The organism is Rhodococcus sp. AG1013 (assembly GCF_003350365.1).
Taxonomy (GTDB): Bacteria; Actinomycetota; Actinomycetes; order Mycobacteriales; family Mycobacteriaceae; genus Prescottella.
On record NZ_QQAT01000001.1, the window covers coordinates 37,326 to 93,279 of the forward strand.

Consider the following 55,954-nt stretch of genomic DNA (forward strand, 5'->3'; position numbering starts at 1 on the left):
GTCCCCCGAAATCGTTGTCACGGCGCTGGTTCGTGGCGGTGGATTCGGATCGGCGACGTCCGGTCCCGTGGTCAAGGCGCTCCTGGAGCGTTACCTCGCGGGGCGACCGGCACCGGCGCCGGGTCGGTGATAGCTGTTGTGGGTGATCCTCCGCTGCGGATCGGACGCTGCGGGGGATCAGAGGATGTGGGAGATCAGCCGCTGTAGGCGGCGACGACCTCGGGGTGATCCAGGCAGGCCGTGGCGCCTTCGGCGACGCATGTGAGCGGTCGCTCGGCGGTCTTCACCGGGAGACCGAACGATTCTTCGAACAGTTGGGACAGCCCGCGGAGCATCGCTCCGCCTCCGATCATCAGGACGCCTTCGGACATGACGTCGCTGATCGCTTGCGGGGGAAGGTCTTCCAGGCAGGCGGTCAGCGTCTGCACGATTCCGGTCGTGGTCGGTCGTAGCGCTTCCACGATCTCCTCGACGTCGAGTGAGATCAGTCGTGCGCGGCCTGTGACGGCGTCGAGTCCCTCCACCACGAGCGACTGTTCGTCGGCTGTGTCGGGTGCGCCCATCTTGGCGCGCTCCGCGGTCAGCTCGCCGACCATGATCTGGTGCTCCTCGCGCAGGTAGTGGTGCAGCGCCTCGGTCAGTTCCTCCCCGGCCAGTTGGCAACTGCGGTGCGAGATCACGCCGCCGAAACAGATGGCGGTGACCTCCGAGACACCGCCTCCGACGCTCACGACGAGATGGGCGCGAGCCTCGAGTGGATTGACCCCGCACCCGAGTGCACCCGCCACCGGTTCCGGGATCAGCCCGACCTTGCGCAGGCCGACCTCGTGCCCGACCTCGAGCAGTGCGCGGCGCTCGAGTGGGGTGGCCCCCGCCGGCGCCGAGAAGACGGCCGTCGGCCGTCGACCGTACCGTCGGTGTGGGGCGACCTGCTCGATGACGGCCGTGACGAATGCCCGGGCCGACTCCAGATCCACGATCACCCCGTCACGCATGGGGCGAACCTGTGTGATGCCCGCAGGTGTGCGGCCGACGAGGTTGCGCGCATCCTGGCCGATCGCGAGGGCCCGGTGCGGATCTTTGTTCCGAACCAGCATGAAAGACGGTTCGTTCAGGACGATTCCGCCGTCCAGGGTTCCGACGACAGTGTTCGTAGTTCCGAGATCGATGCCAAGTCCACGCACGTCGGCCTCCCGAAGGGAATCGAACGAGATGGGTTAGATGCTACGCATGCAGTCGACGTTCATGGCCGGTTTCGCGAGGCAGTGCTCGGTGCGGTGGGCGATTCGCGAGCATTTTTGCGAAGTGTGCCGGATCTTCCAACTCACCGACCTCCGCGAGAAGCGCGGTGCCGTAGAGCAATTCGTCGGTCTCGGCGAGGCTCGGGTCGTCGCTGCCCTCGGGGTGCGCAGCCCGTAGCCCCCACCAGCGGGTGCGTCGGGTTGAGTTCGAGGATCCGCTTGAAGTGCGGGACCTCCTGGCCCGAGGCTCGGTACATGCGCTCGAGCGCGGGCGTCATGGCGAACTCGTCACCGACGATGCACGCGGGGGATTCGGTGAGGAAATCGTGACCGAGCGTGACACCGACGAGACCCGGCAGCGCCACGGCGACGGCGCCCCGCGCCGTTCCCGGCCAGCGGCGGCCGTCCCTCTGTACCCGAACCAGCGCGGGCCACGCCCGGGCCGGCGTCGGGATCGGTGGAGTTGCTCCCCGGTGTTCTTCGATCGACACGAAGACTCAGGGTGCGAAGCGGACGTCAGCGGTTGGTCGGCGGGCCGACTCGGCTTGCCCGGCGCCGCGGCCGAATCAATCACGCCGCGCCCCGTCCGCGCTCGTAATTCTAATTACACCTTCCGTTGCCTGAGTGAGATGTTAGATTTCCTTCGCCTATATGCAAGGGGGGCGCCCACCCATTCAGTCGGGGTCTGGTGGAGTTCGCGCAGGGTAATGGCGGCGCCATGATTTCTATGTCTTCATGCGATTAGGCGGAATGTCAATAGATTGTTGCGCAGGCCAATCGAGGAAGGTCGTACAGCTATGCCAACCCACAGGGCTACAAACGTCCGCACTCTGAAGATGAAGACCCGCATCATGATTGCCGCGACGGCGGCCACCGCGCTCGCGATCGGTTCGTCCGCAGTCGGGCAGGCTGCCCCTGCCGAACCTGGCGCCGGCGCTGGCAGGGACGCCGGAAACGCCGGACTGGGGAGTCTTGGGGCAGCGATGGATCTGCAAGGACTCGCTGACCTGGCGTTGAGCAGCCTCGGCCTTGGCAGTTCCGGCGCTGCGCCTGACGCACGTGGCGGCGGTGAGCATGGCGGCGGTGAGCATGAGGGTGGGGGCGGCGAGGGCAGTCTCGACAAGGGCAGCCTCGGGAAGGGCAGTCTCGGTAGTGAGCATGGGGGCAGCGGGGGCGAGGGCAGTCTCGACAAGGGCAGCCTCGGGAAGGGCAGTCTCGGTAGTGAGCATGGGGGCAGCGGGGGCGAGGGCAGCCTCGACAAGGGCAGCCTCGGTAGTGAGCATGGGGGCAGTCTCGGGAAGGGCAGCCTCGGCAGCATCGTGGATTTCGGAAGTTCGGACCTGGGCAGTTTGTTCTTGCCGTTGCTCGGTAGCTCCGGAGGCGCCGGCGGCAGCGCCGGTAGCGCTGGCGGCAGCGCTCTGCTCGGCAGTGCCTTACTCGGTAGCGCCGGACTGGGCAGCTTGTTCGTCGGCTCCGGCGGCTCCGGCGGCTCCGGTGGGCCGGGTGGGCCGGGCGGGCCGGGTGAAGAAGGGGGACCTGGCCCGGGTGAGGAGGGTGGACCCGGCGGGCCAGGTGAGGAGGGTGGACCCGGCGGCCAGGGAGGCCCGGGCGGGGAAGCGCTTCCAGCTGCGCCGCACGGTGGAGGGCAAATCGGTGTTGTCCCCGTCGGTAGCGTCGAAGCGGGCGGCAAGGGGACGCCCGACGACGCCGCTGGCAACGCATTGCTCATCGGTGGCGTACTGCTCCTCGCAGCGGCGGCGGGTACGACGGCCGCCGAGAGGCATCGTCGTCGGTCGTAGGGGCACGACCCTCGCCGGAGGGACCAGACAGGCCGTCGCCGGTACCACCGAGACGACGGCCTGTCTGGTCTCGGCGTTTCACCGTCCCACCAGCAGCCGGCACCACCGCACGATCTGGGGGGCGTTATCCGCCCTCTCGGTCGTTTGATTTGAGTGCTGATTCGAATTCACTCCGAAACCGCGGTCCAGGATTGTCGTGACAGTGCAGCGAGAAATTGCCGGTATTTGCCGAACCTCGCGCGCATGCGGCCGGTGATATCGGATGAATTACATCACTTGGAATTATGATTCCTTTAATGATTGATTCGTCCGGTTGGTTGCGATCCCGTATTCGGGGAACCGGGTAGCGGGTGTGAAAAGCATGCCGGCGGGGCTTCGCATGTGGTTCGGTGTCCGGTGCTCTGCGACGCGGACGCCCACGGAACGGCACCCGCGGGAGTGGAACTCCCGCGGGCGCGCTGAGCCGTGATCCGGTCCCCCGAAATCGTTGTCACGGCGCTGGTTCGTGGCGGTGGATTCGGATCGGCGACGTCCGGTCCCGTGGTCAAGGCGCTCCTGGAGCGTTACCTCGCGGGGCGACCGGCACCGGCGCCGGGTCGGTGATAGCTGTTGTGGGTGATCCTCCGCTGCGGATCGGACGCTGCGGGGGATCAGAGGATGTGGGAGATCAGCCGCTGTAGGCGGCGACGACCTCGGGGTGATCCAGGCAGGCCGTGGCGCCTTCGGCGACGCATGTGAGCGGTCGCTCGGCGGTCTTCACCGGGAGACCGAACGATTCTTCGAACAGTTGGGACAGCCCGCGGAGCATCGCTCCGCCTCCGATCATCAGGACGCCTTCGGACATGACGTCGCTGATCGCTTGCGGGGGAAGGTCTTCCAGGCAGGCGGTCAGCGTCTGCACGATTCCGGTCGTGGTCGGTCGTAGCGCTTCCACGATCTCCTCGACGTCGAGTGAGATCAGTCGTGCGCGGCCTGTGACGGCGTCGAGTCCCTCCACCACGAGCGACTGTTCGTCGGCTGTGTCGGGTGCGCCCATCTTGGCGCGCTCCGCGGTCAGCTCGCCGACCATGATCTGGTGCTCCTCGCGCAGGTAGTGGTGCAGCGCCTCGGTCAGTTCCTCCCCGGCCAGTTGGCAACTGCGGTGCGAGATCACGCCACCGAAACAGATGGCGGTGACCTCCGAGACACCGGCCGGCGCCGAGAAGACGGCCGTCGGCCGCCGACCGTACCGCCGGTGCGGGGCGACCTGCTCGATGACGGCCGTGACGAATGCCCGGGCCGACTCCAGATCCACGATCAAGGCGTTTCGCGACAAGGACCTCGAAGCAGACACATCGGATCTGCACATCGAGCTCGACACCGACGCCCGCACTCTCACGGTGCGCTACAGCGGCATCGGCATGTCCCGCGACGAGGTGATCGACCTGATCGGCTCTCTTGTCAATACCGGGACCGCCGAATTGCGCTACTACACGGCGCTTCGCGCTGAAGGCGGCGAGCTGGAGCACCCTGCGCACTTCGCGAAGCCTGCTCGCGAACCGAGCTCGAGCTTGTCGAGCGTGTCGGACGCGTTGGAGGCGAGCGCGCGGAGGGAGGTACCCCGTCGCGCATGGGGCGAACCTGTGCGATGCCTTGTCTTTGTTGGAGTACACCGAATGGATCATCAGATCCAGGATCTGGCGAGTCTCGGTTTGGAAGCGGATTCGTAACTGGCACAAACCACTCCAAAACCCCAGAACGCCGCAAATCGCATAACGGCAATTTCGGCTTCCGCTACCCAATCGAAATGCTAGGTTGACTTCGCCTGCACGCATGTGAGGCGTCAACCGTCAGTCGGGGGTCTGGCGGAGTTTCGTAGGGGCGATGGTTGCGTTTCAATGAATTTGATTGCATGCGGTTTGGGCGGATCGTCTTAAATTCTGCGTAGGTCAATCGAGGAGGTCGTGAAACAATGCCAACCCACGGGAGCGGAAATCCCCGCACTCTGAAGATGAAGACCCGCATCATGATTGCCGCGACGGCGGCCACCGCGCTCACGGTCGGCGCACTTGCGGTCGGGCACGCTGATCCTGAATCTGGAAGCCATGGATCAGTGGAATCCCTCGCCGCCCCGGTGTCGGGCAGCCTCGACGGCTCCGGAAGTCACGATGGCAGCTCTGGCAGCAAGGACGGCAGCCACGATGGCAGTTCCGGTGGCAGCCTGGGGAGCCTCGCTTCCGGTAGCAAGGATGGCAGCAATGAGGGGAGCCATGACGGCAGTTCCGAAGGCAGCCACGACGGCAGTTCCGATGGCAGCCTGGGGAGCCTCGGTTCCGGTAGCAAGGACGGCAGCAATGAGGGGAGCCATGACGGCAGTTCCGATGGCAGCCTCGGCAGCCTGGGGAGCCTCGCTTCCGGTAGCAAGGATGGCAGCAATGAGGGGAGCCATGACGGCAGTTCCGAAGGCAGCCACGATGGCAGTTCCGATGGCAGCCTGGGGAGCCTCGGTTCCGGCAGCAAGGACGGCAGCAATGAGGGGAGCCATGACGGCAGTTCCGAAGGCAGCCACGACGGCAGTTCCGATGGCAGCCTGGGGAGCCTCGGTTCCGGCAGCAAGGACGGCAGCAATGAGGGGAGCCATGACGGCAGTTCCGATGGCAGCCTCGGCAGCCTGGGGAGCCTCGGTTCCGGTAGCAAGGACGGCAGCAATGAGGGGAGCCATGACGGCAGTTCCGATGGCAACCTCGGGAGCCTAGGGGCCCTGGGGAGCCTCGGCGCACTGGGAAGCCTCGGAGCCCTGGGGAGCCTCGGGGCCCTGGGAAGCCTCGGTTCAGGCAGCCACGACGGCAGTATGGATGGCAGCCACGACGGCAGTAAGGATGGCAGCCACGACGGCAGTAAGGATGGCAGTAAGGATGGCAGCCACTGGGGGTGACCGTTTTTGAATTGCTTCGTAGGCCTATCCCGAAGGTCATGAAGCGATGTCAATTCACGGGAGGGGGAAATCTCCCGCACTCCGACGATGAGGACCCGCATCATGTTTGCTGCGACGGCGGCCGCGCTCGCGATCGTCGCGCCTGCGGTCGGACAGGCTGATCCTGTCGACCTCATGAGGAAATGAATTTCTCTTCACTGGTGCCGGCGGTTTGTTGCCTCGTGCGACAACAAACTGTCGGCACCAGCGTTTCACGCTGATGCGAGCCGAGCGGAACTTTGATCGTTTGATCGTTTGATCGTTCCGCGGCCGCAATTGTTTCGATGCACAGCGCGCCCGCGGGACTGGGACTCCCGCGGGCGCGCTGCCTCGAGCTGATAACGCGTCTAGATGGTGCGTGCCAGGCGGTTCGCGAGCATCTTCGCGAAGTGCGCCGGATCCTCCAACTCGCCGCCCTCTGCGAGAAGTGCGGTGCCGTAGAGCAATTCGGCGGTCTCCGCGAGGCTCGGGTCGTCGCCGCGCTCGGCGTGCGCAGCCCGTAGACCCTCCACCAGCGGGTGCGTCGGGTTGAGTTCGAGGATCCGCTTGAAGTGCGGGACCTCCTGGCCCGACGCCCGGTACATGCGCTCGAGCGACGGCGTCATGCCGAATTCGTCGCCGACGATGCAGGCGGGGGAGTCGGTCAGCCGAGTCGACAGGCGCACCTGCTTGACGTGGTCGTCGAGGGTGGAGGTGAGCCAGCCGAGGACGTCGGCGAACTGCTTGTCCTGTTCCTCGCGCTTGGCTTCGGCGTCCTTCTTCTCGTCCTCGGTGTCGAGATCGACCTCGCCCTTCGCGATGGACTGGAGCGGCTTGCCGTCGAACTCGGGGACCGACGTCACCCACATCTCGTCGACCGGGTCCGTGAGGAGCAGCACTTCGAGGCCGCGGGCGCGGAAGGCCTCCATGTGCGGCGACGCCTCGAGCTGCTGGCGGGACTCGCCGGTGAGGTAGTAGATCTGCTCTTGGCCGTCCCTCATCCGCTCGACGTACTGCGCCAGCGTGGTCTGTTCGTCCTCGCTGTTCGTCGACGGGAACGAGGAGATCTCGAGCAGGGTGTCGCGGTTGTCGAAGTCCGACAGCAGACCCTCCTTGAGGACCCGGCCGAACTGCGACCACACGGTCCGGTACTTGTCCCGCGACGTGTCGTCATCATGCGTCATCATTTCGCGGATAGTGGTGAGGACCTTCTTGGTGAGCCGGCGCCGGATCGCCCGGATCTGCCGGTCCTGCTGCAGGATCTCGCGGGAAACGTTGAGCGACAGGTCCTGTGCATCCACGACACCCTTGACGAAGCGCAGGTACTCGGGCATGAGTTCCTCGCAGTCGTCCATGATGAAGACGCGCTTGACGTACAGGTGGATGCCGGCGCGGTGCTCGCGCGAGAACAGATCGAACGGCGCGTGCGACGGGATGAACAGCAGCGCCTGGTACTCGAACGTGCCCTCCGCCTTCATCGGGATGACCTCGAGCGGGTCGTCCCACGAGTGGCTGACGTGCTTGTAGAACTCGTTGTACTCGTCGTCGGAGACCTCGCTGCGGGGCCGGGCCCACAGCGCCTTCATCGAGTTGAGCGTCTCGGTCTCGACGACGGTCTTCGGGGCGTCGTCGGTGTCGTCTGCATCGTCACTGCTCTTCGGGGCCGGCTTCTCGACGTCCATCCGGATCGGGTACGCGATGAAGTCCGAGTACCGCTTGACGATTTCGCGGAGCTTGCGCTCGGCCGCGTAGTCGTACAGGTGGTCGTCGACGTCCTCCGGCTTGAGGTGCAGCGTCACCGACGTGCCCTGCGGGGCGTCGTCGACGGTCTCGATCGTGTACGTGGACTCGCCGCTCGAGACCCACCGCGTCGCGTGGCTCTCGCCGGCCTTGCGGGTCAGCAGCGTGACCTTGTCGGCGACCATGAATGTCGAGTAGAAGCCGATACCGAACTGACCGATCAGTTCTTCGGAGGCGGCGGCGTCCTTCGCCTCGCGCAGTTTGCGGCGCAGCTCGGCGGTGCCCGACCTGGCGAGCGTGCCGATGAGGTCGATCACCTCGTCGCGCGACATGCCGATGCCGTTGTCGCGCACCGTCAGCGTGCGCGCCTCCGTGTCGACGTCGAGCTCGATGTGCAGGTCGGAGGTGTCGGCCTCGAGGTCCTTGTCGCGGAACGCCTCGAGCTTCAGCTTGTCGAGTGCGTCCGACGCGTTGGAGACGAGCTCCCGGAGAAAGGTGTCCTTGTTGGAGTACACCGAGTGGATCATCAGATCCAGAATCTGGCGAGTCTCCGTCTGGAACTCGCGTTGTTCGATACCTGTGGTCATTCCTGGTTCCCTTCGGCAGCAGAACGTTCGACGCAAATGTTAGGACGAGGCCCGTGGTTCCGGCGAGGAAGGGCGATACCGACGTATCTTGGAATCGGGCTTTCCGCGTCCGGACCCCGAGCGCTCGGGCTCTGTTGCAGCGCGTCGACCTGGGCGGAGGGACTGAGATGGCGCCTTCCGCGACAGCACACCCTCTTCGCGGCCGTGAACAGGGAAATCTGCCCGAGGACGTCAGCAGCTTCGTGGGCCGCAGTTTCGAGGTGAAGGAGACGCGGCGGTTGCTGTCCGAATCGCGCCTCGTGACGCTGACCGGCCTCGGCGGGGTCGGTAAGACGCGACTGGCTCTCCGGGTCGCAAGGGATGCGCAGCGGACATTCACCGACGGAACCTGGTTCGTCGACCTGAGCGAGCTCCACGATGCCGACCAGCTGGCGCAGGCAGTGGCGAGCACCCTGGGACTTCAGGACTGGTCGGTTCGGTCACCGCAGTCGGTGTTGATCGATCACCTGGCAGACCGGCGAACCCTCCTGTTACTCGACAACTGTGAGCATCTCGTAGGTCCTGTTGCCGCACTGGTGCAGACGCTGCTCAGGGCCTGCCTCGGATTGTCCGTGCTGGCGACGAGCCGTGAACCCCTCGGCATCGGCGGGGAGACGGTGGTGCGGGTTCCGCCGTTGACGGTGTCCGCCGAACCCGCACGGGCTCCTGCACCGGCCGACGTGCCCGGCGGCGACGCGGTGGCCCTGTTCGAGCAGAGAGCCAGGGCCGCGGTGCCCGGATTCCGGCTCACCGCCGAGAACAGCGCCACGGTCGCCCGGATCTGTGCGCGACTCGAGGGCCTGCCCCTGCCGATCGAGCTGGCGGCGGCCCGGCTCCGAGCGCTGTCCGTCGATCAGCTGCTCGAACGACTCGACGACCGCCTCCGCCTGCTGACCCGGGGCGACCGCACCACACCGAGCCGCCAGCAGACCCTGCGGCTGTGTATCGACTGGAGCTACGACCTGTGCACCGATCGAGAACAGCGGTTGTGGGCTCGCCTGTCGGTGTTCGCCGGCAGCGTCGCGCTCGACGCGATAGAGGGCGTCGTGGCGGACGACGGAGTAGACGGTGACCTGCTCGACGTCGTGACGTCCTTGGTCGACAAGTCCATCCTGATCCGGGAGGAGGTGGATGCGGCCGTGCGGTATCGGATGCTCGATACCCTCCGCGAGTACGGCCGACAGCGGCTGCGCGACGAAGGCGATCCGATCGCGCTACGCCGTCGACACCGCGACTGGTACGAGGATCTGGTTCTGCGAGCCCAGCGAGACTGGATCGGATCCCGTCAGGTCGAACGGGTATCGAAGCTGGAGAGTGAGCAGTCGAATCTGCGGGAGGCGATGGAGTTCTGTCTCGGCGACCCTCCCTCGGCGGCCTCGGCCATGCGGATCGCCGCCGGGCTGTACGAATTCTGGATTGTGCGAGGACGATTCAAAGAGGGCCGGAACTGGCTCGACCGCGCACTGGCCGACGGCGGACCGCCGACGGTGGAACGCGGCGAGGCGATGTGCGTCGACAGCGTGCTCGCCGCCCTCCAACAGGACACTCCGGCGGCCACCGTCTCGGCAGAGGAGGCCCGGCAGGTGGCCGGTCGTCGCCTGGGCCCTGGACGAGCGGACACCGGAGACGCCGCTGCCGTCGCCCGCCGGTAGCAGCGCCACGCTGACCCCGCGCGAACGGCAGGTGGCCGCACTCGTGGCCGAGGGCATGACGAACAAGGCGATCGCCGAGCGACTGGTGATCGCTCCGCGCACAGTGGAGGGACACGTCGAGCACATACGCGACAAGCTGGGATTCAACTCGCGCGCACAGATCGCTGCCTGGACCGTCGAGAATCAGGCGGACGGTTGATCTCCGGCGACCGGCACGGGTCGGTCCCGACCCAGGACCGGCCCATCGATCGCGCAGAAGCTGTGGCACAGACCGGTGACGATCCGGTGCGCGCGTTCGGGGTCGAACCAGCGGTCGACGTGCGCCCAGTGGTAGGGGTGGGTCATGTAGGGGCCGGTCAGCCCGTCCACGCTCGCGTACTCCTGTTCCCACACGTGGGTCCACCGGGTGCCGCACGACTCCCGCACGCGGCTCAGTTGGGAGGCGCCGATCGACGGTATGTAGTCCGGCATCGCAGCCGTCTCGGCCTCGAACTGCGCCACCAGGTCGGGATCCGTCGCGGGGTCGACCGCGACCAGCAGCGTCCGGTAGACCGTGGGCGTCGACGCGACGCTCGCCGGTCGCACGGTGCCGGTGTAGGTGACGCCGTCGATCTGGTCGACGGTCGGGACCCACAACAGGAAGTCCACGGCGTTCTCGACGCCGCGCCAGTCCGATTCGCTGTCGAACCGGAACTTGGCGACGAGGTCCCCGCCACGGATCCCACCCGGCAGGGTCGGCCGGACGAGGACGCTGCGGGCGTGCGGTTCGACGGCGTCGCGCAGGCCCGCGACCACGGCGTCACGTGCGGCGTCGTCGGCGGTGTCCGTGAAGCTGATCAACCTGATGACCTCAAACATCGGTCACCACCGGAAGATCCGCGGCGGCGCAGGCAGTGGAGCGTCGACGGCTGGTCAGCGACCGGTCGGCGGACGCCCACCACTGCGCCACGTCCGGGTCCCGGCCCGCGGCCCACCGCTGCTGCCACCAGGCGTCGGCGCCGTGGACCGTCCAGGTGACGGTCACGGTGTTCGACTGGTCGTCGAGCCAGACCGGTGGGCTGACGAGGATGCGGTCGAGGGTGAGGCCGCGTGCACGGGCACCGGGTGCGTACTCCTCGAGGTACGACGCGAGGAACGCGCGGCCCTGTCCGGGCGCGACCACCATCTCGTCGACGACGTAGACGACCGACTCCAGGGTCTCAGCGGTCTCGGGGGAGGTCACGGGCTACACCTTCTGGGTGAGGCCGGCGTCGACCACCAGTTCGGTGCCGGTGACGAAGCGGGACTCGTCGCACGCCAGGAACAGCACCGCGTTACTCACGTCCACGGCGTCGACCCACGGTACGGGGATCAGGTTCCGATCCGACAAAGCTTGCCTCGCATCGGCTTCGGTCGGTGCAGCGAGATCGGGACGTAGTCGCGCGATCGCCTCGGCGGCGAGTGGCCGCCCGCTGCCCACCGCACCCGGATGCACCGAGTTGACGCGGATCGAGCGCGGACCCAGTTCGATCGCCAGCGTGCGCGCCAGACCGACGGCGCCGTGCTTGGCGGCCGCGTAGTGCGCGCGGTTCGCGTTCCCGCGGATGCCGGCGGTGGAGCCGACCACGACCACCGATCCGCCGTCGGGCATGTGGGGAACGAAGGCGCGCACCGTGTTCCAGACGCCGCTGAGATTGATGTCGAGGGATCGCTGCCACGTCAACTCGTCGATGGTCAGGGCCGGGCCGGGGGCGTCGCACAGCCCCGCGTTGGCGACCACGACATCGACGCGTCCGAACTCGGCCGCCGCGGCGTCGGCGGCGGCGCGCAGGGCGGCGACGTCCCGGACGTCGGCGGTGCGGGTCAGGACCCGGCGCCCCGCCGGGACGCTCGCGGCGGTCTCTGCCAGGGCCTGCTCCGACAAGGTGCCCGGCAGGTCCAGCGCGACCACGTCGGCGCCCTCGTCGGCCAGCCTCCGGACGTGGACCCGGCCCGTACCGTTTCCTGCCCCGGTGACCACTGCCACCTTGCCGGTCATGCGACCCGCCACGCGCGTCATCCAACTCCCTCCGTAGTGCTCGGACAGGACGCTAGGGCCCCGCCGAGCGGGGTGCCTACGGCCGATTCCACGGAGCGGGAGGGTCCGCCACCGCCCGGGTGCGACCGGCGCGGTAGCGTTTTCCCGACAGCTACGGAGGTGCACCGATGACACGGGTCTTTCTCGTCGACGATCACGAGATCGTGCGGCGCGGACTGGTGGATCTGCTGGGCAGCGCGCCTGACCTCACTGTGGTCGGCGAGGCCGCCTCGGTGGGGGAGGCGCTGGCCCGGATCCCGTCCAGCGGCGCCGACGTCGCGGTGCTCGATGTCCGGCTGCCCGACGGCAACGGCGTGGAACTGTGCCGCGACCTGCGGGCCGTGCTGCCCGACCTGCGCTGTCTGATGCTCACGTCGTACGCCGACGACGAGGCCCTGTTCGACGCCGTCATGGCCGGCGCGTCGGGTTTTGTGCTCAAGCAGATCCTCGGCACCGACCTGATCTCGGCCGTGCGGACGGTCGGCGCGGGCGGCTCGCTCCTCGACAGCCGCGCCACGGCCGCCCTGATGCAGCGGATCCGCTCCGAGCGCACCACCGACCCGCTCGCGGAGCTGTCCGACCAGGAACGCGCGGTCTTCGACCTCATCGGGCAGGGCCTGACGAACCGGGAGATCGCCGAGCGCCTGTTCCTCGCGGAGAAGACGATCAAGAACTACGTCTCGCGCCTGCTCGCCAAGCTCGGCATGCAGCGGCGCACCCAGGCGGCCGTCCTCGCCACGGAGCTGCGGAACAGCCGGCGCCGCTAGGTACGGGGTGCCGGACTTCGATCCCAGCTGAGTGTCGGCTGTCCCCGCTACTCTCCCACGGTCGCGATCAACAAGGTCGGACTCGTGGACGAATGGAGCGATGATGGGCATCCAGGGATGCGGCGAGAGCGGAACCCCCGATGGTGCAGAAGCAGCGGTGACGAGTATTCCTGCACCGCTGCTTCGGGATTACCGCCACATCGGAGGAATCGAATCAATCGCGGTCGACGGTCATCGGTACTTCTTCGGCTACGACTTCAGTGAAGATCTGGTGCTTTCCCCACTGATCGACGACAACGAACTCATGTCGGTCTTCGCGGAGACGCACATGGAGCAGCGGGACGGCCTGCACGATCGCGAGTACTGGCGGGATCTCGTTGATGGATCACTCGAATTCTCAGGGTTGGCGGAGCCGGAATCTTGCTCCTTCGAGTCCGACCAACTGCGCTTGATCGTCACCTCGCTGAAGAATATTGCCGAAACCGGAGTGCCGGCGCCTGACTTCGACTACCCCTATCACCTGAGATTCCTGTTGTCCTCCGCTGGGCAGTGGGAAGAGCAATTCACCGCAACCGAAGAGGGCATGACGGCCCTCCAGGGCATCGAGAGCTCTGCCGGAGGGACCACGCTCGAGCAGATCGCTCGGGATGTTCTCCTCGAGACTCGGAATGCGATGAATGTTGCTGGGGGAAACTGGGCAGAGGTCTTCGACGCCCTCGGCCAATGACACCTCGCGGTACTGCTCCCTGACGTCGAAGCCACCCAACTGACGCAACGTGGGACGAGCGAAACGGGTCGTCACCTCACCGCAGCGGCACCCGCCACGTGAGTTCGGTTCCTCCGCTGAGGCCGGGCAGGACGGTGCAGCTGCCGCCGCACTGCTCGGCCCGGCGGGCCAGGTTGTCGAGCCCGCTGCGGCGCGTCGTCTCGGGCAGGCCGACGCCGTTGTCGCAGATCCGGATCGTCAGGTGATCGGCGGCGTCGATCGCCACCGTGATCGTCGTCGCGTCCGCATGCCGCAGCGCGTTGCTCAGGCCTTCGCGCAGCACCGCCTCGGCGTGCGGATGGATCCGCGGCGGCACGAGGGTGTCGATGGCGCCGGTGAACTGCACGTTCGGGACCAGCACCGAGCGGGTCGTCAGATCGCCGATCGCGTCGAGCAGCCGTCGCCGCAGGCTCGTGGGAGCCTGTTCGCCGGTGGTCTGCAGGTCGAAGATCGTGGTGCGGATCTCGTGGATCATCCGATCGAGTTGGGACACCGACTTGGTGATCGTGCCCGACGCGGACTCCGGCACGGGCGCGTTCTCGTCGAGCAACAGGCTCTGCAGGCTCATCCCGGTCGCGAACAGTTGCTGGATGACGTTGTCGTGCAGGTCGCGGGCGATGCGGTCGCGGTCGGCCAGCACGTCGAGCTGCCGTCGCCGGTGCTGCTGGTCGGCGAACTCGACGGCCAGCGCGGCCGAGTCGGCCATCGACCCCAGCCGGGTGATCTCGTCGGGCGCCCACCCGAGGCCCTCGCGCGTGACGACGAGCATCCCGGCGACGCCGGACGTCGTGGACAGCGGCAGCGCGGCCACCCGAACGTCGCTGCCGGTGGCGAACGGTGCCACCCGATCCCGCTCGGTGAGCAGCGCGGGCCGTCGACCACGGACCACCGGCAGCAGGCCGGAGTCCGACAGGTCGATCCGGCTGCCCGGCCGCGGGCCGTCGCCGCCGGAGGCCGCCTCGACGATCGCGTCATCCTCGTCCTCGACCACCAACACGTACGCGCCGGTCGCTCCGCACAGATCGCGGGTGCGCGTCACCAGAAGCTCCAGAGCCTCGTCGATGGACCCGCCGGACAGCAGGCGGGCGTTGGACGACGCGAGGGCCGTCAGCCAGCGTTCCCGGGTGCGGGACTCCTCGAACAGGTGGGCGTTGTCGATCGCGACGCCCGCTGATGTGGCGAGGGCGTCGAGGATGGTCTCGTCCTCGTCGGTGAACTCCGGACCGGTCCGCTTCTCGGTGAGGTAGATGCTGCCGAACACCCGACCCCGCACGATGATCGGCATGCCGAGGAAACTATCCATCGGCGGATGGTTCGGCGGGAAGCCGACCGACGCCGGGTGCGCGCCCAGGTGTCCGACGCGCACGGGTCGCGGATGCTCCATCAGCAGGCCGAGCAGCCCGTGGCCCTCCGGCAGGTGCCCCATCCGCGCTCGCTCCTCCGCGGTGATGCCCTCGTACACGAACTCGGACAGTCCACCGTCGGGGTCGCGCACGCCCAGCGCGCCGTAGCGCGCATCGAGCAGCGTGGTCGCCGCCTGCACGATCCGCTGCAGGATCGAATCGAGTTCCAGTCCGGCGCCCACCACCAGGACGGCCTCGAGCAGTTCCCGCAGCCTTGCCGGGGTCGCGACGCTGTCGACGAGCCGACTGCGCATGTCGGCGAGTAGTTCCTCCAGGTTGTCGAACTCCCCGAAGCCCCAGTTACCGCCGTTCACCATGCACGCAGCATAGGTGGCGAGGAATTTGTCCGACACGGGTGTAACACGTTGCAGTCGCGCCTCGATGCATTCGGTGAAGTTGTCGTGAGCGAGTTGTGGTGGCTCGCCGGCGACATCACAACTGTCCGGCGTCGATCCTCGGGGGAGGGGGTCGACGCCGGACTCCCTTTCGGCCGCTCTGTGCGGCCCGCCGGGTCAGACCAGGAGGTCGTCCAGCGCGAACGGTGGCGCGCCCACCCCGGTGATCCGGAAGTGACCCCACGGATCCCGCTCGGCGAGGATCGCGTCGACGAGGGGCCCGTCCCCGATCCGGAGCGTCGGCACTCCGGCGTCGGGACGTTTCAGGTCGGCGATGCGATCGTCCCCCGCGACCTGCCCGTACCAGTGGTAGTGGCCGTCGAGTGGGTCGAGGTGCCCGGTGAGGTGCACCTCGACGGCCAGTCGCAGCCCGGCGCCCTCGAGAACCGCGGGGCCGCGGTAGTCCTCCTCGTCGCGGTCCTCCGCGGAGCTGAGGTCGAAGTCGTCGACGCCGGGGCGGCGCATGCGCAGCCAGTACGACGCGCTCGACCCGGGCCAGACCGCCCGGTTGCGTCCCGTCCGGTCGAGGTACCAACTGTCGCAGCCACCCGAATTCCACACCGAGCCCGCGAGCTTCTGATGGATCCGACGATTGAAGTCCCGCTGGGTGCCGCCGCGCACCTCGATGCGGGTGGCCTCGTGGCCGTCCATCAGCTTCAGGCACTCGAGGATGTAGTGCGCCTGTGCCTCGATGACGAAGACGATGGACTGGTTTCCGCCACCCGAGTTGGGGCCCATCATGAGGAAGAAGTTCGGGAAGCCGCTGACGGCGACCCCGAGGTAGGCCTCCATGCCGTCGCGCCACGCCTCCTGGATGCTCAGCCCGCCGCGTCCGACGATGTGTTCGCTCGCGAACCGGTCGGCGATCTCGAACCCGGTCCCGAACACGACGACGTCGGCGTCGTGCGCGGCGCCGTCGTCGGTGCGGATCCCGGTCTCGGTGAACTCCGCGATGCCGGACGTCACCAGGTCGACGTTCTCGCGCTGCAGCGTCGGATAGTAGTTGCTGGACAACAGGATTCGTTTGCAGCCGATCGTGTAGTCCGGGGTGAGGGTCGCGCGCAGCGCAGTGTCGCGGACCTGGTGGCGCAGCAGACCGCGGGCGGCGCGTTCGAGCGCGCCCATCAGCCGCGGGTGCATGAACCCGGCGATCAGCGATTCGTGACTCCAGTAGATCGCGCCGCGGTATGTCTTCTGCACGCCCGGCACCGTCCGGAACAGGTGCTTCTCGGTGGGGGTGATGGCCCGGTCCAGTTTCGGCAGCACCCAGTGGGCGGTGCGCTGGAAGACGTCCACGTGCGCGGCCTGCTTCGCGATCTCGGGGACGAACTGGACGGCGCTCGCGCCGGTGCCGATCACCGCGATGCGCTTGCCGGTCAGGTCCACCGAGTGATCCCACTCGGCGGAGTGAAAAACGTTTCCCGTGAAGCGATCACGGCCGGGGAACGCGGGGATGCTGGGCTTGTGCAGCGGGCCCGGGCCGGCCGCGACGATGCGCGGTCGGTAGACGTCGCCGGCGGCGGTGCGGACCGCCCAGCGGTCGGTGGCCTCGTCGAAGTCGTAGGCCACGACCGCGGAGTCGAAGCGGATGTGCGGGGCCAGGTCGTAGTCGTCGACGATCCGCCGGATGTAGTCGAGGATCTCGGGTTGGCGGGCGTACATCCGCGTCCACCGCCGGTTCGGGGCGAACGAGAACGAGTACATCAGCGACATCACGTCGCACCCGCATCCGGGGTACGTGTTCTCCCGCCACGTACCGCCCACCTCCGACGCCTTCTCCAGGATGACGAAGTCGTCGATTCCCGCCTCCTTCAAGCGGATCGCCATGCACAGCCCCGAGAACCCGGTCCCGACGATCAGGACCCGGGGCGCCGCGACGGTCTTCACAGGAATCCCGCTCGACGCCACATCGCGCGCGAGGGTCGGCGCATCAGGCCGGTCTCCTCGAGGAACGCGGCAAGGTCGGCGAACCCGCGACGCTGGTTCGCCCGGAAGTGCGGATTCGCCAGGGCCTGTCGGCGAGCCTCCCGCGGGTCGAGGCCGGCCCGCTTGTACATCGCCGGATTGGTGAACAGTCGCGCGAGCAGCAGTCCGCCGAGGCCCTGGGCCGTACCGACCCAGACCCTGTCGATCCGATGGGTCCCGGCGATCCTCCGGCGCACGCCGGCCCGCGCGAACTGGATGTGTCGGGCCTCCTCGGTGACGTGGATCCGCATGAGCCGGGCGATCAGGGGTTGCAGTTGGGGATCGTCGACGACGCGACGTTGGGTGGCGTCGAAGATCTCCTCGCCGATCAGCGCGGCCACCCACAGCATGGTGCCGCGAAAAGTCTTGGGCAGCAAGTTGACTGCGGCCGCCTGATACCAGCGCAGTCGGTAGGGCTTGGCGCCCATCCGTTCGATCGTCCGGCCGAACATGGCCATGTGCCGGCACTCGTCGCCCATCTCGGTGAGCGTGTACCGGGTGTGCAGCGATCCGGGATCGTTGTGCAGCAGGTGCCGCAGCAGCGCCTGGTTGAGAATGTTCTCGAACCAGATCCCCACGCTGAGGATGTTGGCGGACTCCTGCCGGGACAGTTCGATCCGCTGCGCTTCGCTCATCGAGTCCCACAACGGCGTGCCGTACAGCGACAGCACGTGGGGCGGGAGGAAGTACTTGCCGTCCTCGAGCGGTGCGTCCCAGTCGATGTCCACCACCGGGGCGTACGAGCGCTTGACCGATCCGTTGAGCAGTCGGTCCGCGACCGACTCCCGATCGGGTGGACTCGTCGTCTGCGTCATGACCGTCCCTCCTGGGCGTACCCTGCGGGACTCGCCGCAGGGGCGGGAACGAACGCCGTAGCCGATACGGCGCAGTGTTTGTCGTTTGCCGATATCACCTAAAACGTAAACGCATCCGCGACGGTCGTCAATGGTGTCTGTGATGCTGCGGAACAGTAATCGCGTCGTGACTGCCCCGGCGCGATCGGCGAGCCGCGCTACTAAACTCTCTGCGGTGAATTCCCGTGCACAAGATCTGAGCCCCACCGCGTTTCGCGAACGCATCCTCGACGCAGCTGAGGCGTGCCTGATCGACGTCGGCTACAGCCCGCGACTGCACGCCCAGATCGCCGAGCGGGCGGGGCTGTCGCGCCCGACGGTCTACAAGTACGTGGGCGACCAGACCGCGATCTTCGAGGCACTGTTCCAGCGCGAGATCACCCGGTTCTTCGCGGTGCTCGATCCGGTGCTGCGCGGGCGCGATCAACTGCACGTCGGATTCGTGGACTGCATCGTCTTCGCGGTGTGTTACGCGCGCCGGCACACGATGCTGCAGAAGGCACTTCGAGACGATCCGGACATCGTCCTGCCATGGTTCACGGTGCGCGCGAGGCCACTGATCGAGCGAGGCGCCGATTTCCTGGTGCCGCACTTCGAGCGCCTGTTCACCCCGCAGCAGCTCGTGGCGGTGAGTCCCCGCGCGATCTGCGAGTGGGCGTTCCGGTTGGTGGCCTCGCTCATCGTCACCGAGGGAGTCGTCGACACCGCGGACGAGGCCGCGGTGCGGGGGTTCGTCGGCGGTCTGCTGTCGATCGCGGTCGTGCCCGCGACCGACGCGCGGGTGGTCTGACTACTTCGCGACCGTCAGCAGGAACGCAACGTCCTCGAGCGCCTCGACGCTGTGTCGCGCCGCAGGCATGATCAGCAGGTCGCCGGCCGACCCCTTCCACGAGTCCTCGCCGCAGATGAGCGCCAGTTTGCCGCTGAGCACCAGCAGCGTGGCCTCGCCGGGGCTGTCGTGCTCGGCCAGGCTCTTGCCGGCGCCGAGCGCGATCACGGTCTGACGCAGGCTGCGTTGATGGCCGCCGTACACGGTCTGCGAACTGCGTCCGCTGGACGACGTGGACGCCAGTTTGAGCTGCTGCCGGGCGAGGGCCGTCAATGAGGTCTTGTCCATCAAAGGTCACTCCTGGTGACTGCAGGGACGGTGTCCCCGCAGTATGACCCACCGCGCCGGAGATGACCGGGTTATCGGCCTAACGGTTCGGCCACCGTCCGGGAGTGGCCCGTCAGCCGCGGACGTACGTGAGGAATCGGTAGCGCAGACCGGACTTCTCCGAGATGTGCCAGTCTCCGGTGTCGCCGACGACCCACTCGTCGCCGATCTCGGGCGCGAAGGCGTCGCCCTCGATGTCCGCGTCGATCTCGGTCACCGACAGCAGGTCCGCGAACGGCATTGCCGCGGTGTAGATCTGCGTACCGCCCACGACCCAGGCGGTGTCGCCCACGAGCGCGAGGGCCTCTTCGATGCCGTTCGCGGTCTCGGCGCCGGCCGTGGTCCAGCCGCTCTGACGGGTGACGACGATGTTCCGGCGGCCCGGCAGGGGGCGGAACTTCGGCGGGAGCGAGTCCCACGTGAGCCGGCCCATCACCACGGGGTGACCCATGGTGGTGTCCTTGAAATGGGCCATGTCCTCGGGGACGCGCCACGGGATCGTGTTGTCCCGGCCGATCACGCCCGCGGTGGTCTGGCCCCAGATCAGGCCGATCATCAGATCGCCACCGGCGCCTTGATCGCGGGGTGGTGGCGGTAGTCGACGATCTCGACGTCCTCGAAGGTGTAGTCGAAGATCGAGTCGCGCTTGTTCAGCTTCAGCGTCGGGTAGGGGAGCGGCTCCCGGGAGAGCTGCTCGGTGACCTGGTCGACGTGGTTGTCGTAGATGTGGCAGTCGCCGCCGGTCCAGATGAAGTCGCCCACCTCGAGCCCCGTCTGCTGCGCCACCATGTGGGTGAGCAGCGCGTAGCTGGCGATGTTGAACGGCACGCCGAGGAACAGGTCGGCACTGCGCTGGTACAGCTGGCAGCTGAGCTTGCCGTCGGCGACGTAGAACTGGAAGAACGCGTGGCACGGCTGCAGCGCCATCGCGTCGAGGTCCGCGACGTTCCACGCCGAGACGATGATGCGGCGCGAATCCGGATTGGTCTTCAGCGTCTCGATCACCTTGGTGATCTGGTCGATGTGCTCGCCCGACGGGGTGGGCCACGACCGCCACTGCACGCCGTAGACCGGGCCCAGCTCGCCGTCTGCGTCGGCCCACTCGTCCCAGATGCTGACGCCGTGTTCCTGCAGCCACTTGACGTTGGACTCGCCGCGCAGGAACCACAGCAGCTCGTACACGATGGACTTGAGGTGCACCTTCTTGGTGGTGATGAGCGGGAAGCCCTCGCCGAGGTCCCAGCGCATCTGGTGCCCGAAGACACTGCGCGTACCGGTGCCGGTGCGGTCAGCCTTGGTGGCGCCGGTGTCCATGACCAGTCGGAGCAGATCTTCATACGGGGAGTGCACGGCGGACAGTCTAGTCGGCGACTCGGGCATCGACCCCCGAGCGGTAGCGTGCCCCGCATGCGTGAGCTTCTCGTGATCGGCATCGGTGCCGGCGACCCCGACCAGGTGACGATCCAGGCCGTGAAGGCCATGAACCGGGCCGGCGTGTTCTTCGTCATCGGCAAGGGCGACGAGAAGCAGGAGCTGGTAGACCTGCGCACCACGATCCTGGCCGAGCACATGGAGCGCGAGTACCGGATCGTCGACATCGTCGACCCGCCGCGGGACCGGACCCCGTCCGACTACGCCGGCGTCGTCGACGACTGGCACGACCGCCGCGCCGAGGTGTTCGAGGAGAAGTTCGCGGCCGAGGACGGCGTCGGCGCGATCCTGGTGTGGGGCGATCCGTCGCTGTACGACAGCACGCTGCGGATCGTCGAACGCGTCCTGGCGCGCGGCAACGTGCGGTTCGAGTACACCGTGATCCCCGGCGTCACGAGCATCCAGTCGCTGGCCGCGCAGCACCGCATCGTGCTCAACCGGATCGGCGAGCCCGTCCATGTCACCACCGGACGCCGGCTGCGCGAGGGTCTGCCCGACGGCGCCGGGACCGCAGTCGTGATGCTCGACGCGGACTGCAGCTTCACCCACGTCCCGGACCCCGGCAACGAGGTGGAGATCTGGTGGGGTGCGTACCTCGGTCTGCCCGACGAGGTGCTGATCTCCGGCAAGCTGCGCGAGGTGGAGGACGAGATCGTCCGCGTGCGCGCCGAACTGCGCGAGCGCAAGGGCTGGATCATGGACATCTACCTGATCCGTCGCTGACAGGCCCGCCCACCCCAGGGTGGGATTTCCTCACCCCTACGAGTGTGTGGGTCCACCCTCGGGTTGCTGTTCAGCGGGACGCCGTCGGACGAGGTTGGAAACCGGGAGATTTGGACATCCGACCTTGGAGCGTCACCCTCGCTCCGAGCCCTACACCTGGACGGCGGTGGAGGAGATATGAGGTTTCTCGAAACTGACCGCGGCGTGCTGCAGCGCAGTCTGCCCGGTCTGGACGAGGCGCTGACGGCGATACCGCCGGGCGACCTGGAACGGCGGGGCAGCCCCGGCACCGCGGTGTTCCGGGAGGCCGGTGGGCCGGGCCTCCTCGTGCCCGCCGATCTGGGCGGCATCGGGGCAAGTCCCCTCGAGGCCGTCCGGGTGCAGCGCGCGATCGGCTCGCGGTCACCGTCGCTGGCGGTCGCCACCACGATGCACCACTTCTCGGTGGCGAGCCTCGTCGCGGTGAGTGAGACGAACACCGGTATGGACTGGATGCTGCTGCAGGCCATCGCCGCCGACAGTCTGCTGCTCGCATCCGGCTTCGCGGAAGGGCGCCCGGACGGGCAGATCCTGAAGCCGACCATGACCGCCACCCCCACACCTGACGGCGTCCGGCTGAGCGGGGTCAAGAAGCCATGCAGCCTGTCGCGCTCCATGGATCTGCTGACCGCCAGCGTCATGCTCCCTCGGCCGGACGGCCCGGGAGAACAGCTCGCGGTCGCGCTCATCCCAGCGAAGGACGACGGCGTCTCGGTCAGCTCGTTCTGGTCCAGTTTCGCGCTGGCCGGTGCCGAAAGCGATCAGGTCACCATCGACGACGTGCTGGTTCCGTCGGATCTCGTCGTAACCACGTCGGTGAGCGAGGGCGAACAACTCGACGACATCCAGAATGCCGCCTTCCTGTGGTTCGAACTGCTCATCACCGGTTCCTACGTCGGAGCCGCCAGCGCCCTGGTGGAGTTGGCGCTCGGTTCGGACCGGGTCAGCGAATCCGACCGGCTCCGACTGGTCGTCACGTTGGAAGGTGCGATGGCGTCGGTGGAGAACATCGCCCGCCGGATGACCGACGAGCTGAACAGCCGGCAACTGCTCGTGGACGCGCTCCTGGTGCGGTACGCCGTGCAGGATGCGATCGCGGCCGCCGTGCCCCGGGCAGTTGAGCTGCTCGGCGGGATGAATTTCATCACCTCGGATCGGATCGGCTACCTCGCGGCCGCGGTCAACGGACTGGGCTTCCATCCGCCGGCCCGAGCCAAGATGGCCGGCCCGTTGCTGGGTTACTTCGCCGGGAACCCGCTGGCCATCGCGTAGCGCCGGATAACGTTGCTGCGCAGCGTGATTCACTGGAACTATCGAAGAAATCGAAACGCATCGAAGGGGTGCCGACATGAAGATCGAACAGTTCGATCACGCTTCCCGTCACGGCCCGAAGGGTGGGGTCTTCGCCCCTGATTCCCGATGACCCGGAGCAAGCGAACTCTGCTGCTCACCGGTGGCTCCGGAGTCATCGGCAGGGCCGTGCTCGACGCGATGGCCGAGGACTTCGACATCGTGTGTCTGCGCGGCAGACGCCCGATCGACGACCCACGGGTCAGCGAGTTCGCCGGTGATTTCACGCACCCCACGCTGGGCTTGCCGGCCGCGGACTACGCCGCTCTGGTGAACCGGGTCGATGTCGTGCTGCACGGAGCAGCGGTCACCAAATGGAACGTGGATCCGGAGCGCCTCCGGGCGGTCAACGTCCAGGGTCCCGCGTCCATGCTGCGTGTGGCGGCCGACGCCGACGCCCCGCTCTACTACCTGAGTACGGCCTTCGTGATTCGTCAGGCCCCGGCCGACGAGCGTTTCGCCGGACTGGCCGCCTACCTGGAATCCAAGACGGAGGCGGAGGAGTTGATCCGCGCCGGTTCGGTTCCGGCCGTCATCCTCCGGCCGTCGGTGGTGACCGGAGACTCCCGTGACGGTCGAATGGCCGCCTTCCAAGGGTTGCACCGCATGTTGGGTAACGCGGTCAGGGGCAATCTCCCGGTGGTCCCGGGGGAGATCGAATCCCTGGTCGACACAGTTCCCCTGGACATCGTCGTCGAGGCCGTCGGCAAACTGATTCGTGAGGACGTGACCGAGGGCGAGTACTGGCTGACCGCGGGAGATCAAGCACTCACGTTCACCGATATCGCCGAGCTGTGCGAGTACGTGTCCCGGCTCGCCTGGATCGGCGCGGTGCGGCCACGGTTCATGCCCTTCGAGTCCGTCGACCGGTTGTTGTTGCCGCTGTTGGACGACCTGATCTCGGACGGACGACGACGGATGTTCATCGACTTCCTCGAGTCCGTGTGGGTGTTCCAGTCCAGCGATGCCATGCCCAGTGACCTGGACAGGCTGGGATTCGGTGATCGGGCCACCAAGGACGCCCTCACCGAGGCGCTCAGGCGCTCGCTGATCTACTGGGCCCAGGTCAAGAAGCTGTTGCCGGCGGAGCCGCCGGCGGTCGAAAGCGCAGTCCGATGAGCACCGGCATGCTGCTCGATTCCGATGTGCTGACCGACCGATACCGGAGGCACTTCGGCAGCGGCCGGGCGGCGCTCGGGCGGTTGATCGGTGACCTGGTCGAGGTCGAGTCGTCGGGTGCCTGGATCACGGTCGCGGACGGCCGTCGGGTCCTGGACTTCGGTGGCTACGGCGTCTATCTGCTGGGGCATCGTCACCCGGCAGTCGTGGAGGCGGTGTGCGATCAGGTTCGGCGGCACCCGATGGCCTCCCGGGTGTTCTTGGACCCCGTCAGTGCCGGTGCCGCCGCCGCCCTGGCCGAGATCACCCCCGGTGATCTGGACCTGGTGCACTTCGTCAACTCCGGTGCGGAAGCCACCGAGTGCGCGCTGAAGTTGGCTCGCGCGCAAGGCAAGACGGCTGTGATCACAACCCGCGCTGGGTTCCACGGCAAGACGCTCGGCGCGCTGAGCGTCACGGCGAACGGCGTGCTGCAGCAGCCCTTCCGACCGTTGCTTCCGCACATCATGGAGGTCGCCTTCGGCGATCCGGCCGAGCTGGAGGTGGCGTTACGCGCAACCGGCGGCCACGGCTGCTTCATCGTCGAACCGGTGCAGGGGGAGGGCGGCGTGAACGTGCCGCCCCCGGGCTACCTGCGCGACGCCGCCGAATTGTGTCGCCGCTACGAGACGTTGCTGATCGTGGACGAGGTCCAGACCGGTCTCGGTCGGCTGGGTCGCTGGTGGGGTGTGGACGCCGACGGCGTGGTGCCCGACATGATGTTGGTCGGCAAGGGCCTCTCCGGGGGCGTGATGCCGATTGCCGCGGTGGTGGCCACGCGGGAGTCCTACGAGCCCTTCGCCCGGGACCCCTACCTGCACACCTCCACGTTCGCGGGGTCGCCGGCGGTGTGTGCGGCCGCCCGTGCCGCCATCGGCGTGATCCGCGACGAGGACCTCACGGCTCGCGCAGCAATGCTCGGCGAGCACCTCCTCGCGGGCATCCGGACGGCTGTGGCCCAGTACGGCGGCGGCCGCGTGGCCCAGGTGCGTGGCCGCGGGCTGTTGCTGGGCCTCGAGATGGCCTCGAGCGGCCTGGTCGGGGAACTGTTCCTGAACCTTCTGGAACGTGACGTCCTGGCCAACCACTCACTGAATGCGGCCAACGTGCTGCGCTTCACCCCGCCGGCGATCCTGACCACGGACGAGGTCGAACTCTTCCTCCGAGCCCTCGCCGAAGCCCTCGAGGACCTGACCCTCACCTGAACACGATCCTTTGGAGTTCTCATGCGCCACGTAGTCATGCACATCCGCGCCGAGCACGTGCAGCCCGAAGCGGCCTACACCCGGATCAGCGACTTCGCCCGCTATCCCGAACTGACGGAAACCGTCCTCGCACTCGAACTCGAACCCGCGCAGGCGGACGGGTCGGTCATCTCCAGTTGGCTGGTCCGGTTCCGCAAGGGCACATTGCGCTGGACCGAGCGGGACGTGCTCGACCCGATCGCCCGCCGCATCGAATTCGCCCAAATCAGCGGGGACTTCCTGACGATGGAAGGGTCCTGGCAGCTCGACCCGGAGCCGGATCGTGACGGTGTGCTGATCCGCTTCGAGACCCGATTCGACCTCGGGATACCGAGCCTGGCGGAGATCCTCGACCCGGTTGCGGAGTCCACCTTGCGCAGCAACATCGTGCTCATCCTGACGGGCTTGCTCGGTTCCGTGGTCGACGTCGGGCCGCTCAACGAACCTGTCTGACCCCGCCCGGCTGTCGGCGCCGGCGCCTACGCTGAGCGCATGCCCGAACTGCCCGAGGTGGAGGCCCTGGCCCAGTTCCTGCGTGACCATGCCGTGGGGGCGGTGGTCGGTCGCGTCGACGTCGCCGCGCTGAGCGTGCTCAAGACGTTCGATCCGCCGATCACGGCGCTGCAGGGCCGTGACGTCACCGGGGCGCGGCGGTTCGGCAAGCACCTCGCGATGGACTGCGACGGGCTGTGGCTGATCACGCACCTGTCCCGCGGTGGCTGGTTGCGCTGGGCCGACAACCCCAGCACGGCGCCGCCGAAGCAGGGGAAGGGCCCGCTGGCGCTGCGGGTGCACTTCTTCACCCCCGACGGCGCGACGCCGGCCTTCGACCTCACCGAGGCCGGTACCAAGAAGCGGCTCGCGGTGTGGGTGGTGACCGACCCGCATCAGGTGCCGGGCATCGCCCGCCTCGGACCCGACGCGCTCGAGGTGGCCCGTCCAGAGTTCGGGGCACTGCTCGCCGGGACGTCGGCCCGGATCAAGACCGCGCTGGTGGACCAGTCCCTGCTCGCGGGAATCGGGAACGCGTACTCCGACGAGATCCTGCATGCCGCCCGGCTGTCGCCGTTCGCGACGGCGTCGAAACTGACGTCCGACGAGGTCGACGCGCTGTACGACGCGATGCGGTCGGAACTGTCCGACGCCACGGCGCGCTCGGTGGGGCAGGAGGCGGCCCGGCTCAAGGGCGAGAAGCGGGCCGGGATGACGGTGCATGCGCGAACGGGAATGCCGTGCCCGGTGTGCGGCGACACGGTACGCGAGGTGTCGTACGCGGAGCGGTCGTTCCAGTACTGCCCCACATGCCAGACCGGCGGCAAGATCCTCGCCGACCGGCGGATGTCACGACTGCTGAAGTAGCGGCTGCCGGCGGCCGAACACCCAGCCGCGCAGTGCGATGAACCGGAGCCCGCCGACGACGCCGCTCACGGCGATCACCAGCGCGATCGACACCAGGCCGCCGACGTCGGGGAAGAAGAAGTGCAGCAGCGCCAGGGCCAGGGAACTGATGAGCAGGCCCAGCAGGGCCAGCGCGCCGCCCTCCCACTGTGCGGCGAACCAGGGCACCCGGTCGGCGGCGCGGAAGGTGCGGCGTCGATGCAGCTCGTTGGCCAGCACCGTGCTGGTCGCGACACCGACGGCGTTCGCCAGCAGCGTCCCGTAGGCGTCGAGAACGAGGAACGACAGCGCGTACAGCACATTGCTGGATCCGCCCACCAGGGCAAACCTGGTGAGCTGGGCGGCCCATCCGTCGCCGCCCAGACGCCTGTCGAGCACGGACATCGAGGTCTCCCACAGCCTGAGATTTGGTTGCAGTTCGCAACCGTAGCTCACGGGGGATTCAGTGACGGTGCCGGTATCCGAGCCAGGCCTCGCGGCGGGTGCGCAGCGGATCGGTCTCCACGCGGGACTCCGCGTCGATGATCAGGGTGTCACGGCGCTCCAGCGAGTAGCGCGGCCACGTCCCGAGCGGTCGCCCACCGCGCGCGAAGCGGAGCCAGTGGCTCTGCATCGTGTCGGTGACGACGCGCAGGTCGCGGCGGCCGCCGAGCGACGTGAGGGTGCGCGCCGCGGGCCCCCGCGCGCCGAACACCGCGAACAGTTCCGTCGCGTGCGTCGCCCCCAGGCCGGTCAGGCGCAGGAGGCGAGGCGCGAAGTCGTACCGGTACATGTAGGTGTCGCTGTGGCGGGTGTGCGCGTGTGCGCAGCGCACCGACGGCTCCCAGAAGACAACGTCGCCGCCGAGATCCGCGGCGGCCCGCCGGCCGGGATATCCGGGATACGCGCCGATCGCGCGAGCCTTGATCGCGGGATCGGTGTCTTCGAACATCTTCTCGATCCGATCCCGGTTCGTGGGAAGGATGTCGAGGAAGCGCGGGAAGATCCGGCCCTCGTGCGCGTTGGTGCCGATCAACAGTGGCACCCGGTGTTCGGTTCCCGCCTCGAACGCATTCAGTGGGTGCTCCGGCAACAGGTCACCGTCGGCGACCGCAGCGAACGGACGGGTGCCGGGCACCTCGTCGGCCCCACGGGTACTGAGCGTGGTGGCCGCCTGCACGAGGAGTTCGGGTGCGGCTGTGGTCAGGTACTCGGTCACGTCGGACCCGCAGACGCCCGCGATGTCGAGGAACTCTCGAGCCCACAGCGCCGCCAGTTCCCGGCCGTTCGAGGTGGCCGGGGGCGGGCTCTGGGCGATGGCGCGCGCGAACAGGCCCTTCGCGGCGGGCGTGCACATCAGGGTGACGACCGCGTCGGCGCCGGCGGACTCGCCGAACAGTGTCACGTTGGCGGGGTCGCCCCCGAACGCGGCGATGTTGCGCTGCACCCACTGCAGTGCGGCAACCTGGTCGCGCAGGCCGAGATTGGTATCGAATGGTCGTTCGGGCGTGGAGAACTCGGAGAAGTCCAGGTAGCCGAGGGCGCCGAGCCGGTAGTTCAACGAGACGAACACGACGTCGCCGCGGCGGACCAGCGAGGCGCCACTGTACAGCGGCGCCGACGAGGTCCCGGCCGTGTGTGCGCCGCCGTGGATGAACACCATGACCGGCCTGGCGACGTTGCTCGGGTCGGCCGACCTCAGCACGTTGATGGTCAGGCAGTTCTCGTCGCCCTGTCTGCGCTGCTGCGGCGCGGAGGGGCCGAACTCGGTGGCGTCGCGGACGCCGGCCCACGGCTGTACCGGTTCCGGAGCGCGCAGCCGGAGCGCTCCCACCGGCGGTGCAGCGTACGGAATTCCCCTCCACGACAACAGATCCGGAAGTCGACGCCCACGGACCACGCCTTCCTGGAGGGTGGCCTCGACCTCGAGGTCGATCCCGGTCATGCCCGGTGCTCGGGTTCGGCAGGGTGTCGGTCCCGGTCCTCGTCGAGGTATCCGTGATAGTCGGCCCACGCGAGCCGGCGTTCCCGGCCCGGATCGCGTTCGATGCGGGTGGGGACGTCGAGGATGAGGGTACGGCGCATGTCGGTGTCGTACCGTGGCCACCACGGCGCAGGGATTCCGTTGCAGGCGAAGGAGATCCAGTGCTCCTGGACCCGGTCGGTGACCACGCGCAGTCCGCGTCGACCACCGGGGGCGGTGAGCGCACGTCCGGCGGCGGAGTCGCCGTAACCGAACACCGCGAACATCTCGAACGCGTGTGTGGCGCCGAGGTCGAGCCAGTGCATGAGGCGCGGCGCGAAGTCGAAACGGTAGCTGTAGGTGGGGGCATGGACGGAGTGAGCCTCGGCGATCTGGACCGACGGCCTCCAGAACGTCAGATCGCCGCCCAGATCGATCGCCGCTGCCGGATCCGGGTAGCCGGCGTATGCGCCGACGACGCGCGCCCGGGCCTCCGGATCGGTGAGCTCGAACATCGCGTCGATGCGTGCCTCGTCGGTGGGCAGACCGTCGAGGAACTTCGGGAAGAGGGTGCCCTCGCGGGCGTTGGTCCCGATGATCAGCGGTACTCGGTGCGCGGTGCCGTCAGTGAATGCCTGCAGTGGCGCCACGGGCAGGAAGTCGCCGTCGACGGTCGGCCCGAAAGGGTGCAGGCCGGGAGTCTCGGCGAGCACCTTGGCACCCAGCCGATGCCCCGCCTTGCCGAGTTCTGCCGAGGTGGCGTCGTCCAGGGCGCGGGCGGCCGCCGCAGGGTCGTCTGCGTTCGATCCGAGCAGCGACACGAACTCCCGGGCCCAGCGTCGCGCCCGCAGTGCGTCGTTCACGAGGACGGGTGCGGAACTCTGGGCGATGGCGCGGGCGAACAGTCCACGGGCGGCCGGCGTCGCCATCAGCGTGGTCACCGAGGTGGCGCCAGCGGATTCGCCGAACAGCGTGACGTTCTCGGGATCGCCCCCGAAGGCGGCGATGTTGCGCTGCACCCACTCCAGCGCGGCCACCTGGTCGCGCAGGCCGAGATTGGCGTCGAACGGCCGCGCGGGCGTGGAGAACTCGCTGAAGTCGAGGTATCCCAGCGAGCCGAGCCGGTAGTTGACCGACACGAACACCACGTCGCCCCGGCGCACCAGACGGTCCCCGTGGTAGATCCCCAAGGCCGTGGTGCCCATCGTGAAGGCGCCGCCGTGGACGAACACCATGACGGGCCGCGGCGTCGAGCTGGGCGCGGCCGGGGCGAGCACGTTGAGCGTGAGGCAGTCCTCGGACATCGGCTGGTACTTGCCCGGTCGCAGGGCGGTGCCCATCCGGTGCTGCGGTGCGGCGTTGCCGAATGCGGTGGCGTCGCGGACGCCGGTCCACGGCTCCACCGGTTGCGGTGCCCGCAGACGCAGCGGGCCGACGGGTGGAGCGGCGTAGGGGATGCCGCGCCAGGCCAGCAGATCGCCGACCCGTCGGCCCCGAACGACGCCGTCGACGGTGGTTACGTCCAGCCCGGGGGTCATGGTCGCGACTATACGACGGATCGCGTGCCCGGCGGCCGCCGAGCACGTCGACGTCCCGAGGTGGCTCGTCACCGAGCCTCGAGGAACCTCCCGGTCCGTGCGCTGCCCAGGGTAGATGCGGGCTGCCCGTCGCCGAAGACGTACTCGCCGCCGACGAAGACGGCCGAGACGGTGTCGTCGTTGCGGTTCACCATCCGGGAGAGGTTGTCGTACTCGGAGATCGGGCACTCGGCGTACGTGTCGAGCGAGGCGTCGAGATGCTCGGGGTCGACGACCACCAGGTCGGCGCGGTCGCCCTCCCTGAGGTGCCCCGCGTCGAGGCCGTACCAGTCGGCGAGCTCACCGGTGACCCGATGCACCGCCTGCTCCACCGACAGGAACGGCGTACCCGCCCGCTCGGCGTCGCGCACGCGTCGCAGGAAGCGCAGTCCGAAGTTGTAGAACGCCATGTTCCGCAGGTGCGCGCCTGCATCGGAGAAGCCCAGCTGCACACCGGGATCGGCGGCGAGCGTGTTCAGCACCTCGGGGCGGTGGTTCGAGATCGTGGTCCGCCAGCGGACCTTCGGTCCGTACTCGACCACCAGGTCGAGGAACGCGTCGACGGGATGCACGCCGCCGCGATCCTCCCCGACCTGACCGAACGTCTTCCCGATGACCGATTCGTCCGGGCACTCGACGATCTCGGCGTCGAAGAAGTCGCGGTGCCACACCCGGGGCCCGTACTTCTTGTCGTAGTCCTTGCGGAAGCGCCGGCGATAGTTCTCGTCGGCCAGCAGATCGCGGCGCGCGTCGATCTGGTTCGACAGGTGCAGGGCCGCCGCGCCGGAACCGAATTCCTCGAACACCGGCAGGTCGATGCCGTCGGAGTACACCTCGAACGGGACCGGCAGGTGCTGCCAACGGAAGTCGCCGCCCAGGCCGTTGATGACCTTCGCCATCAGCGGAAAGACCTTCACCACACCGGGGATCGCCTTGACGTCGGCGGCCGATAGCAGGCTCGTCTTGAGCGGCTTGCGGAAGATGCCGAGGCTGCTGAGTGCCATCACCACCATGCTCTGCGGGCGGGCCACATCCGGGCCGCCCTGCAGCGCCCGGCGGCGGCGTCGCAGGATCGCGTTGAGTCGGCGGCGCTCCTTGGCGGTCGCGTACGTCGACGGCAGCGTGCGGGACCGGCACACCTCGCCGTCGAGCTTGTCGAACATCAGCTGCTGCGAGGACATCCCGACGAAGCCGGCGTCGAGCGCCTCGGTCAACTGCTGCTCCATCGCGGCGAGTTCGGACGCGGTGGGCTTGATCTCCTTGCGAGTGGCCCGGTCCAGGCCCATCAGCGCCGCCCGCATGTCGGAGTGGCCGATGAACGCCGCGACGTTTGCTCCCAGCGGCAGCGATTCGAGCGCGTCGACGTACTCGCGTGCCGAGTTCCACGTCTTGCGCTCCTCGAGCCCGTCGACGACGTGGCGACGGGGGATCGCCTCGACCCGGCCGAACAGGTCACCGGCGTCCGACGGCCCGACATGGACCGTCGACAGCGAGCACGAGCCCACGAACACGGTGGTGACGCCGTGCCGCACCGACTCGTCCAGTTGGGGACGCAGCAGGACCTCGACGTCGTAGTGCGTGTGGATGTCGAGCATGCCCGGGATCACCCACTTGCCGACCGCGTCGATCACCCGCGGGCAGTCGGTCTCGTCGAGCGCGGCGGCCGAGACTGTGGCCACCCGGCCGTCTCGGATACCGAGGTGTCGGGTTGCGGACGGGGCGCCGGTGCCGTCGAACCACCGGCCGTTCTTGACGATCGCGTCGTAACTCATCGGGATCTTGCCTCTCTCACCGCTGGGAGCGGGGAACGTGTTCGCTCACAGAGCGATTCGTGTGCGGATCGTCTTTCCGGTCGCGTTGCGCGGCAACGAATCGGTGGTGATCTTCCATCGGGTGGGCACCTTGAAGTACGCGAGACGCTCGGACGCGAACTCCCGCAGTTCGTCCTCGGTCACCTCCATCCCGGGCCGGACGACCACGATCGCGCCGACCTCCTGCCCCAGGTCGGGGTGGTCGACTCCCACCACCGCGGACTCCGCGACCGCCGGATGCTCGTCGAGGCACTGCTCGATCTCCACCGGGTAGACGTTCTCTCCGCCGCGCAGGATCAGATCGGAGCGGCGTCCGGTGAGGCGAACCATCCCGTTCTCGATCACCCCGAAGTCGCCGGTGTGCAGCCAGCGTCCGGGACGGATGGCCGCGGAGGTGGCCGCGTCGTCGTTCCAGTAGCCGAGCATCACGTACGGGCTGCGCGCGCAGATCTCGCCCTCGGTCCCGTCGGGCACCGGCTCGCCGAACGGGTCGCGGATCTCCACGCTGACACCGATGATCGGCCGGCCGAGCGTGCCGGGGAACGCCTGCAGATCCATCGGCGTCGCAACCGAGATCGCGGTACTGCACTCGGTGAGCCCGTAGCTGTCGACCAGTGCGTTGCGGGCGAACGGCAGCTTCTCCCGCAGGCGCTGCTGGAAACCCGGCGACGATGGCGCCGAGGCGAGCGCGAACGAGGTCAGCGACGACAGGTCGTAGCGAGTCACATCGTCGTGTTCGAGCAGGCGACCCGCCATGGTGGGGACCGCGCCCCAGTTGGTCACCTTCTCGCGCTCGATCAGACGCAGCACCCGGTCCGCGTCGAACGAGCCCTGATAGATCACCACGGCGCTGCCCGTGCCCAGACGCGGGACGACGAGGTTGTGCAGGCTGGCGATGTGGAACAGCGGCGACGTGAGCAGGTAGCGCAGATCGCTCGGCGCATCGGAGTTCGGGTCACCGCCCGTGAACGCCGCGACGAGGCCGTCGCTGTAACGGTGATAGCCGATGACGGCCAACAGGTTCCGGTGCGAGTGCACCGCGCCCTTCGGGCGGCCGCTGGTGCCGCTGGTGTAGAGGATCACCGCCGGATCGTCCTCGAGGACGGTCGTGTCCGGCAGGTCGGCGCCCGCGAACTCGGCGATCAGCCTCGGCAGGTCGTCCTCCATCGTGAGGACGGGGACGTCCAGGTCGAGCCCGTCGAGGAGCGCGGCGCGCTTCGCGTCGACGATCAGTACCGACGGCTGGGCGTGGCCGACCCCGTACTCGATCTCGCGCGTCGTCCACCACGCATTGAAGCCCACCGCGATCGCGCCGAGCGCCTGCGCCGCCCAGAACGACAGGACCCACTCGGGAGTGTTGGCGGCGAGGATGCCGACACGGTCGCCCTTGTCGACGCCGTACCGCTCCCGCAGGGCGCGGGCCAGTGCCGCCGCGGCGGCACCGTGCTCGGCGTAGCTCATCCGGCGGTCCTCGGTGACCAGGTAGTCGCGGTCGCCGAATGCGACCGAGGCCGCCAGGACGTCGCCCAGGGACCGATCGCGGTTCTTCATCACCGGCATGCGGGCGCCGAGGACGTCCTCCTCGTGGAGTTCGAACGGCCCGCCCGGGCCCGTCAGTCCGGCCATGACGGACGCGATGTAGGCCTGCGGGTCGACAGACTTGGTCACGGGTAGTTCCTTTCGATGCGGGCAAGGATCGTCGCCGTGCTCGACACCGGCGCACATCTATAGTGATGTGCGTCATACTTTCTGATTGACTGACGATGTGTCAAGTGAATGACGATCCGTCCTTCGAGCGGCGATTCGACTTGCCTGCGCCCGTCCGGGTGCGCCATCGTCTAGGGCGTGGGAGTTGCTGCGGACGAGATCAAGAGCCGGCGCGGAAGTCTGCGAGAAGAACAGAAGCGGTGGACCCGGACCAAGCTCATGGAGTGTGCTCGGGAGTTGTTCTGCGCGCGCGGCTACGCGGCGGTCACCGTCGACGACATCGCCGCTGCGGTCGGCTGCAGCCGCGCCACCTTCTACCTGCATTTTCCCGGCAAGGTGGAGATCCTGCGAGCCATCAGTGCGGAGAAGATGGTGCCGAGTGTCTTCGCGTTCTACGAGGACCTCGATCGGGTGCTCGAGACCGGATCCCGCGCCGAGTTCACGGCCTGGGTGAACCGGGCCATCGACTGGTTCGACGAGTGCAAGGACATCCTGCCCGCGTGGGACGAGGCGGTCGCCCTGGAACCCTCGTTCCGCGAGACGTCCCGTGACGGGATCCTCGCCCTGCCCAACTCGATGACGCAGTACCTGGCGCGCTGGCCGCAGGACCGGCAGGACGAGGCCCGGTTGCGTATCGAACTACTGGTCGCGCAGCTCGAACGGTTCTTCACCCGATGGGCCCTCCAGGGGACGATCGAGGTTCCCCGCGAACAGGCGGCGGAGGTCCTCACCGACATCTGGTTCCCGGCGCTCAGCGCCCCGGGCGGTGACTGACGCCGGCGCTCGTCCCCTGGGGGTGCGCGGTCAGGCGGGCTCGCCCGACAGCATCCCCGCGGGGGACGGCTCCACCGGTGCGGGTGTCGTCTTCTTCGATTCGGACTGCAGTCTGCTGACCGCGATCGCTCCGAGGACGAACGCGCCGGCGACGAGGATGTACAGCTGTGTGGGCGTCCAGTCCAGATCCAACAGCTTGCCTGCGACGATGGGCGAGACGATGGCGCCGATCCGTCCCACGCCGATTCCCCAGCCGACGCCGGTCGCTCGGACGGACGGTCCGTACACCGACGGGGTGATCGCGTACAGCCCGGCGACGCAGCCGTTCACGAAGACCCCGATGAGGGCTCCGAGCGTGAATCCGACCACGATGGAGCTGGTGGCGGGCACGAAGACGACCAGGAGAACACCTGCGATCACCATGTAGGCGGACAGGACCGATCGCAGCGCGAACCTGGCGGACAGGGCGCCGAGCAAGGTGGCCCCGAAGATTCCGCCGAGGTTGAGCAGCACGCCGCCGGTGATCCCCTGGTTCGCGGAAAGTCCCGCGGCCACCAGCAGTTTCGGCGTCCAACTGGTGACGAAGTAGAAGCCGAACATGATCATGAAGAACGCGAACCAGATCAGCAGGGTGGGACGAAGCAGTTCAGGCGAGAACAATTGCCGCAGTTTGCCGGCCGACTCGGTCGGCGAAGTGCCGTCCTCGGTCGGGTCCGGAAGCTCGGACAGTTGCGGCTGCCCGATTCGCGCGGCGAACTTGTTGATGCGCGCGAGTGCGTTGGCCGGCCGCCGGGTCAGCAGAAAGTCGAGTGACTCGGGCAGTCGCAGGAACACCACGGGAATGATGGCCGCGGTGCAGACGCCGCCGAAGAGGAAAACGGAGCGCCACCCGAAACTGTTCTGCAGCACCACGGCGATGATGCCGCCCGACGTGGCGCCGATCGCGTAGCCGGTCGAGTTCAGGCTCACCGCGAGTCCGCGCCAGCGGGACGACGCGTACTCGCTCGCAATGACGTTGCTGCTGGCCAGGATTCCGCCGATTCCGACTCCGGTCAGCGCGCGGAGGAGGCCCAGTGCGAGGGCGTTGGGGCTCAGCGCCGACAGGGTCATCCCGGCGCTGGCGATGGCCAGGCAGAGCAGGATCATCCGGCGTCGGCCGATCGTGTCGGCCCAGGGCGCGAGTAGCAGTGATCCGCCCGCCATTCCGAACAGTCCGGCGCTCAGGAGTAGTCCGACCTCGGAGCCTGATAGTCCCCATTCCTGGGATACCGACTGTGCGGTGAAGGCCATCACCAGCACGTCGAAGCCGTCGAGGACGTTGAGCAGGACGCAGATCGCCACCGCGCCCCATTGGAATCGCGACATCGGACTGGAATCGATGCGCTCCCGCAGATCAATACTCATGTTCGGTCCCTTGATCGAGTGATGTGATGTGAGCCGGATCACTCGGCAGAACATTTGCGGATCGCCTCGTCTCGATTCCACCCCCATTCCGGATATCGGAAGACGGCACACAGTCTTCCGATATCCGGAAGTCGAGTGGTCTCGGTCATACCGGTTCCGTGACAGTGGATGCAGTCACCGGGCCTGCCGGCCCCACCCGAAGTCGAGGTGCGCGAGACGCGCCGCCCAGTTGGGAGCACACGATGACATCGATAGCCCGAAACCAGTGGTACGTGGCGGCCTACGGTTCGGAGGTGGGGCGCGAGTTGTTCGCCCGAACCATCTGCGGTGAGCCGATCCTGTTCTGGCGCACCGAGTCCGGAGAAGTCACCGCGATGTCGGATCGCTGCGTGCACCGCAGGTTTCCGCTGTCCCAGGCGCCGAGTCGCCTCGAGGGCGACACGGTGGTCTGCGGTTACCACGGATTCACCTACGGCCGTGACGGGGGCTGCGTGGCGGTGCCCGGCCAGAGTCGGATCCCGCGTACTGCGCGCTTGAAGAGCTTCACCGTCGTCGAGCAGGACTCTTTCGTGTGGATCTGGATCCCGGACCCGCACGATCCGACGGAGCCCGATTCGGCCGAGATTCCCCGTGCCCCATGGCTGGACAGCCCCGACTACGCGGTCGTGCGAGGCATGGAGCCGCTGCGGGCGCGATACGGCCTCCTGGTGGACAACCTGATGGACCTGTCCCACGAGACCTATCTGCACGGCGGATACATCGGTACACCCGAGGTCGCGGCGACACCGATCAGCACCGAGGTGGACGAGGATGCGGGCGTCATCTGCATGAGCCGGCACATGGACGATGCGGAGTGCCCCCCGTTCTACGCCGAGTCGACCGGCATCGAAGGGCGCATCACCCGATGGCAGGACGTCGAGTACACCCCACCATGTCTGTACCTGTTGCACAGTCGTATTGCCCCCGTCGGTGTGATGCCGCCCGAGGAGGGGCCCGACAGCCAGGCCTTCCACGTCGAGGTGGTCTACGCCATCACCCCCGAAACCGAACACTCGACGCACGACTTCTGGTCGGTGGCGCGAGATTTCGCGCTCGATGATCAGGACGTGACCGACTTCCTGCGGGAGAACAACCGCACCGTGGTGCTCCAGGACGTGGTCGCCCTCGATCTGCTCGAGACGGTGATCGCGGGCGAACCCTCGGGTTATCAGGAACTGAGCATCAACATCGACGCCGGTGCGCTGGCCGCGCGCAGGATGCTCGAGCAGATGGTGAAGCGGCCCTCTCGATCCGTCCCGGTCGGCTGACGAGAGCGCATCGATGGCCACCGAACCCGCCGTAAGGCCGAAGGGCCGCAACGTCGTACGAATCGTCTGGGTGCCGGGATCCGACAGCCTCGAAGACACGTGTCACTGCGGCGCCACCAGGGTCGCCGACGATCCGATCGAGCTGTGGAACTGGTTGCTCGGCCACCCGACCGGCCACACGACCGGCTCCGGGACCAACGAGACAGCGACCCCCTACATCCCTCCGAGAGTGTTGGTGAACTCATGACAGTCCGGTCACACGAATTCGAGGCCGACCTCGAAGTGCATCGCAAGAGCGACGTCGTCGGCGGCGTCGCCGTCCTCGAACTACGCCACCCAGCGGGGGTTGCGCTGCCGCAATGGACTCCGGGCTCGCACATCGATGTCGTATTGCAGCCGGACCTCGTGCGGCAGTACTCCCTGTGCGGCGATCCCTCCGACCCCGGCTGTTGGAGGATCGCGGTGCTCCGAGAGCCGGACGGCCGCGGTGGGTCACAGTACGTGCACGACAAGCTCGATGTGGGTGACTCGGTCCGGGTCCGCGGTCCCCGGAACAACTTCGAACTACGCGACGCGCCGCGGTACATCTTCATCGCCGGCGGCATCGGAATCACCCCGATGCTGCCGATGGTCGCTGCCGCGCACGCCGCGGGATCCGACTGGACGCTCACGTACGGCGGCCGCCGTCGTGGCTCGATGGCGTTCGTCGACGAGCTGACGACGCTCTACCCGGACAGCGTCGAGGTGTGCGCGCAGGACGTCTCCGGGCAGCCCGACCTCTCGGCGATCCTCGGTACACCGCTTCCGGACACCCTCGTGTACTGCTGCGGTCCAGCCGGCCTCCTGGATGCGGTTGCCGAGAGGTGTGAGCAGTGGCCCGCCGGAACGCTGCACGTCGAGCGTTTCGCGGCAAGGGAACTCGGCGCCCCGGTCCTCGACGAGACGTTCGAGGTGGAGCTCGCGCTCAGCGGCACGACCGTGACCGTGCCACCCGGTACCTCGATCCTCGAGGCGGTCACCGCGGCGGGAGTTCAGGTGCTGTCCTCCTGCCAGGAGGGTACGTGCGGGACCTGCGAGACGTCGGTGCTCGGCGGCGTCGTCGACCACCGGGATTCACTGCTCACCGACGAGGAACGAGCGGCCGACGACACGATGATGATCTGCGTTTCGCGAGCAGCGTGCCCGCGCCTGATTCTGGACCTGTGAGGAGAGCGGACACATGACAACCGAGACCTCGACCGTGCGGGTGGACCTGCCCGGCCTCGACGACGACCCGTTCGACGATGCGACCCTGGCGGATCCGTACGAATTCCATGCCAGGCTGCGAGCCGCCGGACCGGTCGTGTGCCTGCACCGATACGACGTCCTCGCGATGGGCCGCTACACGGATGTGCACGCCGCGCTCACCGACTGGCGCACGTTCGTTTCCGGCCGGGGCGTCGGGCTGAGTGATCTCCGGCACGAGACACCCTGGCGGACACCGAGTTTGCTGCTCGAGGCCGACCCGCCGGACCACACCTCGGTGCGGGCGGCGATGAATGCGATCCTGTCGCCGCGATCGGTCCGCCAACTGCGAGACCACCTCCAGCAGCAGGCGGATCTGCTCGTGGACGCGTTGGTGCGTCGTGGCGAGTTCGATGCGGTCACCGACCTGGCCGAGGTGTTCCCTCTGCAGGTGTTCCCGGACGCGGTGGGTGTGCGCGCCGAGGGCCGCGAGAATCTTCTCCCGTACGGCGCGATGGCCTTCAACGCTTTCGGCCCCCGCAACGACCGGGTGACGAGGGCACTCGAGACCGCCGAGCCGATCCAGGCGTGGATCTCGGAGAGCTGCGAGCGTGCCAACCTGTCGGCCACGGGATTCGGTGCGCAGATCTGGGCAGCCGCCGACCGCGGCGAGATCACCCATGCTCAGGCGCCGATGCTGGTGCGCTCGCTGCTCACCGCGGGTGTGGACACCACGGTGTTCGGTATCGGGAACGCCCTGCACGCGCTGGCCGCGCACCCCGCCCAGTGGAGCATCCTGCACGAACGGCCCAACCTGGCGAAGTTCGCGTTCGACGAGGCGCTGCGCTTCGAGTCCCCTGTGCAGACGTTCTTCCGGACCACCGCCGCGGACACCGAGTTCGCCGGTCACCGGATCGCGGAAGGCCAGAAGGTGCTGCTGTTCCTCGGATCCGGAAACCGCGACGAGCGGCACTGGGGCGACCGGTCCGAGGAGTTCGACATCCAGCGCGCCGCGAGCGGCCACGTCGCCTTCGGAATGGGCATTCACCAGTGCGTCGGACAGCCCATCGCGCGGCTCGAGGCCGAGACGATCCTGACTGCCCTGGCACGCCGGGTACGCCGGATCGAGCCGACGGCCGCCGCCGTCCCGAGGCTGAACAACACCCTCAAGGGCTGGGCTAGCATTCCGGTGCGGGTGCATCCCGTCTGAGTCGATGAAGGCCTTGAGTGGGGTGTTGGGCATGTCCGTGGTCGGGAGTCGCCGGGGCCCAACCGGTTCCGTCACCGTGCGGGCACTGAACCTGCTCGAGGTCTTCTCTCCGGACCAACCCGTTCTGACGCTCAGTGAGATGTCCCGCCTGACGGGCTTCCCACTCACCACCGTGCACCGGCTGGCCGCGGACCTGACCGGGTGGGGCGCGCTCGAACGGGACGGTTCGGGCCGGTACCGGATCGGGCTGCGGCTGTGGGAGGTCGCGTCGCTCGCGCCCCGCGGCACCATGCTGCGCGAGCTCGCCATGCCGGTGATGGAGGACCTGTCGCAGATCACGCAGGAGAACGTTCAGCTGGGGGTACGCGAGGGTTCCGAGATCATCTTCCTCGAACGAATCGGCGGCAAGCGCGCCGTTCCTGTCCGCACCCGGGTCGGAGGACGATTCCCGATCCACGCATCGAGCATCGGACTCGCGCTGTTGGCCTTCGCGCCGGTCATGGTGCAGGAGGAGGTGCTGTCGAGACCGCTCGAACGGTTCACCGAGAAGACCATCACCTCCGCGGACGAGCTGCGTCGAACACTCGCGGAGGTTCGCAAGCGGGAACTGGCGATCAGTGACCGTCAGGTCACGATGGAGGCGCTGTCGATCGCCGCACCGATCTTCGGACGCCCGGGTGTGGCCACGGCCGCCCTCGCGATAGTCGTCAACGCCGAGACCGCGCAGACGACTGCACTGTCCCAGATGGTGCGCGCTGCGGCGCGGTCGATCGGCCGTTCGTTGCAGCCGGGCGGCCTGACGGCCCGTGGTTACGGAGGCGGGCTGCCGGACTGAACGATGTCGGGCACGGGCGTCACCCGTGTTCGACGATCCCGGCGAGCCGATCGAGCGCCTCATTCCAGCCGAGTTCGTTGTCCGCGGGATCGACCCCAGGCGGAATGCCTGTGTGCAGGACGTCCAGTTCGGTGCCGTCGGCGTGGTCCCACAGCTTGATCGACACGTTCATCATTCCGCGCATGTCAGGGTCGTCGGTCTCGAACTCCATCTGTTCCTTCACCTGCTTGCCGTCGGTGATGGACTGGAAGTAGCCGTGGTACGTGTCGGTGTGGGCCGTGGTCTTGCCGGCCACGTCGGGGGAGTCGTAGGTGAGTGAGATGCGGTAGTGCCCGCCGACGTGGGCGTCGAACCGGTGCACCTGCGCGGTCATGTTCGCCGGGACGCGCCAGGTCGCGATCGCTTCCGGATCCAGCAGGGCGCGGAAGACCCGTTCCCGCGGGGCGTGCAGGACCCTGATGATTCGCGTCGACGACACACCGTGAGTGTCGCACTCGTGCGGTCCCGGGCGGGCGTGATCAGGGCGCGAGAGCGGCATTGTGGGCGGTGAGTAGCGCCCCGAGAAGGTAGTGCCCGTCCGCCGAATCGAGCGGAACGACGCCGCCGACCGCCGTGACCGCGGGGTGCGCGATGGTGCCGGGGGAGCCGGCGAGCATCCAGGCGAGGTTGTTCTCGTCGTGCCGGGGCCGGTATTGCAGGCCGTCGATGCCGGGATTGGCGGCCAGGACGGCTGCGGCCCAGCGCCGGGTGTGGAGGTAGCCGGACGGGTCGCACTTGGTGAGCCAGACGCCCGCGTTCAGGCGCGCCGACCCGGTGCCGGTCAGGTCGGCCACCCGCACCGGGCGGGTGGTTCGCAGTTCGCTCAGTACGCGTCCCCGGATCTGCACCCGCGGAATCAGTCTGGGGGACTGGTCGACCGGCAGGTTCCGGCACAGCGTCTCCGCGACCGCGGCTGCGGGACTGTCCCCCAGATACAGGTAGGCGTAGGAGCCGTCGAGACTGTCGAACCTGCCGCCGGCACGCGGGCGTGGTCGTGGGGTGGGGTTGAGGTCGGCGGCGCCGCGCACGGCGCTGTGAATGCGCCACACCGACGTGTCGGCGGGAAGCGTGGTGATCAGGGCGGGTGGCAGCAGCGCCGGCGGATCCGGGTAGATCACGCGATGCTCAGCCGTGGATCAGGTCGTCGGCCATGTCCCGCAGATCCTGCTCGTGCCCGCCCGCGACGGCGAGCTCGGCAGGGGAGCGCGGGTCGTCGGCGAAGGCGGTGGGGGACAGCCACCACGACGCGGTGCCCCATGGATCGTCCTTGGCGCCGATCATTCGGTTGATCTCGGCGACGATCGGGCGCACCTCGCGGCGTTCGGCGTCGAACTGGAAGGCAGGGAAGAGATTGTGCCCGGACGCGGGCAGTGCGATGACGGTGCCCGCCGCCGCCAGACGGCTGGCGGTGTTGCGGCTGGTGGCCGACTTGCCGAGGGCTCGGCTGACGGTGGTGGAGTCGAACATCTCGTGCTCGTCGACGAGCGACCGGAGAGCGGATGACACGATGCGGGTGCGCGCCACCGCGGCTGCGGCGGGGTTGGCGACGGCGCGCTCGTGCTGCAGCGCCAGCGCCGGCCCCATCGCCATCAGCGCGGTCACGTCGTCGCGGACCGGCCGCAGGTTGGGCCGACGGGAGAACTCCTCTGCCAGCAGCTCGACCAGATCCTGATCGGACAGCGCGTGGATCGTGTCGCGGGCACGGTCGCGGTCGCGGTCGCGGTCGACGAGCATGGTCACACCTCCGTATGTGCCACCAGCGTACCGCGTACCGACCGTGTCGGCCAGGAGGTGGGGAACGTCCTCGCGGTGCTCACGACGGATTGCGTCTCGCCTCGAGCAACCGCAACCACACCTCGCTGACCGTCGGATACGACGGGACCGCGTGCCACAGCGTCTCGACCGGGACCCGGCCCACCACCGCGACCGTCGCCGCGTGCACCAGTTCCGCGACCCCGGATCCGACGAACGTCGCGCCCACCACGGTGTCGGTGGCCCGGTCGATCACGAGCGCCGCGCGCCCGGTGTAGTCGTCCCGCGACAGCGCGGCACCCGCGACGTCGATGTCGACCGCCAGCACCTCGACGTCGAGGCCGTCGTCACGGGCCTGTTCTTCGGTGCGGCCCACCGCGGCGATCTCGGGCGTCGTGAACACCACCTGCGGCACCTGCCCGTGATCGGCGGACGCGACGAACCGGGGCCCGTCGAGCGGCCGGCCCTCCGCTCGCGCCGCGATCACGTCGCCGCACACCCGCGCCTGGTACTTGCCCATGTGGGTGAGCAGGGACCGACCGTTGACGTCGCCCACCGCGTACAGCCAGTCACCGTCGACGCCCGCCACAGTGAGGTGATCGTCGACGGTGACGTAGCCGTGAGAATCAAGATCGGGCAGACCGAGCGTCTCGAGCCCCAGCCCGGCGGTGGCGGGGGTGCGTCCGGTCGCGACGAGGATCTCGTCGGCCTCGAGTTCGGGGTCCGAGCCGTCGCCGCTCAGCGCCAGCGTGACGGGTCCGCCGTGGATCCGGCCGATGCCGGTGTCCGACGGGGCAATGCGAGTCACCGATTCCACGTTCGCGCCGAAGCGCAGGTTCACGCCGTGCTTGCGCAGTTTCTCGGCGACCATCTCGCCCGCGAACGGTTCGGTGCGTCCGAGCAGCCCGGACCCGCGGACGACGAGCGTCACCTCGTCGGCGCCGAGTTCGTGCAGCCACGTCGCGGCCTCGCACGCCACCACGCCACCGCCGATTACCGCGAGTCGTCTGGGGATCTCCCGCACGTTCGTGGCGTCGCGCGACGTCCACGGCAGCGCCTCCTGCAGGCCCGGTGTGCCGGGGACGGAGGCGGTCGTGCCGGTCGCGAGGACGACCGCGTGCCGGGCCCGCAGCACCCGGTCGCCGACGGTCACCTCCCGCGCCCCGGTGATGCGGGCGCTGCCGCGGATGACGTCGATGCCGACCGAATCCGCCCACAACACCTGTGACGAGTCGTCGAGGTTGTGCACGAAGCCGTCGCGGCGCGTGAGGACCGCCTCGACATCCAGTCCGTAGGCGTTGACCTTCTCCTCCACACCCGGCATGTGCCGCGCGGTGCCGAGCACCTCCACCGGTCGCAGCAGTGCCTTCGACGGCATGCACGCCCAGAACGAGCACTCGCCGCCCACCAGTTGGTGCTCGATCAGCGCCGCGGTGCGGTCGCTGCCGGCAATGGCGTAGGCCGCCGCGTTCTCGCCGGCCGGCCCGCCTCCGATCACGATGACGTCGAACTCTTCGGGAGCCATGAATCCACGGTAGGCCCGACCGGGCGGTTTCGCGCCGCTTCCGGTCGGGCCAGGGGGTGGGGATCAGCGTATCGAGCGACGCTCGAACCGGCGCTTCGCCCACACGTACCCGAAGAGGGCGATTGCGGCGGACCAGGCGACCGCCAGGGCTGCGTCGGCGCCGATCGGACCGCCCAGGAGAAGCCCGCGCAGGGTGTCGATGACCGGGCTGAACGGCTGGTACTCGGCGAACCAGCGCAAGCCGGTCGGCATGGAATCGGTGGGGACGAAACCGCTACCCAGGAACGGCAGCAGGATCAGGAACATCGGTAGGTTGCTCGCGGTCTCGACGCTCTTCGACACCAGCCCGAGCGCGACGGACAGCCACGTGATCGCGAACGTGAAACCCGCCAGCAGCGCGATCGCCGCGATCCACTCGACGACCCCGGCCGTCGGGCGGAACCCGACGAGAAGTGCCACACCGGTGACCAGCAGCAGGCTCAGCATCGTCTGGATCATCGTGCCCACGACGTGACCGGTCAGCACCGACGCGCGCGATATCGCCATCGTGCGGAACCGGGCGATGATGCCCTCGGTCATGTCCGTGGCGACGGAGATCGCGGTTCCCTGAGCGGCGCCGGCCACCGTCATCAGCAGGATGCCCGGGGTCACGAAATCGACGTAGGCGGAGCGCCCGCCGGTCGGATCTCCCAGGCCTGCACCGAGAGTCCCGCCGAACACGTAGACGAAGAGCAGCAGGATGACGATCGGCATCCCCACGAGCAATACCGTCATCGACGGGTACCGGACGATGTGCCGGAGGCTGCGCCGCAGCATGGTCGCCGAGTCCGTCAGTGTGTACGTCATCGTGGTCATCGCACTGCCTCTTTTCGTGTTTCGGGTCGGCCGGTGAGTGCGAGGAAGACGTCGTCGAGGTCGGGCGTGTGGATCGACAGATTCGCGACCTCGATCGAGTCGGCGTCGAGTCGGTCGAGAATCGACCGCAGTGACCGGATGCTGCCGTCTCCGGGAACCTGCAGCGTGAGGGTGTCGTCGTCACGAACGGCGTCGGCGAGTGATGTTGCAGCCGAGTCCAACTCGTCCGGATCGATGAACTGCAGGCTGACGTGACCGCCCGGTACGAGGCGCTTGAGTTCGGTCGGCGTGCCTGCCGCGACCACGTGGCCGCCGTCGAGGACGGCGATGTGATCGGCGAGTTGGTCGGCCTCCTCCAGGTACTGCGTCGTGAGGAAGATCGTGACGCCGCCCGCGACGAGTTCGCGGATGATGTCCCACATCGTGCGTCGACTGCGCGGATCGAGTCCGGTCGTCGGTTCGTCGAGGAAGATGATCCGGGGACTACCGACCAGCGTCATCGCGAGGTCGAGTCGCCGCCGCATCCCACCCGAGTAGCTCCCGGCAGGTTTCGAGGCCGCATCGACCAGGTCGAACTGCTCGAGCAGTTCGCTCGCCCGGCGCCGACCGGCGTCCCGGCCCAGGTGGTGGAGATCGGCCATCAGGATCAGGTTCTCGCGGCCCGTGAGGAGGTTGTCGACCGCGGAGAACTGCCCGGTGACGCCGATCGCGCGGCGGACGGCGTCGGGTTCCTGTGCCAGATCGTGGCCGCCGACCGTCGCGTCACCCGCGTCGGGGCGGACGAGCGTGGACAGGATGTGGACCGTGGTGGTCTTGCCCGCCCCGTTGGGACCGAGGAGGGCGAAGACGCTTCCCTCCGCGATGTCGAGGTCGATGCCGTCGAGCACTACATTGTCTCCGAAGGACTTTCGAAGCGAGCGAACGCTGATCGCCGATCGGGTGCTGACCGATGTCGTCATAGCTCTGCCTTTCCGGTAGTTGTCTGCCCGACCTCTGCGCGGTGAACGATGATGTCGCCGAAGCCGGTGTGGGCCTGGAGTTCCAAGGTTTGGTCGGTCGATGCCGGTCCGGCCGTCTCGGCGAGCCTGTTGTGGACCTTGCCGAACGAGGTGTGTACGTCGAGGCGCGCGGCCGTGCCGGACCGGATTCCCACCTCGATCTCGCCGTGTCCCGTCCGCAGGGACGCGGTGCCACGGGTGACCTCGCCGATCCGGATGTCGCCGTTCGCGGTCGCGGCGGTGACGTCGGCGCCGGCGTGGTCGACGGTGACGTCGCCGTTCGCCGTCTTGACCCGGAGACTTCCCGTGACGCTGCCGATCCGGTTGTGCCCGTTGGCATTCTTGACGACGAGGCTGCCGTCGACGCGGGGCAGTTCGACCTTGCCCGAGCCGGTGCTCACGTCGGCGTCGCCGGACACACTCTCCACCACGATCGCGCCGGCACCGGAATGCGCGGTCAGTGCGGCGGTGGCACCGAGGCGGACGTCGCCGGTCGAGGTCTTGATCCGGCAGTCGCCGAGTCGGCCCGTCGAGCGGAACGCCGCCACCGACGCGTCGGCCTCGACCGCCGATCCGGAGGGCAGTGCGACCGTGATGTCGACCGATCCGACCTTGCCCCACACGCCGAGCACTCGGGGCTTCGGTGCTCGTACGAGCAGTCGGCCCGAGGCGAACTCGACGCGGGTCTGTTCGGCGGCGCGCACGTCCGTCTCGCGGTTCGGGTCGCTGGGGCGGACCTCCACGACCGTGTCGTCACGATCGCTCGCGGTGATGGTGGCGTCGCCGACGGCGAACTGGAGGGTTGCGGTGATCGGTTCTGTGCTGGCGAAAGTAGGCATTGGTGATCCTCGGGGGTTCGATGGTGTGCGGGGTCAGCCGGGGTCAGCGGACCCAGCCGGTGTAGCGGTCGCCGCCGGTCGGGGCGCGCCGCTCGGGCCGTCGGGCGCCGCTGCCGTCGTCGAGCGCGGCGGCGGCCGACCGGACCAGCCAGGCGTTGACGGACAGCCCGGCGGTACGGGCCGCGTCCTCGACACGGTCCTTGAGGTCCTGCGGGAGTCGGAGATTGATGCGGGTCATCGGCCCCTCGTCGGTCTCTGCGGGACGAGGCGTCGGAGGCTCGGATTCGGAGGCCTCGCCGGGGTCGGTGAACGCCGGCGGCGCGGGCGGCGGGGTCACGACGAAGCTGGGCTCGCGTCCGCGCAGGCGCAGATCGACCGAACCGGGGGCCAGTTCACTGGTGATCTCGCTCGCGGCGGCCGAGAGCGCGTCCAGCAGTGCCAGTCGGATCGCCGAATCCAGCGGTGCCGTCAACCGTTCCGCGAGTGCGCGGGCGTCCGGGCCGCCCGCCTCGGCCGCGACGGCGAGATCGTTGTGGAGTGCGGAGACGTACGGTGTGAGGTCCATGGCACCACTATGGCACCAACATGATGCCAATGGGAAGGGTTTGGCATCAAATTCTTGTCCACATGGCGCCGAGTGGTGCCATGTGGCTCACCAGGCCTGCGCCGACAACCCCCGCTTCGCGAGCTGTGCGACGGCGAGTTCACGCAGTTCGTCGGCGCTGTCGAAGTACGCGGGATCGACCCCGACCAGCGACAACGAGTACGTGTCGCCGTACGAGCACAGGTACGCCGACAGCCGCGTCATGGTGCCGGCGTCGTGGTCCACGGCCAGGCGCGGGTGGACGGCGCGGGTCGCCACGCCGGTCGTGCGGTGCGGGCCGAGTGACCCGACGGAGTCGGGCAGCCGCCCGATGTTGGAACAGAGTGCATCGCGTTCGCCCGCGCCCGCAGTCAGGTGGTGCGCCAGTCGGTCGGGGAGCAGTTGGGAGATCTCCTCCGGGAACCCCGACGGCGCGCCCATCGGCGGGCGGGAGTACGCCTCCCGGCTCAGCTCGCGGATGTCGGCGAGTGAATCCTCCGGTCCGACAGTCACATCCGTCATCACGATGGAGTTGTCGGCCGTCTCGGAACTGCGCATGTCGACCGGCAGGCAGATGTTCAGGGGCATCGGAACCCCGGCGGCGTCGGCGATCGCGGTGAGCACCGCGATGAACAGTCCGTTCGCGGTGCCGTCCTGTTCGGCGGCCACCGCGTCCCAGGCGGTCGCGTCGATGTCGAGAATCGCGCTACACATCGCCGACGGCCTGTGGGCCTGGCCCGACCCGGGCTCCGGTGTCTGGTCGACGAAGTCCCGCAGTTCACGGCGCCGGCGCGCGCTGAACGCCAGCCCCAGCGTCGCCGCCAGCCCGCGCCCGACGACGGTACCGACCAGGCGCGCTGCGTCCGCCACGTCCGACGTGCGCGAGATGGTCGGTGGGGTCGATCGGCCGGTGAGGGCCGCGTCGACCGCGGAGATCAGTCCGCGGGCGTCGGCGATCACGTGCGAACACACGAGGGAGATCACGGTGCCACCGTCGGCGACCGGCGCCGCCGACAGCGCCCACCCCGGCCCGAACTCGGGGTCGACGTCGACGGCGGCCTCCGCGTCGGCCCACCGGAGCACGTCGTCGACCGGCACGGTCTCGGTGTCGTACCGCAGGGGATAGCAGTCGGTGCTGGTCACCCAGCGCAATCGGGCGCCGGGCACCCGCGGACGGACGACCCGCCGGGCCAGGGCCCCGTGCCTCAGCCCGTCGTGCACCGACGCGAGGACCGCGCCATCCATGACGTCGGCGGTGCGCCACAAACCCTGCATCACGATCGGCAACCCGTAGCCGTGATGTCGGCGCAGGAAGATCTCGTCCACCATGGTCAACCGGTCCATGGGATCGGACGTTACCGCCAAGCGGGCCTCAGCTGCCGAAACTGCCGTGCCTGCCCTCGCCGGCCGCGAACCGGGCGGCGCCGCCGAGCGCGTCGACGGTGACCGCCACCATGCCGTGCCGGAACTCGGACGCCAGGGCATTCTCCTCGGACAACCCCTCCTGTTCGAGCGCCGACATCCGGTCCTCGCGGAGGCAGGTTTGCGGGAATCGGGCGAGTTCGGTCGCCAACTCCTCGGCGGCGGCCCGCGACTGCCCCGGCGGCACCACCCGATTGACCAGGCCGATCGCGAGGGCCTCGTCGGCGTCGACCGCGCGGCCGGTCAGTATCAGGTCCATTGCTCGTCCCGCGCCGATGAGGCGGGGCAGGCGCACGGTGCCACCGTCGATCAGTGGTACACCCCAGCGCCGGCAGAAGACGCCGAAGACGCTGTCGGACTCCGCGACTCGCAGGTCCGCCCACAACGCCAGTTCGAGACCGCCGGCCACCGCGTGCCCCGCGATCGCGGCGATCACCGGCTTGGACAGTCGCATGCGAGTAGGTCCCATCGGTCCGTCGCCGTCGGGTGTGACGTGGTTGGACCGGTCCGTGCCGAGTGCCTTGAGGTCGGCGCCCGCGCAGAACGTGCCACCGTCGCCCCACAGGACCGCGACCGCGGCATCGGGATCGTTCTCGAACTCGCGGAACGCCTCGGCCAGCGCGGCGGCGGTGGGCCCGTCCACCGCATTACGCACCTCGGGCCGGGACAACACGATGGTCGTCACGGGCCCGGTTCGTTCAGTGCGCACCGGCATGGTTCGACGCTACCCGGGGCCGCTGCGCCGGAAGGGTTGAATCGTGGGTTCGCGGGCCGTACTGGAACACTGACCACCATGGCCTACCGTCGAACCCCCGCCGTCGAGGCGCGTCTCGCGGCCCAACGCGACGCCATCTTCCAAGCCGCGGTCGCGGTGCTGTCGGAGGAGGGCTATCAGGGGCTGACGATCGCGGCCGTCGCCACCCGCGCGGGGGTGGCGACCGGCAGCGTCTACACGCATTTCTCGGGCAAGTCGGACCTCGTGGTCGCGGTGTTCCGAGAGATCGTCGGTCGTGAGGTTGCCGAGGTGAACGCGGCTGCGGGACCTGGTCGTTCGGCCGCCGAGCGGATCGCGGCGGTGATCGAGACCTTCGGCGGTCGGGCCATGCGAAACCCGAAGCTCGCGTACACGCTGCTCGCGGAACCTGTCGACGCGGCGGTCGACGCCGAGCGTCTCATCTTCCGCCGCACCTTCGCCGACGCGTTCGCCGCGGCCGTCGCCGACGGTATCGCCGACGGCGAACTCGAGCCGCAGAACGTTCCGCTGGCGGCGGCGTCGCTCGTCGGCGCCACCGCCGAGGTACTGGCCGGCCCACTGGCGTCCGGCGGTGCCGATCCCGGCGTGATCGAAGACCTGGTCCGGTTCGCCCTCACCGCGGTCGGTGGTGTCCGCTCGACGCGTTGACCAGTGCGTTTGCCGTGCAGGCGCATACTGGGTGCAGCGAATTTCTCGATTCACGGAGCACGTCATGCTTGTCGACACGAGATGGAGCGCCTGGAACGAGGAGATCGAGGTCCAGGTCACCGAAGCCGCGGCGCTGGGACCCGCGGCGGGGCTGGTCGGTGCGGTCCTGTCCGAGGCGGAATCCGCCTGCAGCCTCCACCGCGGCGACGCCGAGATCCACGCCGTCAACCTGGCACAGGGGCTGCCGGTGCGAGTCAGTGTCCGGTTGGCCGGGCTCCTGCGATCGGCGCTCTGGGTGGCCCGCATGACCGACGGCGTGGTCAGCCCGCTCGCCTTCGACGAGCCGCCGTCGAGTGTTCCGTCCATCCACCCGGAGCCCACGTTCGCGGACGTCCAGATCGACGACGCCACCGTGCTCGCACCGTGGGGGGTGTCGTTCGACATCGGCGACACCGCGAAGGCGGATACCGCGGATCGGGCGGCCGCGCTGGTCGCCCACGAACTCGAGTGCGGTGTGCTGGTCCGCGTCGGCGGCAACGTCGCCACGGCCGGACACTGTCCGGCCGGCGGATGGCAGGTTCCCGTCCCGGGCGACGGGGCGGTGGAACTGCCGGCGGGTACCGCGCTGGCGACCGCCGGCGCAGATCGCACCCGGGCGAGCGAAGGTGTGGGAGGCGGCTGGGAACAGGTGTCGGTGATGGCCGGGGACGCGTTGTGGGCCTACGCGGCCGCGGCGTCGTCGCAGCGACGGAACCTCGGTGCGGTGGCCTGGCTCGAGCAGCAGGAACTGGCCGCCCGACTCGTCGACTACGACGGGCGCGTCTACACCACGTGCGGATGGAGTCATCCGCACGCGGCGTGAGGGTCGCCGACGTCAGACGGTGCGGCCGCGCTGCTTCCGGTACCAGCGCACCAGTGCGTCGGTAGACGAATCGTCCTGCTGCGGAGGCGCTTCCGTCGATGTCAGGACCGGACCGAGCTCGAGGGCCTGGGCCTTGCCGAGTTCGACACCCCACTGGTCGAACGAGTCGACGCCCCAGATCACGCCCGCCACGAACACCTGGTGCTCGTACAGCGCGATGAGCTGACCGATCACGGCCGGGGTCAACCGCGGAGCCAGGATCGTGGTCGACGGCCTGTTGCCCGGCATCACCTTGTGCGGCACGAGTTCCGGCGCGGTGCCCTCGGCGGCGATCTCCTCGGCCGTCTTGCCGAATGCGAGCACCTTCGTCTGCGCGAACAGGTTGCTCATGAGCAGGTCGTGCATGCTGCCGGTGCCGTCCGCGGTGGGCAGATCGTCGGTGGGCTCGGCGAAGCCGATGAAGTCGGCCGGCACCAGGCGGGTGCCCTGGTGGAGCAACTGGTAGAAGGCGTGCTGGCCGTTGGTGCCAGGCTCGCCCCAGAAGATCTCGCCGGTCTTGGTGGTGACGGGGGAGCCGTCGGCGCGCACCGACTTGCCGTTGGACTCCATCGTCAGCTGCTGCAGGTAGGCGGCGAACCGGGCCAGGTCGTTCGAATACGGAAGCACCGCACGGGATTCGGCGTCGAAGAAGCTCGAGTACCAGACGCCGATCAGTCCCAGCAGCACCGGCGCGTTCTGCTCGAGCGGTGCTGTCCGGAAGTGCTCGTCGATCGCGTGGAACCCGGAGAGGAACTCGGCGAACCGTTCCTTGCCGATCACCGCCATCACTGCCAGGCCGATAGCCGAGTCCACCGAGTAGCGGCCACCCACCCAGTCCCAGAACCCGAACATGTTGGCGGTGTCGATACCGAACTCCGCAACCCGCTGCGCGTGCGTGGACACCGCGACGAAGTGCTTGGGCACCGCGCTCTCGCCGAGCTCGTCGACCAGCCAGCGGCGCGCGGCCGACGCATTGGTGAGCGTCTCGAGCGTCGAGAACGTCTTGGACGCGACCACGAACAGCGTGGTGGCCGGGTCGAGGTCGGCGAGCGTTCCCACCAGATCCGACGGGTCGACATTCGAGACGAACCGCGCCGAGATCCCGGCGTCGGCGTAGTGGCGCAGTGCGCCGCACACCATGACCGGTCCCAGGTCGGAGCCGCCGATGCCGATGTTGACGACCGTGCGGATCCGTTCGCCGGTGGCGCCGCGCCACTGCCCGGACCGCAGCCGGTCGGTGAAGTCGCCCATGCGACGCAGGACATCGTGCACGTCTGCGACGACGTCCTGACCGTCGACGGTCAGCTGCGCGTCGGCCGGCAGCCGCAGCGCGGTGTGCAGCACCGCGCGGTCCTCCGACGTGTTGATGTGGGCGCCGGCGAACATGTCGTCACGACGCTGCTCGACGCGCGCGGTACGAGCGAGTTCGACCAGCAGGTCCAGAGTTTCGCGGGTCACGCGGTGCTTGCTGTAGTCGACGTACAGGTCAGCGGCGGTCACCGTCAGCGCGGTGCCGCGATCGGGATCCTGAGCGAACAGGTTTCGCAGATGGGCAGATTCGATCACTCGATGATGCGCATCCAGGTTCTTCCAGGCTGCGGTACCGGTGATGTCTGTGCTCATGGAGGCAGCTTATCGGCACTGGACCCGAACATCTTGTCGGCTCTCATTCTCTGGAGAGGCGGCGCATGATGGAGGTCATGAACCCAGCCGAATTGATTCGTGCCGTTCCTACCAAGCTGTGGATCGGCGGCACCCCCGTCGACGCCGAGAACGGCGCCACGTTCCCCGTTCGGAATCCCGCGACCGGTGAGGTCCTCACCGAGGTCGCCGACGCCAGCCCCGGTGACGCCGTCAAGGCGCTCGACGCGGCGGTGGCCGCGCAGGCGGACTGGGCCGCGACCCCGGCACGCGAGCGCGGCGAGCTGTTGCGCTCGGTCTTCGAGAAGATCACCGTTCGCGCCGAGACGTTCGCGCAGCTGATGACGCTCGAGATGGGCAAGGCCCTGCCGGAGAGCCGCGCCGAGGTGAAGTACGGCAGCGAGTTCTTCCGGTGGTTCGCCGAGGAGGCGGTCCGGATGGAGGGCCGCTACCAGTCGGCGCCGGCCGGCAACGGGCGCATCCTCGTCAGCAAGCAGCCCGTCGGGCCGTGCCTGGCGATCACCCCGTGGAACTTCCCGCTCGCGATGGGCACCCGCAAGATCGGACCCGCGCTGGCCGCCGGCTGCACCATGATCGTCAAGCCCGCGTCCGAGACGCCACTGACGATGCTCGCGCTCGCGGAACTGTTCGTCGAAGCAGGCCTCCCGCAGGGCGTGCTGTCGGTGCTGCCGACATCGCACTCGGGTGCCGTCACCGAACCGCTGCTCGAGGATCCCCGTCTGCGCAAGCTCACGTTCACCGGTTCCACCGCGGTGGGCCGGATGCTGGTCGAGAAGTCGGCGAAGGGCTTGCTGCGTACGTCGATGGAGCTCGGCGGGAACGCTCCGTTCGTCGTGTTCGACGACGCCGACATCGACGCCGCCGTGGACGGCGCGATGCTCGCGAAGCTCCGCAACGGCGGCGAGGCCTGCACCGCTGCCAACCGTTTCCACGTCGCGAACGCCGTCCGGGAGGAGTTCACCGCGAAGCTCACCGAACGCATGGCAGCGTCGAAGATGGGCCCCGGTATCGACCCCGAGACGACACTGGGGCCGCTGATCAACCGGGACCAGCTCGAGACGGTCACCGACCTCGTCGAGGACGCCGTGAAGGCCGGCGCCGAGGTCCTGCTCGGCGGCGACGCGCCGGAGGGTCCGGGCTGGTTCTATCCCGCGACCGTCCTCGCCGACGTGCCCGCGTCCGCTCGGATCCTGCGCGAGGAGGTGTTCGGCCCCGTGGCCGCGATCACCGGCTTCGACACCGAGGCGGAGGCTGTCGCCGCCGCCAACGACACCGAGTTCGGTCTGGCCGCGTACATCTACACCCGCGACCTCGACCGGGCCCTGCGCGTGTCGGACGCCCTCGAGACCGGGATGGTGGGCGTCAACCGCGGTGTCATCTCCGACACCGCCGCACCGTTCGGCGGCGTCAAGGCATCCGGGTTCGGGCGGGAGGGCGGCAGCGAAGGCATCGCCGAGTACCTCGAGACCAAGTACATCGCGCTGACCTGACCCCGGCATACGAGAACCGCCCGGTCGCAGGACCGGGCGGTTCTCGTAGGACGTGTCGGTGCCGGTGAGGTCAGTGTCCCAGTCGCCCGCGCCCCAGGCGCAGCAGCAGCATCGCGAGGGTATGGCCCTCCTGGCCGAGTTCGCTGAACCGCTCGAGGACCTTCATCTCCCGGCTGTGGACCAGCCGCGGGCCGCCCGACGCCATGCGGGTGCGGCCGATGATCTGGGACACCTCGCTGCGGCGCTTCACCGCCGCGAGAATCTCGGCGTCGAGGCGGTCGATCTCCTTGCGGAGTTCATCGATCTCGGCCTCGCTCGCGGGAACGGGTGACTCGGATGAAGGAGGTGCGGTCGGACTGCTCATATTCTTCTCCTCGTGTCAGAACTGGGTTCGTTCGGTGCCCTCGAGTCGTTACGAATCCGGGTCCAGCTCACAAGAACGCCCCGGGATCCGGTGTGGACCTCGGGGCGCGCGGGGGATCAGGCCGCGGGCACCATAGGTCGGTACCCGCTGGGAAATCGCCAGTGCTCGCGGGGCGAGCGCCATCGGGCGCCCGGCTGGTGCCCCTGCGTGGCAATGATCATTACTCCAGTTTGCCACGCAAATGAGACCAGCCCAAGCAGGGGTGACTGCCTTCACCGTCGACGGGATCGGGTAGCTGCCGAAGTGTCGGACTTCGCCGGTAGCGTTGACAGGCGATGAATACTATTTCCGGGTCCACGATCGGCGCTGCAGGTATGTCGTCAGGTATGTCTTCGGGCGGTGCCCACGGTTCGACCGACGCCCTCCTCGAGGGTCTCAATCCGCAGCAGCGAGAGGCCGTCCTGCACGCGGGATCGCCGCTGCTCATCGTGGCCGGAGCCGGGTCCGGCAAGACCGCGGTGCTGACCCGACGGATCGCGTACCTGCTGGCCGAGCGCGGCGTGATGCCCGGCCAGATCCTGGCGATCACCTTCACCAACAAGGCCGCCGCCGAGATGCGTGAGCGGGTGGCCCAACTGGTCGGCCCCCGCGCCAACAGCATGTGGGTCTCGACGTTCCACTCGAGTTGCGTGCGGATCCTGCGGGCACAGTCGGCGCTGCTGCCCGGCCTGAACTCGAACTTCTCGATCTACGACGCCGACGACTCCCGGCGCCTGCTGACGATGATCTCCAAGGATCTGGACATCGACACCAAGCGCTTCTCCGCGCGGCTGCTCGCCACGCACATCTCGAACCTCAAGAACGAGCTGATCGATCCCGAGGAGGCCGCGGCCACCGCGGACCGGGATCCGGCCGAGATGCCCAAGCTGGTGGCCCGGGTGTACGCGCACTACCAGCAGCGCCTGCGGGCCGCGAACGCGATGGACTTCGACGACCTGATCGGCGAGACTGTCGGGCTGCTGCAGGCGTTCCCCCAGGTCGCGGAGTACTACCGGCGCCGGTTCCGGCACGTGCTGGTCGACGAGTACCAGGACACCAACCACGCGCAGTACGTGCTGGTTCGCGAACTGGTGGGGGAGGCCGCCGAGGGCGCTGTCGATCCGCACACGGTGCCGCCGGCCGAACTGTGCGTAGTCGGTGACGCGGACCAGTCGATCTACGCGTTCCGTGGGGCCACGATCCGCAACATCGAGGAGTTCGAGCGCGACTACCCGGACGCGCGGACCATCCTGCTCGAACAGAACTACCGGTCCACGCAGAACATCCTGTCGGCGGCGAACTCGGTGATCTCCCGGAACACCGGCCGCCGCGAGAAGCGCCTGTGGACCGATTCCGGCGAGGGTGAGCTCATCACCGGGTACGTCGCCGACAACGAGCACGACGAGGCACAGTTCGTGGCGTCGGAGATCGACCGCCTGGTCGACGCCGGCGACGCGAAGTTCGGCGACGTCGCGGTGTTCTACCGGACCAACAACTCCTCGCGTGCGCTGGAGGAGATCTTCATCCGCCTCGGCATTCCGTACAAGGTGGTCGGCGGCACGCGGTTCTACGAACGCAAGGAGGTACGCGACATCGT

Annotated in this window: 51 protein-coding genes and 4 pseudogenes (1 of these 55 running past the window's edge); 23 read left to right on the plus strand and 32 right to left on the minus strand. The window is 68.3% G+C overall.

Annotation, left to right across the window (positions count from 1 at the left end):
• Positions 1-194: 194 nt before the first annotated feature.
• A complete protein-coding gene (locus tag DEU38_RS00185; RefSeq protein ID WP_114718132.1) occupies positions 195-1,184 on the minus strand; it encodes a rod shape-determining protein in 990 nt (329 codons plus the stop codon).
• Positions 1,185-1,224: 40 nt separating this feature from the next.
• A pseudogene (locus DEU38_RS00190) lies at positions 1,225-1,561 on the minus strand (hypothetical protein); the annotation flags it as partial.
• 516 nt (positions 1,562-2,077) lie between these two features.
• Here DEU38_RS00190 and DEU38_RS27965 point away from each other — a divergent pair.
• Positions 2,078-3,040 carry a hypothetical protein gene (locus tag DEU38_RS27965; protein ID WP_147283433.1) on the plus strand — a complete coding sequence of 321 codons (963 nt, stop codon included), beginning with the start codon at positions 2,078-2,080 and terminating at the stop codon, positions 3,038-3,040.
• A 667-nt stretch (positions 3,041-3,707) separates the two neighbouring features.
• On the opposite strand, the pseudogene DEU38_RS00205 reads toward DEU38_RS27965, so the two are convergent.
• Positions 3,708-4,349, minus strand: a pseudogene (locus DEU38_RS00205) (rod shape-determining protein); the annotation flags it as partial.
• On the opposite strand from DEU38_RS00205, the pseudogene DEU38_RS28920 reads away from it, so the two are divergent.
• Positions 4,336-4,506 (plus strand): annotated as a pseudogene (locus tag DEU38_RS28920) (hypothetical protein); the annotation flags it as partial. The pseudogenes DEU38_RS00205 and DEU38_RS28920 sit on opposite strands and share 14 nt — an antisense overlap.
• A gap of 74 nt (positions 4,507-4,580) precedes the next feature.
• Here the strand turns inward: DEU38_RS28920 and DEU38_RS29730 are convergent.
• Positions 4,581-4,704: pseudogene (locus tag DEU38_RS29730) on the minus strand (hypothetical protein); the annotation flags it as partial.
• A 326-nt stretch (positions 4,705-5,030) separates the two neighbouring features.
• Here DEU38_RS29730 and DEU38_RS28215 point away from each other — a divergent pair.
• Positions 5,031-5,954, plus strand: a complete 924-nt coding sequence (locus tag DEU38_RS28215) for a hypothetical protein (RefSeq protein WP_181818634.1) — start codon at positions 5,031-5,033, stop codon at positions 5,952-5,954.
• 386 nt (positions 5,955-6,340) lie between these two features.
• On the opposite strand, the gene htpG is transcribed toward DEU38_RS28215, so the two are convergent.
• Complete coding sequence (gene htpG / locus DEU38_RS00215; protein WP_114718135.1) at positions 6,341-8,299, minus strand: molecular chaperone HtpG; 1,959 nt, start codon at positions 8,297-8,299, stop codon at positions 6,341-6,343.
• Positions 8,300-8,466: 167 nt separating this feature from the next.
• On the opposite strand from htpG, the gene DEU38_RS00220 reads away from it, so the two are divergent.
• Both DEU38_RS00220 and DEU38_RS28925 read left to right on the plus strand, forming a co-directional pair.
• On the plus strand, positions 8,467-9,990 hold the full coding sequence (locus tag DEU38_RS00220) for an NB-ARC domain-containing protein (RefSeq protein ID WP_258557576.1): 1,524 nt from the start codon (positions 8,467-8,469) through the stop codon (positions 9,988-9,990).
• A gap of 31 nt (positions 9,991-10,021) precedes the next feature.
• Positions 10,022-10,189: a response regulator transcription factor gene (locus DEU38_RS28925; protein ID WP_258557577.1), complete on the plus strand. Its 168-nt coding sequence runs from the start codon at positions 10,022-10,024 to the stop codon at positions 10,187-10,189.
• Here DEU38_RS28925 and DEU38_RS00225 read toward each other — a convergent pair.
• The 3 genes from DEU38_RS00225 to DEU38_RS00235 are packed head-to-tail and all read right to left on the minus strand — an operon-like array spanning position 10,174 to position 12,007.
• Positions 10,174-10,848 carry a Dabb family protein gene (locus DEU38_RS00225; RefSeq protein WP_114718136.1) on the minus strand — a complete coding sequence of 225 codons (675 nt, stop codon included), beginning with the start codon at positions 10,846-10,848 and terminating at the stop codon, positions 10,174-10,176. The genes DEU38_RS28925 and DEU38_RS00225 overlap by 16 nt on opposite strands.
• Entirely contained in the window at positions 10,841-11,155 is a 315-nt protein-coding gene (locus DEU38_RS00230) for a hypothetical protein (RefSeq protein ID WP_114718523.1), read from the minus strand. Before DEU38_RS00230 ends, DEU38_RS00225 begins: the two co-directional genes overlap by 8 nt.
• Positions 11,156-11,215: 60 nt before the next feature.
• Positions 11,216-12,007, minus strand: coding sequence for an SDR family oxidoreductase (locus DEU38_RS00235; protein ID WP_114718524.1), 792 nt, complete (start codon positions 12,005-12,007; stop codon positions 11,216-11,218).
• A 167-nt stretch (positions 12,008-12,174) separates the two neighbouring features.
• On the opposite strand from DEU38_RS00235, the gene DEU38_RS00240 reads away from it, so the two are divergent.
• Positions 12,175-12,813 carry a response regulator transcription factor gene (locus DEU38_RS00240; protein WP_114718137.1) on the plus strand — a complete coding sequence of 213 codons (639 nt, stop codon included), beginning with the start codon at positions 12,175-12,177 and terminating at the stop codon, positions 12,811-12,813.
• A gap of 100 nt (positions 12,814-12,913) precedes the next feature.
• Positions 12,914-13,540 carry a hypothetical protein gene (locus DEU38_RS00245; RefSeq protein ID WP_258557579.1) on the plus strand — a complete coding sequence of 209 codons (627 nt, stop codon included), beginning with the start codon at positions 12,914-12,916 and terminating at the stop codon, positions 13,538-13,540.
• Between the two features lie 76 nt (positions 13,541-13,616).
• Here the strand turns inward: DEU38_RS00245 and DEU38_RS00250 are convergent, their stop codons facing one another.
• The 3 genes from DEU38_RS00250 to DEU38_RS00260 all read right to left on the minus strand — a co-directional run bounded on the left by DEU38_RS00250 (position 13,617) and on the right by DEU38_RS00260 (position 18,157).
• The gene (locus tag DEU38_RS00250; RefSeq protein WP_114718526.1) at positions 13,617-15,299 is read right to left on the minus strand and encodes a GAF domain-containing protein; all 1,683 of its coding nucleotides are present in this window, start codon (positions 15,297-15,299) and stop codon (positions 13,617-13,619) included.
• Positions 15,300-15,494: 195 nt separating this feature from the next.
• Complete coding sequence (locus tag DEU38_RS00255; protein WP_258557580.1) at positions 15,495-17,264, minus strand: DUF4873 domain-containing protein; 1,770 nt, start codon at positions 17,262-17,264, stop codon at positions 15,495-15,497.
• A complete protein-coding gene (locus DEU38_RS00260) occupies positions 17,261-18,157 on the minus strand; it encodes a diiron oxygenase (RefSeq protein ID WP_114718138.1) in 897 nt (298 codons plus the stop codon). The genes DEU38_RS00255 and DEU38_RS00260 overlap by 4 nt, the downstream gene beginning before the upstream one ends.
• Before the next feature lie 214 nt (positions 18,158-18,371).
• On the opposite strand from DEU38_RS00260, the gene DEU38_RS00265 reads away from it, so the two are divergent.
• Positions 18,372-18,986 (plus strand): TetR/AcrR family transcriptional regulator, encoded by a 615-nt coding sequence (locus DEU38_RS00265; protein WP_258557581.1) that lies wholly within the window; start codon positions 18,372-18,374, stop codon positions 18,984-18,986.
• On the opposite strand, the gene DEU38_RS00270 is transcribed toward DEU38_RS00265, so the two are convergent.
• The 3 genes from DEU38_RS00270 to DEU38_RS00280 all read right to left on the minus strand — a co-directional run bounded on the left by DEU38_RS00270 (position 18,987) and on the right by DEU38_RS00280 (position 20,732).
• Positions 18,987-19,313, minus strand: a complete 327-nt coding sequence (locus DEU38_RS00270) for a cupin domain-containing protein (protein ID WP_114718140.1) — start codon at positions 19,311-19,313, stop codon at positions 18,987-18,989.
• Positions 19,314-19,425: 112 nt separating this feature from the next.
• Positions 19,426-19,908 (minus strand): dihydrofolate reductase, encoded by a 483-nt coding sequence (locus tag DEU38_RS00275; protein ID WP_114718141.1) that lies wholly within the window; start codon positions 19,906-19,908, stop codon positions 19,426-19,428.
• Entirely contained in the window at positions 19,908-20,732 is an 825-nt protein-coding gene (locus DEU38_RS00280; protein WP_114718142.1) for a thymidylate synthase, read from the minus strand. Before DEU38_RS00280 ends, DEU38_RS00275 begins: the two co-directional genes overlap by 1 nt.
• 27 nt (positions 20,733-20,759) lie before the next feature.
• Here DEU38_RS00280 and cobF point away from each other — a divergent pair, with 27 nt between their 5' ends.
• From cobF to DEU38_RS00310, 6 genes are all read left to right on the plus strand, one after another.
• Positions 20,760-21,506: a precorrin-6A synthase (deacetylating) gene (gene cobF / locus DEU38_RS00285; RefSeq protein ID WP_114718143.1), complete on the plus strand. Its 747-nt coding sequence runs from the start codon at positions 20,760-20,762 to the stop codon at positions 21,504-21,506.
• A gap of 177 nt (positions 21,507-21,683) precedes the next feature.
• Positions 21,684-22,817, plus strand: coding sequence for an acyl-CoA dehydrogenase family protein (locus tag DEU38_RS00290; protein WP_114718144.1), 1,134 nt, complete (start codon positions 21,684-21,686; stop codon positions 22,815-22,817).
• 147 nt (positions 22,818-22,964) lie between these two features.
• Positions 22,965-24,014 (plus strand): SDR family oxidoreductase, encoded by a 1,050-nt coding sequence (locus tag DEU38_RS00295; protein ID WP_114718145.1) that lies wholly within the window; start codon positions 22,965-22,967, stop codon positions 24,012-24,014.
• A complete protein-coding gene (locus tag DEU38_RS00300) occupies positions 24,011-25,258 on the plus strand; it encodes an aspartate aminotransferase family protein (protein WP_114718146.1) in 1,248 nt (415 codons plus the stop codon). Before DEU38_RS00295 ends, DEU38_RS00300 begins: the two co-directional genes overlap by 4 nt.
• Before the next feature lie 21 nt (positions 25,259-25,279).
• Positions 25,280-25,750, plus strand: coding sequence for an SRPBCC family protein (locus DEU38_RS00305; RefSeq protein ID WP_114718147.1), 471 nt, complete (start codon positions 25,280-25,282; stop codon positions 25,748-25,750).
• 39 nt (positions 25,751-25,789) lie between these two features.
• Entirely contained in the window at positions 25,790-26,656 is an 867-nt protein-coding gene (locus DEU38_RS00310) for an Fpg/Nei family DNA glycosylase (RefSeq protein WP_114718148.1), read from the plus strand.
• Here the strand turns inward: DEU38_RS00310 and DEU38_RS00315 are convergent.
• From DEU38_RS00315 to DEU38_RS00335, 5 genes are all read right to left on the minus strand, one after another.
• Positions 26,639-27,079: a GtrA family protein gene (locus tag DEU38_RS00315; protein WP_114718528.1), complete on the minus strand. Its 441-nt coding sequence runs from the start codon at positions 27,077-27,079 to the stop codon at positions 26,639-26,641. The two genes, DEU38_RS00310 and DEU38_RS00315, sit on opposite strands and share 18 nt — an antisense overlap.
• A 58-nt stretch (positions 27,080-27,137) precedes the next feature.
• Complete coding sequence (locus DEU38_RS00320; protein WP_114718149.1) at positions 27,138-28,619, minus strand: carboxylesterase/lipase family protein; 1,482 nt, start codon at positions 28,617-28,619, stop codon at positions 27,138-27,140.
• Positions 28,616-30,175 (minus strand): carboxylesterase/lipase family protein, encoded by a 1,560-nt coding sequence (locus DEU38_RS00325; protein ID WP_114718150.1) that lies wholly within the window; start codon positions 30,173-30,175, stop codon positions 28,616-28,618. The genes DEU38_RS00320 and DEU38_RS00325 overlap by 4 nt, the downstream gene beginning before the upstream one ends.
• 68 nt (positions 30,176-30,243) lie before the next feature.
• Positions 30,244-31,986 (minus strand): amidohydrolase family protein, encoded by a 1,743-nt coding sequence (locus DEU38_RS00330; RefSeq protein ID WP_114718151.1) that lies wholly within the window; start codon positions 31,984-31,986, stop codon positions 30,244-30,246.
• A gap of 45 nt (positions 31,987-32,031) precedes the next feature.
• A complete protein-coding gene (locus tag DEU38_RS00335) occupies positions 32,032-33,693 on the minus strand; it encodes a class I adenylate-forming enzyme family protein (protein ID WP_114718152.1) in 1,662 nt (553 codons plus the stop codon).
• A gap of 177 nt (positions 33,694-33,870) precedes the next feature.
• Here DEU38_RS00335 and DEU38_RS00340 point away from each other — a divergent pair, with 177 nt between their 5' ends.
• Entirely contained in the window at positions 33,871-34,506 is a 636-nt protein-coding gene (locus DEU38_RS00340; RefSeq protein ID WP_254622827.1) for a TetR/AcrR family transcriptional regulator, read from the plus strand.
• A gap of 30 nt (positions 34,507-34,536) precedes the next feature.
• On the opposite strand, the gene DEU38_RS00345 is transcribed toward DEU38_RS00340, so the two are convergent.
• Positions 34,537-35,910, minus strand: a complete 1,374-nt coding sequence (locus tag DEU38_RS00345; RefSeq protein ID WP_114718530.1) for an MFS transporter — start codon at positions 35,908-35,910, stop codon at positions 34,537-34,539.
• A 242-nt stretch (positions 35,911-36,152) separates the two neighbouring features.
• Between DEU38_RS00345 and DEU38_RS00350 the strand changes: the two genes are divergently transcribed.
• The 4 genes from DEU38_RS00350 to DEU38_RS00370 all read left to right on the plus strand — a co-directional run bounded on the left by DEU38_RS00350 (position 36,153) and on the right by DEU38_RS00370 (position 40,486).
• Positions 36,153-37,217: an aromatic ring-hydroxylating dioxygenase subunit alpha gene (locus tag DEU38_RS00350; RefSeq protein WP_114718153.1), complete on the plus strand. Its 1,065-nt coding sequence runs from the start codon at positions 36,153-36,155 to the stop codon at positions 37,215-37,217.
• Between the two features lie 243 nt (positions 37,218-37,460).
• Positions 37,461-38,423, plus strand: a complete 963-nt coding sequence (locus tag DEU38_RS00360) for a PDR/VanB family oxidoreductase (protein WP_114718155.1) — start codon at positions 37,461-37,463, stop codon at positions 38,421-38,423.
• A 13-nt stretch (positions 38,424-38,436) separates the two neighbouring features.
• Positions 38,437-39,651 (plus strand): cytochrome P450, encoded by a 1,215-nt coding sequence (locus DEU38_RS00365; protein WP_114718156.1) that lies wholly within the window; start codon positions 38,437-38,439, stop codon positions 39,649-39,651.
• Positions 39,652-39,682: 31 nt separating this feature from the next.
• A complete protein-coding gene (locus tag DEU38_RS00370) occupies positions 39,683-40,486 on the plus strand; it encodes an IclR family transcriptional regulator (RefSeq protein WP_114718157.1) in 804 nt (267 codons plus the stop codon).
• Between the two features lie 19 nt (positions 40,487-40,505).
• Here DEU38_RS00370 and DEU38_RS00375 read toward each other — a convergent pair whose 3' ends face one another.
• The 10 genes from DEU38_RS00375 to DEU38_RS00420 form a co-directional block, all read right to left on the minus strand.
• A complete protein-coding gene (locus DEU38_RS00375; RefSeq protein WP_220181874.1) occupies positions 40,506-40,964 on the minus strand; it encodes an SRPBCC domain-containing protein in 459 nt (152 codons plus the stop codon).
• A 40-nt stretch (positions 40,965-41,004) separates the two neighbouring features.
• Positions 41,005-41,643, minus strand: a complete 639-nt coding sequence (locus tag DEU38_RS00380) for an RES family NAD+ phosphorylase (protein ID WP_258557582.1) — start codon at positions 41,641-41,643, stop codon at positions 41,005-41,007.
• Positions 41,644-41,650: 7 nt separating this feature from the next.
• The gene (locus tag DEU38_RS00385) at positions 41,651-42,259 is read right to left on the minus strand and encodes a hypothetical protein (RefSeq protein ID WP_114718532.1); all 609 of its coding nucleotides are present in this window, start codon (positions 42,257-42,259) and stop codon (positions 41,651-41,653) included.
• A 79-nt stretch (positions 42,260-42,338) separates the two neighbouring features.
• The gene (locus DEU38_RS00390; protein ID WP_114718159.1) at positions 42,339-43,802 is read right to left on the minus strand and encodes an NAD(P)/FAD-dependent oxidoreductase; all 1,464 of its coding nucleotides are present in this window, start codon (positions 43,800-43,802) and stop codon (positions 42,339-42,341) included.
• Between the two features lie 63 nt (positions 43,803-43,865).
• Positions 43,866-44,657, minus strand: a complete 792-nt coding sequence (locus tag DEU38_RS00395; RefSeq protein WP_114718160.1) for an ABC transporter permease — start codon at positions 44,655-44,657, stop codon at positions 43,866-43,868.
• Positions 44,654-45,616 carry an ATP-binding cassette domain-containing protein gene (locus DEU38_RS00400; RefSeq protein WP_114718161.1) on the minus strand — a complete coding sequence of 321 codons (963 nt, stop codon included), beginning with the start codon at positions 45,614-45,616 and terminating at the stop codon, positions 44,654-44,656. The genes DEU38_RS00395 and DEU38_RS00400 overlap by 4 nt, the downstream gene beginning before the upstream one ends.
• Complete coding sequence (locus DEU38_RS00405; RefSeq protein ID WP_114718162.1) at positions 45,613-46,494, minus strand: DUF4097 family beta strand repeat-containing protein; 882 nt, start codon at positions 46,492-46,494, stop codon at positions 45,613-45,615. The genes DEU38_RS00400 and DEU38_RS00405 overlap by 4 nt, the downstream gene beginning before the upstream one ends.
• 43 nt (positions 46,495-46,537) lie before the next feature.
• On the minus strand, positions 46,538-47,059 hold the full coding sequence (locus DEU38_RS00410) for a hypothetical protein (RefSeq protein ID WP_114718163.1): 522 nt from the start codon (positions 47,057-47,059) through the stop codon (positions 46,538-46,540).
• A gap of 87 nt (positions 47,060-47,146) precedes the next feature.
• Entirely contained in the window at positions 47,147-48,421 is a 1,275-nt protein-coding gene (locus DEU38_RS00415; protein ID WP_114718164.1) for a hypothetical protein, read from the minus strand.
• Between the two features lie 28 nt (positions 48,422-48,449).
• Positions 48,450-49,214: a crotonase/enoyl-CoA hydratase family protein gene (locus tag DEU38_RS00420; RefSeq protein WP_114718165.1), complete on the minus strand. Its 765-nt coding sequence runs from the start codon at positions 49,212-49,214 to the stop codon at positions 48,450-48,452.
• A 78-nt stretch (positions 49,215-49,292) separates the two neighbouring features.
• Between DEU38_RS00420 and DEU38_RS00425 the strand changes: the two genes are divergently transcribed.
• Positions 49,293-49,901, plus strand: coding sequence for a TetR/AcrR family transcriptional regulator (locus DEU38_RS00425; protein ID WP_114718166.1), 609 nt, complete (start codon positions 49,293-49,295; stop codon positions 49,899-49,901).
• Between the two features lie 64 nt (positions 49,902-49,965).
• Entirely contained in the window at positions 49,966-50,763 is a 798-nt protein-coding gene (locus tag DEU38_RS00430; protein ID WP_114718167.1) for an FAD:protein FMN transferase, read from the plus strand.
• Positions 50,764-50,775: 12 nt separating this feature from the next.
• Here the strand turns inward: DEU38_RS00430 and pgi are convergent, their stop codons facing one another.
• The gene (gene pgi / locus DEU38_RS00435) at positions 50,776-52,425 is read right to left on the minus strand and encodes a glucose-6-phosphate isomerase (protein ID WP_114718168.1); all 1,650 of its coding nucleotides are present in this window, start codon (positions 52,423-52,425) and stop codon (positions 50,776-50,778) included.
• Positions 52,426-52,502: 77 nt separating this feature from the next.
• Here pgi and DEU38_RS00440 point away from each other — a divergent pair, with 77 nt between their 5' ends.
• Positions 52,503-53,954 (plus strand): NAD-dependent succinate-semialdehyde dehydrogenase, encoded by a 1,452-nt coding sequence (locus DEU38_RS00440; RefSeq protein ID WP_181818636.1) that lies wholly within the window; start codon positions 52,503-52,505, stop codon positions 53,952-53,954.
• 70 nt (positions 53,955-54,024) lie between these two features.
• On the opposite strand, the gene DEU38_RS00445 is transcribed toward DEU38_RS00440, so the two are convergent.
• Positions 54,025-54,318: a chorismate mutase gene (locus tag DEU38_RS00445; RefSeq protein ID WP_114718170.1), complete on the minus strand. Its 294-nt coding sequence runs from the start codon at positions 54,316-54,318 to the stop codon at positions 54,025-54,027.
• Positions 54,319-54,653: 335 nt separating this feature from the next.
• Between DEU38_RS00445 and pcrA the strand changes: the two genes are divergently transcribed.
• Positions 54,654-55,954, plus strand: the 5' portion of a protein-coding gene (pcrA, locus tag DEU38_RS00450) for a DNA helicase PcrA (protein WP_181818637.1). 1,204 nt of this gene lie beyond the right edge of the window; 1,301 of the gene's 2,505 nt are visible here — the first part of the coding sequence; the start codon lies at positions 54,654-54,656; the stop codon falls past the right edge of the window.

Excerpts from the sequence above, each read along its gene's own strand:
- DEU38_RS27965 (WP_147283433.1), top strand. The coding sequence starts at position 2,078 with ATGAAGACCCGCATCATGATTGCCGCGACGGCGGCCACCGCGCTCGCG.
- DEU38_RS28215 (WP_181818634.1), top strand. The coding sequence starts at position 5,031 with ATGAAGACCCGCATCATGATTGCCGCGACGGCGGCCACCGCGCTCACG.
- htpG (WP_114718135.1), bottom strand. The coding sequence starts at position 8,299 with ATGACCACAGGTATCGAACAACGCGAGTTCCAGACGGAGACTCGCCAG.
- DEU38_RS00220 (WP_258557576.1), top strand. The coding sequence starts at position 8,467 with ATGGCGCCTTCCGCGACAGCACACCCTCTTCGCGGCCGTGAACAGGGA.
- DEU38_RS00225 (WP_114718136.1), bottom strand. The coding sequence starts at position 10,848 with ATGTTTGAGGTCATCAGGTTGATCAGCTTCACGGACACCGCCGACGAC.
- DEU38_RS00230 (WP_114718523.1), bottom strand. The coding sequence starts at position 11,155 with ATGGTGGTCGCGCCCGGACAGGGCCGCGCGTTCCTCGCGTCGTACCTC.
- DEU38_RS00235 (WP_114718524.1), bottom strand. The coding sequence starts at position 12,007 with ATGACCGGCAAGGTGGCAGTGGTCACCGGGGCAGGAAACGGTACGGGC.
- DEU38_RS00240 (WP_114718137.1), top strand. The coding sequence starts at position 12,175 with ATGACACGGGTCTTTCTCGTCGACGATCACGAGATCGTGCGGCGCGGA.
- DEU38_RS00245 (WP_258557579.1), top strand. The coding sequence starts at position 12,914 with ATGATGGGCATCCAGGGATGCGGCGAGAGCGGAACCCCCGATGGTGCA.
- DEU38_RS00250 (WP_114718526.1), bottom strand. The coding sequence starts at position 15,299 with ATGGTGAACGGCGGTAACTGGGGCTTCGGGGAGTTCGACAACCTGGAG.
- DEU38_RS00260 (WP_114718138.1), bottom strand. The coding sequence starts at position 18,157 with ATGACGCAGACGACGAGTCCACCCGATCGGGAGTCGGTCGCGGACCGA.
- DEU38_RS00270 (WP_114718140.1), bottom strand. The coding sequence starts at position 19,313 with ATGGACAAGACCTCATTGACGGCCCTCGCCCGGCAGCAGCTCAAACTG.
- DEU38_RS00275 (WP_114718141.1), bottom strand. The coding sequence starts at position 19,908 with ATGATCGGCCTGATCTGGGGCCAGACCACCGCGGGCGTGATCGGCCGG.
- DEU38_RS00280 (WP_114718142.1), bottom strand. The coding sequence starts at position 20,732 with ATGCCCGAGTCGCCGACTAGACTGTCCGCCGTGCACTCCCCGTATGAA.
- cobF (WP_114718143.1), top strand. The coding sequence starts at position 20,760 with ATGCGTGAGCTTCTCGTGATCGGCATCGGTGCCGGCGACCCCGACCAG.
- DEU38_RS00290 (WP_114718144.1), top strand. The coding sequence starts at position 21,684 with ATGAGGTTTCTCGAAACTGACCGCGGCGTGCTGCAGCGCAGTCTGCCC.
- DEU38_RS00295 (WP_114718145.1), top strand. The coding sequence starts at position 22,965 with ATGACCCGGAGCAAGCGAACTCTGCTGCTCACCGGTGGCTCCGGAGTC.
- DEU38_RS00300 (WP_114718146.1), top strand. The coding sequence starts at position 24,011 with ATGAGCACCGGCATGCTGCTCGATTCCGATGTGCTGACCGACCGATAC.
- DEU38_RS00305 (WP_114718147.1), top strand. The coding sequence starts at position 25,280 with ATGCGCCACGTAGTCATGCACATCCGCGCCGAGCACGTGCAGCCCGAA.
- DEU38_RS00310 (WP_114718148.1), top strand. The coding sequence starts at position 25,790 with ATGCCCGAACTGCCCGAGGTGGAGGCCCTGGCCCAGTTCCTGCGTGAC.
- DEU38_RS00315 (WP_114718528.1), bottom strand. The coding sequence starts at position 27,079 with ATGTCCGTGCTCGACAGGCGTCTGGGCGGCGACGGATGGGCCGCCCAG.
- DEU38_RS00320 (WP_114718149.1), bottom strand. The coding sequence starts at position 28,619 with ATGACCGGGATCGACCTCGAGGTCGAGGCCACCCTCCAGGAAGGCGTG.
- DEU38_RS00325 (WP_114718150.1), bottom strand. The coding sequence starts at position 30,175 with ATGACCCCCGGGCTGGACGTAACCACCGTCGACGGCGTCGTTCGGGGC.
- DEU38_RS00330 (WP_114718151.1), bottom strand. The coding sequence starts at position 31,986 with ATGAGTTACGACGCGATCGTCAAGAACGGCCGGTGGTTCGACGGCACC.
- DEU38_RS00345 (WP_114718530.1), bottom strand. The coding sequence starts at position 35,910 with ATGAGTATTGATCTGCGGGAGCGCATCGATTCCAGTCCGATGTCGCGA.
- DEU38_RS00350 (WP_114718153.1), top strand. The coding sequence starts at position 36,153 with ATGACATCGATAGCCCGAAACCAGTGGTACGTGGCGGCCTACGGTTCG.
- DEU38_RS00360 (WP_114718155.1), top strand. The coding sequence starts at position 37,461 with ATGACAGTCCGGTCACACGAATTCGAGGCCGACCTCGAAGTGCATCGC.
- DEU38_RS00365 (WP_114718156.1), top strand. The coding sequence starts at position 38,437 with ATGACAACCGAGACCTCGACCGTGCGGGTGGACCTGCCCGGCCTCGAC.
- DEU38_RS00370 (WP_114718157.1), top strand. The coding sequence starts at position 39,683 with ATGTCCGTGGTCGGGAGTCGCCGGGGCCCAACCGGTTCCGTCACCGTG.
- DEU38_RS00385 (WP_114718532.1), bottom strand. The coding sequence starts at position 42,259 with ATGCTCGTCGACCGCGACCGCGACCGCGACCGTGCCCGCGACACGATC.
- DEU38_RS00390 (WP_114718159.1), bottom strand. The coding sequence starts at position 43,802 with ATGGCTCCCGAAGAGTTCGACGTCATCGTGATCGGAGGCGGGCCGGCC.
- DEU38_RS00395 (WP_114718160.1), bottom strand. The coding sequence starts at position 44,657 with ATGACCACGATGACGTACACACTGACGGACTCGGCGACCATGCTGCGG.
- DEU38_RS00400 (WP_114718161.1), bottom strand. The coding sequence starts at position 45,616 with ATGACGACATCGGTCAGCACCCGATCGGCGATCAGCGTTCGCTCGCTT.
- DEU38_RS00405 (WP_114718162.1), bottom strand. The coding sequence starts at position 46,494 with ATGCCTACTTTCGCCAGCACAGAACCGATCACCGCAACCCTCCAGTTC.
- DEU38_RS00410 (WP_114718163.1), bottom strand. The coding sequence starts at position 47,059 with ATGGACCTCACACCGTACGTCTCCGCACTCCACAACGATCTCGCCGTC.
- DEU38_RS00415 (WP_114718164.1), bottom strand. The coding sequence starts at position 48,421 with ATGGACCGGTTGACCATGGTGGACGAGATCTTCCTGCGCCGACATCAC.
- DEU38_RS00420 (WP_114718165.1), bottom strand. The coding sequence starts at position 49,214 with ATGCCGGTGCGCACTGAACGAACCGGGCCCGTGACGACCATCGTGTTG.
- DEU38_RS00425 (WP_114718166.1), top strand. The coding sequence starts at position 49,293 with ATGGCCTACCGTCGAACCCCCGCCGTCGAGGCGCGTCTCGCGGCCCAA.
- DEU38_RS00430 (WP_114718167.1), top strand. The coding sequence starts at position 49,966 with ATGCTTGTCGACACGAGATGGAGCGCCTGGAACGAGGAGATCGAGGTC.
- pgi (WP_114718168.1), bottom strand. The coding sequence starts at position 52,425 with ATGAGCACAGACATCACCGGTACCGCAGCCTGGAAGAACCTGGATGCG.
- DEU38_RS00440 (WP_181818636.1), top strand. The coding sequence starts at position 52,503 with ATGAACCCAGCCGAATTGATTCGTGCCGTTCCTACCAAGCTGTGGATC.
- DEU38_RS00445 (WP_114718170.1), bottom strand. The coding sequence starts at position 54,318 with ATGAGCAGTCCGACCGCACCTCCTTCATCCGAGTCACCCGTTCCCGCG.